Below are 52,743 nucleotides of genomic sequence, written 5' to 3'. Positions count from 1 at the left end.
TCGAAGGGTGAAGTCCCGATGCGGTGCGGCGCTTGGCGCATCCCGACCGCGAACGCACGGCACGCAACACGGCGGCGCGCGGGCAGCGCTCGGGCTGTCACGCAGCGCGCGTCGGCGTCGTGCACGGTCGCGGTCAGGGCGGCAAGCGTGCGTGCCGGGAGGAGCCCACGGCATCGCTTCGACTGCGTTCAAAATAGCGAATCGGCGCAAGCCATCCAAGACACAGTTCCGCCGCGGCCCGGCCGCGAATTGCACCCTCGCATGCGGGTGCGCACGGGTGGCAAGGAGTACAGACGGGCGGGCGCGCGGCGGCACGGGCGTGCGCGGCGGATGCAGCGGGTGAGGGCAGGAGGCGGGAACGGGCAGAACGCGAGCGGATCGCGGTGCGACATCGGCGCGCAGGGCGCTGCTTGCGGGCGGGGCGGCGGCGATGCGGGAGGACAAGCGCGGCGCAAGCGCAGCAGCGTGTGTGTGCCTCGACCGGCTATGCGCAACCCCACACGCACCGCAGACGATGCGGGTGTGGCGGCCGAAGGCGAGGGCGGGTTGCACGGTCCGGGCCGGACACGGCGCAACCGTGGCGTGCCGCGGTCAGTCCGGGAGGGTCATCGCGAGCCGTTGCCGGGCGATCTGCTTCACGTCGGTTGACAGTGCCGCATTCGGTAGACCATTGGCCCAGACGGAGAATGAATCCTCGATCAGGTTGCGCGTGTCGGGCGGCAACTCCGCCAGGACCAGCGACAGGACGGTGAACAGCACGGCGGTGTCGCCGGCCTGGCTGCCCGCGTTCGCGTCGACCGTCTGCTTCAGGTGGTCGACCGACGCCTGCAGCGCCTGCAATGCCTCATTCGAATCGCTCATCACACACTCCATGCAAGATGGGTTCGATCGGCGACGAACATGCGGCCGGCGGTGCGGCCGGTCGCGCGCGACGCCTGGCGGGCATCGCGCGCGGGCAACCGCGGTCAGGCCGCCGTGCCGCCCTGCGGTGCCACGGCCACCGATGCTTCGCTCGTCAGCATCAGGAACGTGAACGTTTCGCGCAGGTACAGGCGGACGACCTTGTCGGTATGGCTCGTATAGCCGATGGATACGTCTTCCCCGAGATGCAGCTCGTAATCGCCGCCGCGCGTGGACAGCACGCAGCCGCCGCTGATCGCCGGCGCCCAGATGATCTCGCCGCTGACGATCCGCTTGATATGGCCGAGGACCGGATAGCCCTGGTCGCGCGCCTCGCTGAGCGCCGTGTATGCATCCGAACCGAGCACGACCGAGTACGGGCCGTCGACACCGGCGAGCCGCAGCGCCTCGAGCGCGTCGCTGATCGCGTCGGGATACGCGCCGACGTCCGCCGGCAGCGTGAGCTTGCGGTTCGACGTGCCTTCGCGGATGCCGAGAATGCCTGCCGCCTGGTAGCCATCGAAAATCGCGTCGTCTTCGGCGAACGCGAGGCGCTGCGCGGCGTCCTTCGCCGGTTGCCAGTCGGCGTCGCGCGCGCCGCGCTCGACGCTGTCGATCGCATCGCGGCTCAACTCGAACGGCACCGTCAGCTCGACGATCGTGCGGACTTCGCGCAGCCGCGCATTCACTTGCTCGCGCGGCGCGGCGACTTCGACGAGGTGCCCGGTACCGACGGCCGACAGCTCGGGGCCTTCGGGGCCGTCGACGTCGACGACGCGGCGGCCGGCCACCGATCGTTTGAACGTACGTGCCACTTCCTCCTCGATTTGTTCCCAGGCGGACGCGGAGATCGGGGCGAGTTCGCGGTGCAGGTTATTCATGGGTTCTTGTTGCCTCACGTCAGCGAAAACACTTCATGGTGGGCCGATCGGCGGAGGGACTGCGCCTGATGTCAGGCAGGCCGATCGCGGGCGAAAATGCATATTAGCAGGCTCGATTGACAGCACTGCAGCACAAATCGAAACGACACCCTGCGGTGGCGCAACTGTTCTGCAATTCGTGCGGGGGCGAGGGTGTGCGGATGCGTAGAACGGCGCGACTGGATTGCGGCATCTGGATTCGTGCCGGCGCTGACCGCGTTCGGGCCACGCTCGATCACGCGTCGAACCATTTCCGGTCGACGCACCATCGCGAGTCGTGCATTCTTACGAACATTCATCCAGCCGGGTTTCCGGAAGCCGGGATTGAGCGGCGTGCAGTCGTCGGGGCCGGGTCCGGATGAATCATAGACGCAGCCTATTGAAGCTTCACAACACGTGGAGGTCATCCATCGCACTACAACTCGTCTCGCCCGAAAACAAATACATGCTGAAGGTGGGTGTCATCAATCACGAGGCAGTCATCGGGCATTTGACGCAGGTGTTGAACGCTTTTGCCGCGAAGCCGGAGTACAGCAAGTTCTATATCGGCATCACCAGCGACCTGTACACGCGGTTGGCGAAACACCGGGCCACCAAGCCCGATTTCAAACTGATGTGCCCGATCTACCTGGAAGCGCATATCCAGGTCGAGAACGCATTCGACCGCCTGGAGCGCAAGGCCATCGATACGTTCCGCAACGGCATCATGCACCCTGGATCCGGTGAACGGCTGCTGGCATGCAGCAACGGCCCGGGCGGGGCGTTGCCGAAGAACTGGCTCTACATTCTGGTCGGCTGATTCGTCGACGCGGAGCGGCAGTCCCGGCGCGGCACGTTCTCTCTGCTCAAGCGCGCCAATCGGCTGAACTGCGGCAATCCCGGCCAAGCCCGGCGCGCGTCTGCGCGCCGGGCTGCCGGCTGCACGCTACCTTACGACGGCACGCCTTTCAGCGAGCCGATTTTCAGCGAACCGTCGCGATGCGGCGCGGCCGACGACGGTTCCGGTTGCGCGGCATCGGCGTCAGCATCGGCGGCCGGCGCCGCGCGATCGGCGAGCGCCTCGAGCAGGTCGGCGGACGGCACGAAGAACAGCGAGCCGGTGACCGCGCGGCTGTAGTCGAGCAGGCGGTCGTAGTTGCCGGGCGGGCGGCCGACGAACATGTTCTCGAGCATCTGCTCGATCGGCGCCGGCGAGCGCGCATAGCCGATGAAGTAGGTGCCGAATTCGCCTGAGCCCGGGCGCCCGAACGGCATGTTGTCGCGCAGGATCTTCACTTCCTGGCCGTCCTCGTCGAGCGTGGTCAGCGAGCTGTGCGAGCACGACGGCTTCACGTCCGGCGCGAGCTCGATGTCGGCGAGCTTGGTGCGGCCGATGATGCGCTCCTGCGTCTCGACCGCGAGCGCGTTCCAGCCGGCCATGTCGTGCAGGTACTTCTGCACGATCACGTAGCTGCCGCCCGCGAATTCGTCATCCTCGTCGCCGATCACCGTGAAGTCGACCGCCTCGCGGCCTTCCGGGTTCTCGGTGCCGTCGACGAAGCCGATCATCGCGCGCTGGTCGAAATTGCGGAAGCCGTGCACCTCGTCGACGACCGTGACGGCATCGCCGAGCGCGCCGAGCAGCTGCGTCGCGAGTTCGAAGCACAGGTCCATCGCTTCCGCGCGAATGTGCAGCAGGATGTCGCCCGGCGTCGCGACCGCGACGCGCTGGCCCGCGCCGAATTCGCGGAACGGATGCAGCGCGGCGGGGCGCGGGTTGCCGAACAGCGCATCCCAGGCGTCGGCGCCGAAGCCGCACACGCAGGTGAGGTTGCCGCCCGGCACGCGCTTGCCGACCGAGCGCACGAGCGCGGCGATGTCGCCGCACCATGAACGGATCGTGTCGGCGTGATCGGCGCCGGGATTGATCGTCGCCACGAGGAAGATCGCGCTGCGCGTGATCGTGCTGTGAACGTTTTGGGAGAGCGGGGGAGGTGTCTGCATCGTGGCCTGCCGGTCAGTCATGTCGGGACGGAGGTGCCGTGGCGCGCGAAGGCGAACGGTTGAACGGTGTCATGCGACTGTTCTCTTTGTGTCATGCGGATGAAGGACGTTGCGCGGATCTCGCGCAACGGGCCGCAGCGGTGGCGGCCGGCCGCACGGCGCGTGACCTGCCCGCACCGCGTAACGTCGTCGAGCAAGCAATCTAGCAGCTTCGGCCAGTCTTTGGAACACGTATTGCCAATCTGTCATTCGAATGCGTCAAACAGGGCCGGATTTCGTGCGATGCCCGCGCAGCTGTACTCCTGGCGTGCGCGGCGCTGTGCTCTTGAGCGCCGGTGCCGCGTGCAGTAGATTAGGTCCCGCTGCGCCCGCCGACGAGGAGCGTCATCATGAACCTGCTGGAAGCGATGCGTGTGTATGTCGCGGTGGTCGAGCATGGCGGCCTGTCCGGCGCCGCGTCCGAACTGCGGATCGACGAAGCGCAGGTGAGCGAACGGATCGACGGTCTCGAACGGTATCTCGGTTGCCGCCTGCTGCTGTGCCGCGAGCACGACGATGTCGCCTGCACCGACGCGGGCGACGCGTTCCACGTGTGCTGCCGCCGGACGCTGTCCGCGGTCGAGCAGGCGATCGGCGCGGCTGATCCTCAAGCGCCGGATGGGCCGAACACGCACGATACCGCGCATGCCGCCGCGCGTGATGCGGCTTTCCCGCCGCCGCCCGGCGCCGCTCATGCCTCACCACAGCGACTGTCACCTTGAATACGACCACCATTCCCTGCTCGCCGGCCGAGCGCATTCGCCGCCGCTTCGGCCATTTCCTTCACGCGGCCGAACTGGCCGGGCTGATCGTGATCGGGCTCGCGACCGCGTTCGCGATGACGCAGGAAGCGTGGAAGGTCGTGCTCGCGGGCGAAGTATCGCTGACTGACCTGCTGCTGATGTTCCTGTATCTGGAAGTGCTGGCAATGGACGTGCGCTACCTGCGGCTCGGCCGGCTGCCGGTGCGGTTTCCGCTGTTCATTGCGATGACGTCGCTCGCGCGCGACCTGATCCTGCGCGGTGCGACCGACAGCCCCGAACGGATGCTGATGACGACGTTCGGCATCGTGCTGCTCGCGGTGGGCGTGCTGATCCTGAGTTTCGGCCAGCATCGGTTTCCGGCCGACGTCGACGATGTCGAGGAGGATGCGCATGCGCGCCGGTGACGTACGAGCGGCAAGCCGCATGCATGGTCCATGTCTCTGCAAGGAGGGTGCCGGATGAGCACGCATACCGTTGAAACGAAACAGGCGATCGAACTGCAGCACGCGGCGTCGGACGCTTACCGGCTGGCGCGCGACACGCGCGATGCCGATCCGGTGCTGGCTCGCGCGCCGTCCGTCGCCGGGCTGCAGCGGGCGGCTGCGCACGCGTATGCCGATGCGGCGCGCGCGCGCGTGGCGGCCACCGGCATCTGAAGCGAACCCGGCCGTGCCGCATGTGCGGCGGCGGCTGCAACTGACCATCCAACCGAGCGAGGTGTCGAATGACCAAGCAACTGATCGTCGCCGTGTTCGGCAGCGTCGATACGGCCCGAGAGGCCGCGAACGATTTCGAGGCGCTGTCGGAGAAAGATGAAGGATTCCACGTCGAGAACGGCGTCGTCGTCGAGAAGGACGCGACCGGCAAGCTCGCGGTACTCCACGCCGAATCGCGGCCGTTCAAGGGCGGCGTGATCGGCGCGATCGCAGGCGGCTTGCTCGGCCTGCTGGCCGGGCCGCTGGGCGTGGTCACCGGCATGGCGGCCGGCGCGGGGGCCGGCATTCTCGCGGAAGCGGCCGGCAACGCGCTGCTCGACGGCACGTTCGTCGAGACGGTTGCGGCACGGCTCGTGCCCGGCAGCGTCGCGGTCATCCTGGAAGCGAAGGAAGACACGCCGTTCTCGGTGGACAACGTCGTGACGGGATTCGGCGGCAAGGTCTACCGTCAGGCACTCGATTGAGACCATCCCTTTCGAACGGCTTCGGGAGAACCGCATGCGCATCGATCAATCGTACCGTCGCTTCGACATCGCGGCGACGCTGTCGCCGCTGCCCGGCAACCGCGCGATCGTCAACGTCGACGTGACGACCGACGATCCGGCCCGCGTCGCCGATCTCGGCACCGGGCAGTTCCTGCAGATCCGCAAGTGGGTCGAGTCGAACGACGTCGCGATGCTGACGGTGGTGTTCGACGAGTGCAAGGTCGCGATCGACCACTACGCGGACAACGTCGACGACGCTTGAGCGCACGCGAGGCCCGCGCATGGCCGGGCTTTGCGTGATGGCTGCCCGATGGCCATCGGTAATCCGTGATGACGCGCGCCGGGATCGCGCCCGGAGCGTTACCTCGTGCGATCGCGCGAGGCCGTTCGCCGTCGCGTTCTAATCTGTTCACCACGCCGGCCGGATTTCACGTTTCCTCGCCAAACTGTCACTTACATTCGTCGAAATGACGCAGTAGGATGCCGAACCTTGTCTTGATGAGATTCGCATTGCTATCCGCCTTCAATTTCGATAACGGACGAGGTTCGCACCGGGACGCCCGCGCCCGGGCACGGCTATCCGGCTTCGTGCACCGGCGCGGCCATGCCGCCCATGCATCGCAGGCCGGTTCACCGCTGGCGGGGCGAGGCGGATGAAGCTCTACGAGAAATTTGCAAACGACGTAGAGCGACTCATCCGGCAAGGCGTATATCGACACGGCGATCGTGTGCCGTCGGTGCGGCAGGCGAGCCAGCAGCACCGGATCAGCATCACGACCGTGCTGCATGCCTATCTGCTGCTGGAAAGCCGTGGGCTGCTCGAAAGCCGCCCGCAGTCCGGCTATTTCGTGAACCTGCGGCGCGACGACAGTCATGCGCCGGTACGCGAGCTACGGCCGTCGAAACCGATCGCGATCTCGTCGTCGGTCGACGTGAGCCGGCTCGTGCTGTCGACGCTGCGCTCGATCGGTACCGACGACGCGGTGCCGCTCGGCTCGCCGTATCCGGATCCGAGCCTGTTCCCGTTCGAGAAGCTGAACCGCTACGCGTATGCGGCCGGCCGCGACAAGTCCCTGTGGGGCGTGACGGACGGGCTGCCGCCCGGCCATCCGCGGCTGATCCGGCAGATCGCACGCCGCTACCTGGAAAACGGGATGTCGGTGGATCCGAACGAGATCATCGTGACGGTCGGTGCGACGGAGGCGATCAACCTGTGCCTGCAGGCCGTTGCGAAGCCCGGCGACACGATCGCGGTGGAATCGCCGACGTTCTACGCGATGCTGCATGCGATCGAGCGGATGGGGATGAAGGCGATCGAGGTGGCGACGCACCCGGAATACGGGATCGACATCGCGGCGCTGGCCGCAATCGCGAAATCGCAGCCGATCGCCGCATGCATGGTGATGCCGAACTTCCAGAACCCGCTCGGCTTCCAGATGCCTGACGAGCGCAAGCGAGAGCTGGTCGAGTTCGCCGCGAAAGCCGATCTGCCGATCATCGAAAATGGCGTGTACAACGAACTGTATTTCGGCAACATGCATCCGAGCACGCTGAAGTCCTACGATCGCAGCGGGATCGTGCTGCATTGCGCGTCGTTCTCGAAGAGCCTGACGGCCGCGTACCGGATCGGCTGGGCATTGCCGGGCCGTTATCGCGAGCAGGTCGAGAAGCTGAAATTCCTGAACACGCTCGCGACGCCGTCGCTGCCGCAGCTCGCGATCGCGGAGTTTCTCGAACGCGACGGCTATGAGCATCATCTGCGGCGGATTCGCAAGGCGTATGCACAGCAGGCGAACCTGATGCGGACGATGGTGTCGCGGTTTTTCCCGGAAGGCACGCGCATTTCGAGCCCGGCGGGCGGGTATGTGCTGTGGATCGAGCTGCCCGTGCAGGTCGATGCGATGCGGCTGTACCAGCTCGCGCTGGAGCAGGGGATCACGATCGGGCCCGGCTACATGTTCTCGATCACGGACAGCTACCGGAATTTCATCCGGCTGAACTACAGCAGCCCGTGGTCGCCGGAGATCGAGCAGGCGGTCGTGACCGTCGGCAAGCTCGCCGCCTACTGTCTCGACTGAACGTGCCGCCGCGCGTCGAGCGTCCAGCGTTGCGTCGTCATGTCAGCCGGTACGATTGCGCGCCTGTTCCCGCGAGCGTACCGCCGTCGACGATCAGGTATTCGTTGCGGATTGGCTTGCCGTCGAACCAGCATTGCAGGATCTCCAGCGTGCCGGCCGCGTAGCGTGCCTGCGCGGACAGCGACGTGCCGGAGATGTGTGGCGTCATCCCGTTGAACGGCATCGTGCGCCACGGGTGATCGGCCGGCGCCGGCTGAGGAAACCACACGTCGCCGCCGTAGCCCGCGAGATGCCCGGACGTGACGGCGTTCACGACCGCGTCGCGGTCGACCAGCTTCGCGCGCGCGGTGTTGATCAGGTACGCGCCGCGCTTCATGCGCGCGATCATCGCCGCGTCGAACAGGTGCTCGGTCGACGGGTACAGCGGGATCTGCAGGTTGACGATGTCGACGGCGCTCGCGAGCGACGCGGCATCGGCGTGATACGTGAGCGCGAGTTCCTGCTCGATCGATGCATCGAGCCGGTGGCGCTGCGTGTAGTGCAGATGCAGCCCGAACGGTTTCAGCCGGCGCAGCACCGCGAGCCCGATGCGCCCCGCGCCGACCGTGCCGAAATGCATGCCTTCGACGTCGTAGCTGCGCGACACGCAATCGGCGATGTTCCAGCCGCCCTGCTGCGCGATCGCATGCGACGGCAAGTAGTTGCGCACCAGCGCGAGCGTCGTCATCACCACGTGCTCGGCCACGCTGATGCTGTTCGAGCCGGTGACTTCGGCGACGGTGATGTGCGCGCGCGCGGCGGCGTCGAGATCGACGTGATCGGAGCCGATGCCGGCCGTCAGCGCGAGCTTCAGCTTCGGCGCGCGCGCGATCCGTTCGGCCGTCAGGTACGCTGGCCAGAACGGCTGCGAGATCACCACGTCTGCTTCGGGGAGCCGGCGCTCGAATTCGGAGTCGGGGCCGTCCTTGTCGCTGGTGACGATCAGCGTGTGGCCGTGCGCTTCCATGTAGCTGCGCAAGCCGAGCGCGCCGGACACCGAGCCGACGAGTTCGCCAGGCCGGAAGCCGGGCGGGCCGGCGGGCGTCGGCGCGGTTTGACCGTCCGCGTAATGCGTGACGACCGGAATCGCATCGCGCACGTAGCGCGGCGGATAGCCGTCCACGGGATCGGGGTAGAGCACGCACAGGACGGTAGCCATCGGGTAGCACTCCGGGTGACAGGGTGAAGGCGCGCGGCAGGCGGATTGCGCAGGACGCGCGACGTGCGCCGGGGCGGCACGCGTGTTGCGCCGCAGCGTTGGTGACGTTCTACGCCCGTCATGGATCCCGTACAAGCTACAGTCCGTGTTTGCGTGCGCTGCGGGGGCGTCTGTACCTGTTCTTTTCATGAGGGACGCCGATAATGGGATCGTTACCTGACTCTGCGGGAGCGATGTCATGTCCGGAAGCGATTCCTCGTCTTCACGTCCCGATCTCACGCAAGGCATCGCGCTCGGCGATCTCGGCGACGGTGCAATGATCGAGGGCCATGTCGGCGATGCCGCGGTGCTGCTGGTGCGCCGTGCCGACGAACTGTTTGCCGTGGGCGCGCAGTGCCCGCACTACGGCGCGCCCTTGGCCGACGGCCTGCTGGAGGGCGACACGATCCGCTGCCCGTGGCATCACGCGGCGTTCTGCCTGCGCACCGGCGAGTTGCTGCGCGCGCCGGCGCTCGACGGATTGCCGTGCTGGCGTGTCGAACGCCGCGACGGCCGCGCCGTCGTGCTCGATGCGCAACCGGCTGCCGTGCCGCCTGCGTTGAACGCGGCTGGACTGCCCGCATCGGTGGTGATCGTCGGCGGCGGCGCCGCGGCGATCGCGGCCGCCGTGACGCTGCGGCAGGAAGGCTATCCGCATCCCGTCACGCTGCTCACCGCCGATTCCGATCCGCCTTACGACCGGCCGAACCTGTCGAAAGACTATCTCGCGGGCACGGCCGACGCCGACTGGCTGCCGTTGCGTTCGCCGTCGTTCTACACCGATCACCATATCGACGTGCGATGCGACACGCGTGTCGTACGAATCGATCCCGCGCAGCAGGCGGTCGAACTGGCCGATGGCAGTCGCGTCGGATACGGCGCGCTGCTGCTTGCGACGGGCGCCGAGCCGAACCGGCTGACCGTGCCCGGCGCGGATCTGCCGCACGTGTGCGTGCTGCGCTCGCGCGCCGATTGCGACGCGCTGATCGCCAGGCTGAAAGCGGCGCGCCGCTGCGTCGTGGTCGGGGCGAGCTTCATCGGGCTCGAAGCCGCCGCCGCATTGCGCACGCGCGGGCTCGACGTGCAGGTCGTCGCGCCCGATGCGCTTCCGATGGCGCGCGTGCTCGGCGAAGCGCTCGGCGGCACGATCAAGGCATTGCACGAGTCGCACGGTGTGGTGTTCCATCTCGGCGCGACGCCCGCGCAGATCACGCCGGACAGCGTGACGCTGTCGACCGGCGACGTGCTGCCGGCCGATCTCGTGGTGGTCGGCATCGGCGTTCATCCGAACGTGGCGCTCGCGCAGGACGCGGGGCTGGCCGTCGAGCGCGGCGTGACGGTCGACCGCTTCCTTCAGACGAGTGCGCTCGGCATCTACGCGGCCGGCGACATCGCGCGCTGGCCCGATCCGCTGACGGGCGATCGTATTCGCGTCGAGCACTGGGTCGTTGCCGAGCGGCAGGGCATCGTCGCGGCGCGCAACCTGCTCGGGCGGCAACGGCCATTCGACGCGGTGCCGTTCTTCTGGAGCCAGCATTACGACCTGACGATCAACTATGTCGGGCATGCGGAGCAATTCGATCGTGTCGAGATCGATGGCGACCTCGGTGCACACGATTGCTCGATTGCGTACTGGCGCGGCAACACGCGGCTCGCGGTCGCGACGATCGGCCGCGATCTCGACAGCCTGAAGGCGGAAGCGGCATTCGAGCGGCAGATTGCCGCCGCGTGACAGCGGCGTGACGACATGATTCGAACCCGGAGGCGAGATGAATCCCGATGTCCGTACACGTTTCGAAACCGAGTTTGCGCCGCGCATCGCGGCGCGCGTGCTCGGCCTGTATCAGCCTGGCGAAGTGAGGGTGGACGTCGTGCCGCACGACGGGCAGGGCAGCCCGACCTGTGTCGATGTCATCGGCCTCACGTCGACAGTCGGGCTGCCGAACCGGCTGAACGCGCGGCTCGCGTGGCGCGACGACGCGATCGATGCGCTGCTGGCCGAGCCCGACCGCAGCCGCTTCGACCGCTATCTCGCGGCGCTGCCGGTCACGATCGAACGCTGGCAGATGGAATTGCCGGTCGACTTCAGCACGCGGACCCAGCGCGATCGCGAGATCCTGATCGGCGATCTGGATTTCGATGCGTGATTGCGTCGGGTGCAGAGCGCCGATGAGCCGCGCGCCGTCAGCGGTCGCGCGTCTTGATGATCACGCGGCCCTGGTCGATGCCACCGCGCAACGCTTCGTCGCACGTGAGCCATTCGGGTGTGACGAGTTCGGGCGCCGGCAGGTCGACCGGCGCGCCGTCGCGGAAGATCCGCACCTGCGCGACCCACGCGCCGTTCGCGTTGCGCGTCGCATCGACGCGAATTTCGTGATCCATGAAGGTGTCGGTGGTTTGCATCGGTCGGGGCCCTCCGTCGTGCGTGATCGCGGTGCGTCGATCGTAGCAGCATGGCGCGCGCCGTGCATCGGAAACCATGCGGAACCTGCGCACGATTCGAAGCACGTATCGTCGCGCGAGACGGGAGCCAGCCTGTGGCCTTCGACCTGACCTTTTCCATCAAGGTGTTCGCGGCGCTGTTCGCGATCATGAACCCGATCGCGAACATCCCCGTGTTCCTGTCGCTGACGGAAGGCGCGGCGGACGGCGTGCGCCGCAAGGTCGCGCTGACGGCCGCGATCGGCGTGACGGTCGGCTGCATCGTGTCGGCGGTCGCGGGTGGCGCGATCCTGCATGTGTTCGGCCTGACGATCGACGATTTCCGTCTCGCGGGCGGGCTGCTGGTGCTGCTGATCGCGTTGTCGATGCTGCACGGCGCGCCGAGCCGCCAGCATTCGCCGGGCGAAAGCGAAGGTGCCGACCCGGCGGCGGCCGAGAGCGTCGCGATCTATCCGCTGACGATCCCGCTGCTCGTCGGCCCCGGCACGATCGCGACGATGATCGTGCTCGGGCACAGCGCGTTCTCGACCGGGCAGGAACTCGCGTTCGCGCTCGGGCTCGCCGCGTTTCTCGTGCTGCTGGCGGTTTCGTTGCTGTCGGCACCGCTGATCGGTCATTACCTGTCGCCGCGCGTGACGGCGGTGACGCAGCGCCTGATGGGGATGATTCTCGCGGCGATCGCGATGCAGATGATCGTCGCGAGCCTGAAGGCCGCGTTCGGGCTGCCGCATTGAGCGCGGCGCATCCTGAACCGGCCGCCTGATTTCACGGAGTGGCGGATGAATACGCTGATTGCATTGTCTTATCCCGACCTCGCGGCCGCCCATCGCGCGCTCGCCGAACTCGATACGTTGCGCGACCGGCACGTCGTCGCGCTGTCGGGCGTGGCGATCGTCGAATGCACAACCGATGGACAGTTGCGTGCGCATGCGGTTGACCCCACGCGCACGCCGCCGGGATCGCTGCTCGACAGCGTGGTCGAGCACATCGAATCGTCGCTCGATGCATGGCGCGAGCGGCCGGTGGACGACGCGCTGATCGACCGCGTCGCGCGCAAGGCGCGCCCCGGCACCGTGTCGCTCGGGCTGGCCGCGACACAACTCGACATCTACGCGCTGAGCACGGCGCTCGCACCGTTCGGCGGCGAAGTGATCGACACGACGCTGTCGATCGACGACGAACTGAAACTTGTCGAAGCGATCTCGAAAGCACGCGACGGCGGCAATCATGCTGCGGCCGACTGACTGACGAAGGGAACAAGGGCGCTCGGTGCGCGGCGAGTGAATCGGCAGGGTCTGAAGCGAACGCTGGCCGTCGAGCTGCCGCGTATCGTCCCTCGTGGTTTTCGACATGCGAAAAGTCAGGCCGGAAAGTTTGACCGCATCTGTCGAAGAAGTGCGCAAAAGATGTGATCGGGGCGACTTCACGCCGCATGATTCGCACGAAAACGGTGACGTTCTTACCGATTGCGACGCATTGAATCTGGCAATGCGGGTGACCTGCGCGGATAGATTTATTCGATGATCGGCGAATGCGCGACATCGCTCTTCTATACTGACAGGGACTGCTTTTCACGGGAGGACAGCCAGTCCGCACGAGCGCATCGATCGTGCCATGTCGTCGTGCGACCGGCGACCGGACTTCGCTGCAACCCGCCGCGGCCTCGGCCGACACACGCGCCGGGCCGCTTCACAAGGAGCCACGATGCCCTACGTCCTGATCGTCGAAGACGACGCCGATACGCGGACGATGCTCGCGGCGCTCGCGCGCATGCAGCAGCTGTCGTGCGATACGGCCGCGACGCTCGAAGAAGCACGCACGCTCGTTGCGACGCATACCCCCGATCTCGTGCTGTGCGATCTCGTGCTGCCGGACGGCAACGGGATGGAGCTGTTCGATGCGTTGCCGAAGCATTCGCACTGCGAAATGGTGATGACCACCGGCCACGCGAGCCTCGAAACCGCGATCGACGCGTTGCGGCGCGGCGCGACGGACTACCTGGTGAAGCCGTTGAACATGCAGCGGCTGAACAGCATCTTCGCGCGCGTGCCGCGCACCACCGCACTGCACGAAGAAATCGCCGAGCTGCGCTCGGAACTGCAGCGCCTTGGCCGCTTCGGCCGCATGCTCGGCAGTTCACCCGCGATGCAGGCCGTCTACGACGCGATCGGCCGGGTTGCGCGTACTGAAGCATCGGTACTGCTGACGGGCGAATCGGGCACCGGCAAGGAACTGGCCGCGCAGACGGTGCACGACCTGAGCCTGCGTCGGCGCGGCCCGTTCCTCGCGGTGAACTGCGGCGCGATCGCCGCGAACCTCGTCGAGAGCGAGATGTTCGGCCACGACCGCGGCAGCTTCACGGGCGCGGAGCGCCAGCACAAGGGCTTCTTCGAACGCGCGGACGGCGGCACGCTGTTGCTCGACGAGATCACCGAGATGCCGATCGAATCGCAGGTCAAGCTGCTGCGCGTGCTCGAGACGGGGCGCCTCACGCGGCTCGGCTCGACGCGCGAGATCGACGTCGACGTGCGCATCGTCGCGGCGACCAACCGCGATCCGGAAGCCGCGATGGCGGACGGCAAGCTGCGGCCCGACCTGTTCCACCGGATCAACGTGTTTCCGATCCCGCTGCCGTCGCTGCGCGAACGCGGCGACGACATCCCGATGCTGGCCGATGCGTTCCTGCAGCAGTTCAACGCCGAAAGCGGCCGGAACCTGCGCTTCGCGCCGGCCGCGCGTGAAGCGTTGAAGACCTATGCGTGGCCCGGCAACGTGCGCGAGCTGCGCAACTTCGTGCAGCGCGCGAGCATCTTCAGCGACACGAACGTGATCGATACGCTGCCGCCGCCGATCATGGACGAGCTGTCGAACCTGGCCGATTCGCACGAGGATCGCGTGACCGTGCCGTTCGGCACGTCGCTCGAGGAAGTCGACCGGCGGCTGATCCTCGGCACGATCGCGCAATGCGGTGGCGTGAAGGCGCAGGCGGCCGAAGTGCTCGACGTCAGCCTGAAGACGATCTACAACCGGCTCGCGCAGCTCGAAGACGAAGCGGACAAGCCGGAGTCCTGATGCCGCTGCGACGCGCGTGCCGCCTGCCGGATCCGCGTGCGATCGCGGTCGAACGGGCCGGTGCGCGAAATGCGTGCCCAAAACTTGCCGTGGGCTTGTAAAAAAAACGGTTCCGGCGCGCGCGCGGCCGGGAGCGAACGCGCGCGAACCGCGACGCGTGGCGACCGGCCGGCCTGGCATGAAAGCTGCATGAATGCTGTATCCGAAGCGAAACCCGCGAAACGTCAGGAGGACCCTCGATGTCCGTCACGCTTGCGCTGCAGATGCGACAGCATCTGGCACTTACGCCGAGGCTTCAGCAGTCGCTGCGGTTGCTGCAGTTGTCCTCGCTCGAATTTCAACAGGAGTTGCGGCAGGCGCTCGATCAGAATCCGTTTCTCGAGGATGGCCAGGGCGACGAGGAGCCTGCGGCCGACGCACCGGGGCAGCCGGCCGATGCCGCTGCACCCGAAGCGGTGCCCGAAACCGACGACGTACGCGTGCCGGAAGGCGAGGTGCCCGAGGTGCCGGAGGTGTCCGAAGTGTCGTTGACGGCGGCACCCGCGCCGCGCGGCACGAGCCGCCAGGGCGAAGATGCCGGCGGCCTGTCGCCCGGCGAATGGCTGGCCGTCGAACCGTCGCTGCACCAGCAACTGCACGATGCGTTGCGGCTCTATCAACTGAACCGGCGCGACCGCGAAGCCGCGCGCATCGTGATCGACGCGCTCGACGACGACGGCTACCTGCGCCAGGAACTGGCCGAGCTGCTGGCCGCGGCCGACCCCGCATTATTGTTGTCGGAGCAGGATCTCGCGGTCGCGCTGCGGCTCGTGCAGATGCTCGACCGGCCCGGCATGGCCGCGCGGTCGCTGTCCGAGTGTCTCGTGCTGCAACTCGATGCGATCGCGGCCGGCACACCGGCGCTCGCGGAAGCGAAAGCGATCGCGCGCGAGCATCTCGAACGGCTCGCACGCCGCGAGACGGCCGAGATCCAGCGGCGCATCGGCTGCAACCCGCAGACGCTGCATGCGGCCTGCGCGCTGGTGCGCGGCCTCGACCCGCGCCCCGGCAATCATTACGGCAGCACGCGCGGCGACTACGTGGTGCCCGACGTGATCGTGCGCCAGGTGCGCGACGACTGGATCGTGACGATCAACCCGGCCGTGCTGCCGCGCGCGCGGCTGCACGAACGCTATGCGACGCTGTTCGCGCAATCGAGCGGCGAGCGCGATTCGCCGCTCGGCCAGCAGTTGCAGGAAGCGCGCTGGCTGATCCGCAACGTGCAGAAGCGCTTCGACACGATCCGGCGCGTCGGCGAATGCATCGTCGCGCGGCAGCGCGATTTCTTCCGCTATGGCGAGATCGCGATGAAGCCGCTGGTGCTGCGCGACATCGCCGAGGAACTCGACCTGCACGAATCGACCGTGTCGCGCGCGACGGGCAACAAGTACATGGCCACGCCGCACGGCACGTTCGAGTTCAAGCATTTCTTCCCGCGCAAGCTCGAGGCGGCCGGCAAGGGCGTGTGCTCGGCGGCGTCCGCGAAGGTGCTGATCCGCGACATGATCGCGGCCGAGCGGCACACCGATCCGCTGTCCGACGTCGCGCTCGCGCACAACCTCGCGGGGCGCGGCATCCTGCTTGCGCGCCGCACGGTGACGAAGTATCGCCAGGCGATGAAGATTCCGCCGGCCGACTTGCGGCGCCGCGATGCCGCATGACGGCCGCCGGCGAGCGCATCGCGCGCACGTGCCGACCGTCGCGTCGACGTGCGTGCCAACGACAGGCGCGCATTCATGCCAGCCCGATCGCAGGCCGGCGGCGTGCGGCAGGCGCCGCGCGGTCGGCCAGGCGGGGCAGGACGAACCTCAGGGACCTCGAGCCGCCGGAGCAGTCGACGGCCAGGTCGATGAGCGAAAAGGCACGCGAAACAAGGGCGTCCATACCGGGGCGCGGCAAACCGGAGCACCAGCACGATGCGTGAACGGCGACGACGTGTATTGACCACGGCTGCCATCCAGGAGGTATCCATGCTGCGATACGCGGTCATCTTCTTCATCATCGCGATCGTCGCGGCCGTGTTCGGCTTCGGCGGCATCGCGGCCGGCGCGGCGGAGATCGCGAAGATCCTGTTCTACATCTTCGTCGTGATCTTCCTCGTCACGCTGCTGCTGGGCGTGGTGCGACGATGAGCGGCGCACCCGGCCGGTCGCAGCGCATCGCGGAACTCGAGCACGCGCTCGCGAACGGCTTTCCGTCGCAGTCGACCGTCGTCGTGCACGCGGACGACGCATCCGGGCGGCTGACGATCCAGGTGTCGTGGGTGCGCGAGCTGGCCGACGAGGGCGCGCGCGAATGGCGTTGCACGGTCGATCTGCGATTCGATCCGGACGTGATCACGCGTTATGCATCGCTCGGCGCGGCCGACCGGCTGCGCGTGCGCACGCATCTGTGCGACAGCGCGCGGCGCGCGGTGGACGAACGCAAGCCGCGCGTCGAGGATGCGGCGATCGAATGCGACGTGACGCTCGACGTGACGCGCGCCGAACTCGACGCGGCATTGCGCGCGCCCTGACACGGCAGCCGCTTGCGGGTTGAGGGGCGACGCGGCGATCCGCGCTGCCGTTGCATTCCCGAACGCGGCGAGCGGACGTCGATGCCGATTCCTCTACCCACTGCCCCGATGCTGCCGCTCGCGTGGCGGCTCGGCTGTGCGTTGCAAACGCGTCAGCGCCGGTGCTGACGCGGTCGGCGATACCCGTTCATCGGCGTCGTCGCGGAGATCCCGTGCGCGATCACCGACGACGGCACGACAGCCCCCACGGAATCGTCGCGAGCGGACGTTTGCCGAGCATGCGGGAAACGTAGCGGACGGCCTTGCATGGGAGGCACCGGGGCGTAGTACGGACGCTGGCGGCACAGACTGCGTGCCGCGCGGCGCGCATCACCCGTGCGACGAGACCGTGCCGCCTGCGGCATGGATGTTGCTGGAAACGACAGGCAGGACATGCCATCCCGCCATCACGCAGGAGCACATCATGCAATCGCATTCCCGGATCCGGCTGGAGAACGACGAGATCGACAACGATGCCGACGATCTCGATACGACGGTCCATGTCGACGTCGCAACGGGCAGGATCATGTTTCAGGCGGCATGGGCGGAGGCCGCGGACCCGCCGCCCGAGATCGCAGGCCATTCGGTCGTGCTCGTGCTCGACTGCGACACGATGGAGCGCTACGCGAATCTCGACGAGGGCACGCGGATGCGCGTGCACGCGATCCTGCACGGCACAGTGCAGGATCTGCTCGACCGCTTGCCCGACGAGCACGTGACGCTGACGATCGAGCTGACGAATGCGATGCTCGACGCTGCGCGCCGTCTGCAGTAATCGCATCGAGCGGTCATCCGATACCACCCAAGTGAAGGGGCTTGCAGGCACGCGGCTTGCTGCGCGACCGGTACGGCACGACGCGTGCTGTCACGCCGATGGAGGGTCTTATGAGCGGCAGGCTGGATCATTGCAAGGTAGCCATCGTCGCGGTCGACGGTTTCGAGAAGGTCGAACTCGGCGAACCGTGGCGCGTGCGCGCGGCCGAAGGCGCGCGGGTCGATTGTCTTTCGGCGCGGGGCGCCTGACACGATGCCGGTCGATTCCCCTCGCCGCGTGACGCTGGTCGACGAGCCGCCCGTGTTCGACGGCGCGGAGATGCAGTTGCGGTTCGTTGTCGACGTCGATGGCGAACCGCAGGCCTGCGCGATCACGGTCGAAGCGCTGGAAGATCATTTCGGCGCGCCGTCGGCGCTGGAAGCCGACCTGCGCGATGCGTTCGAACGGGGCCGCGCGCGCATCGAAGCCACCTGCGCGAACGTGCTGGCCGATGGCAACGGCGGCGTGGTGCTGCACAGCGGCGATTTCCGTGCGCCGGCCGGCCGGTTCCGGTCTCGGCGGTCCTGAACCGACTGCCGTTCCCGGCGCGTTGTGCTCCGTTTCCGCCGCGCAGACTGGATCGTCGGGCAATACAACCCGATGAAAGCGCCTGTTGGTCGATCCAGCCACTGCTGAAAACCGACTATGGAAGCTCGTTTGGCGCGTAAATCGATTTTGCGAGTGCAAAAACGATGACACGCAGGCCATCTTGCACACGTTTGATTTTTCGTCGTGTCTGCCGGTGGCCTGGGACTGTCGTTTTTACACGCTCGACGATCCCGCGGTCATCGCGGGCCGATATCCGAGTCGTCGTCGATGCGTTGCAACAGCGCATCGCACCGTTCGCGCAGCGCGTGCAGTTCCGGCGAATCGGCGTCGAGCCGCACACGTTCGCCGCTGTCGGGATCGCGGGCCGCGATCGCGATGTCGTAGATCCCTTGCGCGATCGTCGCGGACGCGTCCGCGATCCTGACCCGCGCCAGCCATCCGCATTCGGCGTGATGGCGCGCGAGCCATACACGCTGCGCGTCGACGAGCTGGCCGGCCGTGAGCCATGCGCCGGTTCGCATGCGCCCGGCCAACTGGCGCGTCACGAGAAAGGAGAGCAGATCGGTCGTCGGATTCACGCGAAGCTCCTTGGCGAAGAGGCGGGACGTTCGATCCGCGAGCCGGTCGCGGGAGCGGAGCCGGGAAGGCGTCGGTGCGCGGATCGTCGTCCGGTTGCAGGGCGCTGAACCGCTTCACGGGCAGATGGTGCATGCCGGCCGCGGTTCGACGTGCGATCGGCGCGCAAGCCGCGTGCCGGCCGGTCGGCACCGGGCACGGCGCGTGCGCACCGGGCCGACGGGGCGCGCGGCGATCAGGAGGCGCGCATTTTTTGCATCGTCATCGCAGACTGGTACAGGAGGCCACCGTGCAAAATCAACAGGAAGCACAGGTTCGCGACCCGTATCGCGGGCACGAGATCCGGGTGTGGGCGCGGCGCAACGACAGCGGCGCGTGGCGCGACGAGGTGCAGGTGTATGTGAGCGGCGAGCGCATCGAGCTGGCCGCGCCGGCGGCCGACGGCCCAGACTGGATGACCGAGAGCGAAGCACTGCTCGCGGGCGTCGAGCGGGGCCGCTATCTGATCGACAAGCGCATCGACGACGATTGAGCCGCGCGGCGGCCCGGTGTCGATCCGGCGGGGGCGTGGCCGGTGGTCATTCGCGGCCTGACCCCACCGACGGCGATCCTGAGAAGGTGCCGTCGGCGAAGGGGACGCCTCGGGCGGTTCAGGGCCGCGCGGCAATCTCGTCGAGATGCCACAGCAGATCGGCCGGATCGTCGTACACGCGCAGCGCGCCCGCGCGTTCGAGTTCGTCGCTGCCGTATCCGCCCGACAGCAGCCCGACGCCGAGCGAGCGGCAGCGGGCCGCGGCAAGCATGTCCCAGATGCTGTCGCCGACCACGACCGTGTGTTCGATCGGCACGTTCAGCTGCGCGGCGGCCGTCAGGAACAGGTCGGGATCCGGCTTCGCATACTTGACCTGGTCGCGCGTGACCACGACGTTTTTCGCCGGATCGACGCCGAGCGCCTCGAGATTGATGGCGGCCGTTTCCATCCGCCCGCTGGTCGCGATCGCCCAGCGAATGCCGGCCGCCGACAGCGCGGCCAGCAGTTCGCGCGCACCCGGCAGCGGCCGGACCTGCGCGCGCAGCCGCTGGTACGCGGCCGCATGGAGGCGGGCGAGCCGCTCGACGCGCTCGGCGTCGAGGTCGCCTGAAGTCTCGCGCAGCAGCTGATTCAGGAACAGGCCGCCGCTCATGCCGATCTTGCGGTGGATGCGCCACACCGACAGTTCGATGCCTTCGGCATCGAGCGCTTCCTTCCACGCGAGCACGTGCTGGTAGACGCTGTCGACGAGCGTGCCGTCGAGATCGAACAGAAAAGACGTTTCAATGCGCATGTGAATCTCCTGGCTCGATGGGGTTCGAGCGAACGGGTCGTGAGAAGCCGGTCGGCACATTATCGGTGCACGGCCGTGTCATGACCATGTCCCGCGGCCATCCCGCGCCGCGCCGTGTCATATGCCGCTGGTACAATCGCGGCGATCGCCGGGCCGGGTTCTCCGCGCCGCGCGCCCCCAACCCTCGTCTCGCCGATTCCAGGTATGGCTACACCGGACGCCGTCAGTTCCAAGCACTCGTGGTGGGGCGTACTGACCCTGGCACTCACCGCCTTCATCTTCAATACCACCGAATTCGTGCCCGTCGCGCTGCTCAGCGCGATCGGCGACAGCCTGCACATGCAGCCGACCGACGTCGGCCTGATGCTGACGATCTACGCATGGGCCGTGGCCGTCGTGTCGCTGCCGCTGACGCTGGCCACGCGCCATGTCGAGCGTCGCAAGCTGCTGATGGGGGCATTGCTGGTGTTCATCGGCAGCCACGTCGTGACCGGCGTCGCGTGGAATTTCGCGGTGCTGATGGTCGGCCGGCTGGGCATCGCGTGCGCGCATGCGGTGTTCTGGTCGATTTCCGTGCCGCTGGCCGTGCGCCTCGCGCCGAGCGACCGGAAAAGCCGCGCGCTCAGCCTGCTGGCGATGGGCACGGCGATCGCGATGGTGGCCGGCATTCCGCTCGGGCGCGTGGTGGGCGAGACGTTCGGCTGGCGGGTCACGTTCCTGATCATCGCCGGCGCGGCGGGCGTCGCGTTGCTGCTGCTGCGCGCCACGTTGCCGGTGCTACCGAGCCAGGGCGCCGGGTCGCTCAGCAGCATCGGCGTGTTCCTGCGCAAGCCCGCGCTGGTGGCGCTGTACGCGATCACCGTGCTCGTCGTGACCGCGCACTTCACGTCGTACACGTACATCGAGCCGTTCGTCCAGAGCGTCAATCACGCGAGCAGCAGCCGGATTACCTACGTGCTGATCCTGTTCGGCATCGCCGGCATACCGGCCGCGATCTGCTTCAACCGCATCTATCCGCACCGTCCGGACGACTTCCTGCTCGGGTCGATCGTCGCGCTGGCGGGATGCCTGCTGATCCTGTTCCCGTGCGCGCTGAACATCGTCACGCTGTCCGTGCATACGCTGGTCTGGGGCGGCGCGATCGTCTGCTTCGGCCTGGCCATGCAGGCATGGGTGCTGAAGCTGGCGCCGGAGGGCACCGACCTGGCGGTGTCGATTTTCTCCGGGCTGTACAACGTCGGCATCGGCGCCGGTGCGCTGATCGGCAACCATATCGCCAGCGACTTCGGGCTACCGTGGGTCGGCACGTTCGGCGGCGTGGTCGGCGCGGTGGCGGTCGGGATCGCGTGGCTCGCGCTGCGGCTGCATGCGAGGCAGGCGGTGGCGTAGCCGACGCCGGGTGGCGACGTGCGGCGCACGCGACTACGGCCCGGCCTCGCGCTTCGCCCGTCACGCCACCGAGTAACCGCCGTCGGCCACGAGCGCGTGCCCTGACACATAGCTGGAATCGTCCGACGCGAGGAACGCGACGATCGTCGCCATTTCCTCGGCGGAGCCCCAGCGTCCTGCCGGTGTCGATGCGGCAAACGCCTGTTGCGCCTCCTCCGACGGCCAGATGCCGCGATGATGGAACGGCGTTTCGATCAGCCCCGGGCACAGTGCGTTCACGCGCACGCCTCGCTTGAACCATTCGATCGAAGCGGTCTTCGTCATCCCGATCACCGCGTGCTTGCTCGCGATATAGACCGACGCATTCTCGAAGCCGATCAGCCCGCCCATCGACGCGTTGTTGATGATGCTGCCCGACCCCTGCCGCAGCATGATTTCGGCGGCGAACCTCATCGAATTGAATACGCCGCGCACGTTCGGTTCGAACACCCTGTCGAACCGCTCGGCATCCTGCTCGAGCAGCGGCGCGAACACGCCTTCCGTGCCCGCATTGTTGAACGCGATGTCGAGGCGTCCGTAGGTCTCTACTGCGAAATTGAACAGCTTGCGCAGCTCGTCTTCGTTCGCGACGTCCGCGACGAAGGCCTTGGCTTCGCCGCCGGCGGTGATGATTTCGTCGACCAGTTGATCGAGTTCGGTCTTGCGCCGCGCGGAGACGACGACCTTCGCGCCGCGACGCGCGAGTTCGATTGCGGAGGCGCGGCCAATGCCGGAACTGGCGCCCGTCACCAGGGCGATGCGGCCGTCGAGTTGGGCCGGTTTCGTGCTTGCGTTCATGATGAGATGCTCCAGAGTGATGGATGAAAGCGCCGCATGTGGCTAAGTTGAATCGGTTGCGATGCACGCTTGATGTGCATTGTGGTCGCTCGCGCGTCGTAAAAAAATGGAACAATGGCGCATTCAGAATTCCCGTTTCGGGAATGACAAGCGCGGCCACCTGCGCGTGCCAGGAGGGTTCTCCATGCTCAACCGACTCGACATCCTGAAGATCTTTTCCGCGGCTGCCGCGGCGCCCACGTTCCGCGAGGCGGCCGCGCGTCTGGGCGTATCGCCGCAAGTCGTGACGCGAGCGGTGCGCGAACTGGAAGAGATGCTGGGCGAAACGCTGTTTCACCGGACGACCCGGAGCATCCGGATCACCGCGTTCGGGCAAGCGTTCGCGCGTGACGCGCAGACGGCGCTGGCCGCCGTCGACGGGCTGTTCGGGCCCGCGACCGGCCAGGCTGACGAGCCGGTGGGCGTCGTCAGGATCACGGCGCCGTCGGGTATGGGGCGTCGTTACGTCCAGCCCATCCTGAGCGATCTCATGCGGCGCTATCCGGGGCTCGTGCCCGACCTGAGGCTGTCGGACGTGCCGTCGCCGGTGGTCGACGAACAGATCGATATCGGTGTGCGCGTCGGGGCGATCGGCGACAACCGCTTCGTTGCGCGGATGGTCGGGCCGTTGCCGATGTGGATCGTCGGCGCGCCGTCGCTGATCCGGCGGCTGGGTGAGCCCAAAAGCCGCAAGGACCTCGAATCGATGCCGGTGACGTGCCTGATCGACCGCGCGAGCGGGCGGGCGTGGCCGTGGATGTTTCGCGGGGAGCACCAGTTCGTCCCGTCGTCGCCGGCGTATCTGACCGACGACACCGAGGTAGAGATCGAGGCCGTGTGTGCGGGAATAGGGCTCGGCCAGTGCTCGGAGTATCTCGTCCGGCCATATATCGACAAGGGGCGACTCGTGCGGCTGCTGCCCAGCCTCGAGCCCGAGCCGTGGAAGCTGCACGTCTATCGGCCGCGACGCGGGCCGATGCCCCGGCGCATCCGGGTCGTGTACGACGAGCTGGTGGCGAAGCTTGCGGACGCAACGTGGCGAGGGTAGCCGGTGCGGCCGGGCTGCCCGGCCGCTGATCGCGTTGGCGCGAAGCGGCATCAATCACCGATCGACGGCATCGGCACACCAGAGCAGCAGAAACGTGTGTCGCGCTCGGCCATCCAGCCAACGGCGGTCGCGCCATTCGCCGCTAGACACGCGGCAAGCCGACATATTGCGGCATCATCATGGCGCCGCCGCACCCACATTCGGTGCCCGATATTCGACTGGAGACTGTGCATGCCGATACCCCGGATTGAAACCCGCGACGCGATGGGCGATCCCGATGTGGTCTATCTCAACCCGGATCACGTGCTGTGGATGTCGCAGCCGACCGCTGCGCAGCGGCGGCCGGGCGGCACGGCCATTCGCGTGGACGACCGCGTGAAGGGCGGTTCGTTGCTGATGGCCGACAATCCGCCGGCCGCTCGACTGCTGCAGGATCTCGGGCCGTTCGTGACGGTGACGCTGGCGAACCCGTCGTCCGACTATCCGGACGGTCTCGTGCATGTGCGTGCGCATGCCATCGTCAAGATCGCGACGGACGACCACGACAAGCCGCTCGCCGAGCGCACGCTCGGCTGGGTCCACGTCCAGGACGGCTCCGCCTTCAAGGTCAGGGATTACGCCGGCGTGGCCGCGCAATGGCAGGCGTCGGTGGCGGCTGCCGGCCGCTGAGCGGGTCTTCACGCGTGCGTCATGACGCAGTGGCCCGTCGTGCCGCAGTTGGCTGGCCGTGGTTCTCCCCGGGATACCGGCTGCCTGGCCTCGTGCGCCGGGGCGACCGGCCCCGGTGCTGGATGGCCGGGGCGAACCCTGCGCCCGCTCGGTGTCGTATTCGATAAGCGATAAGCGATGCGTCGATCAGCCGGGTAACATGGCGCATCGTGACGAACCCGTGCTCGTTCGGGCCTGAGTCGCGGAATCGCCCGTCGAAGCGCTCGATACAGGTGTTCTCCACCGGCTTGCCGAGGAACCGTCCGCCATGAACCTTGCCGTGTCCGATATCACGCCGGAGGAACTCCGGCTGTTCGGCGACATCGTCGCCCGCCTGGAGGAACTGGGGCCGGTCGTCGATGTGAGGACGGTCGTGCTGCCCGCGATCACGCAGCTGCTTCGCGCGGATTTCGCCGCATCGTTCGATTGCGACGAGCAAACCGGCCTGTGGCGCAACGGGTTCGCGTACAACGTCGATCCGTTGCAGATCGCCCGGTACGAAGCATGGTTCCAGCATATCGATCCAGTGACGTCGCATCTGCGTGCGCGCCGCGTGGCGACCTGCGTCGACGAGGTGGTGAGCCGGCGCGAGCTGGAGCAGACCGAGTTCTACAACGATTTCCTGTGCCGCGACGGCATGCACCACGGCATCAACGTCTACGCGTTCGACGGCGCGACGCACGTCGGCGACCTGCGCATCTGGCGCGCACAGGGGCGGCCCGATTTCACCGAACGCGACAAGCTGCTGCTGAACGGTATCGAGCCGTTTTTCCGGCGCGCGCTGCTGCGGCGGCGCCATGCGTGCGCCGGCCTGACCGATCGTGAGAGCGACGTCGCGCGGCTCGTCGCCGCCGGCTATACCGACAAGGACGTCGCGCGCACGCTCGGCATCGGGCTGTCGACGGTCCGCACCCATCTGCGGCGCGTGATGGCGAAGAAGGGCGTCGCCAACCGCGCGAGCCTGGCGGCCGCGCTGGCGTGACCGGCTGCGCGGCCGTCGGCCGGGGTCATCCATTGTGATGATGGGCGTCAAAATCGGCGCGCCCTACCTTGTGACGATCCCCTGTCACGAGGACCGACGACGATGCCCACCCTGGGACACCTGACGCTCACCGAAGCCCGGCACGCGCTCCTGCGCCGGGAGTTTTCCTGTGTCGAATACGCGTACGCCATGATCGAGCGGCACGCACGCTGGCGCTACCTGAACGGCTTTACGTGCGTCGACGATGCGCGGCTGCTCGCCGAAGCGGCCCGCTGCGACCGCGACCTCGCGACGGCGACGACTCCGCACGCGCTGCTGGGCCTGCCGATCGCGATCAAGGACAACATCGACACCGCCTGCCTGCCGACCGGCAACGGCACGCTGGCGCTGCACAACCGCGTGCCGCCGCAGCATGCGCCGGTCGTGGCGCGGCTGCTGGCGCACGGGGCGCTGATCGCGGGCAAGGCCAACCTGCACGAGCTGGCATTCGGCGTATCGGGCAACAACCGCGTGACGGGCGCGGTACGTAACCCGTACGACTTCAACCGGATTTCGGGCGGCAGCAGCAGCGGCTCGGGCGCGCTGGTCGGCGCGGGCGTGGTGCCTGCCGCGCTCGGGACGGACACCGGGGGCTCGGTCCGGATTCCGGCGGCGCTGTGCGGCGCCGTCGGCCTCCGGCCGACCGTGGGGCGCTACCCGTCGGCTGGCGTGGCGCCGATTTCGCGCACGCGCGACACGGTCGGCCCGATCGCGCGGTCGGTCGAGGACATCGCGCTGCTCGACGCGATTCTGTCGGGCACCGGCACCGGCACCGGCGCGCCGACGTCGCTACCGACCCGCAACACAACGCGCCCGGTGCGCCTCGCGGTCCCGCGCACGACGTTCTGGCGCGGCCTCGCGCGGGATGTCGACGCGGTGGCGAATGCCGCAGTGGTTAAGCTGGAGCAGGCGGGATTCGAGTGCGTCGACATCGACCTGAACGACTATCCGGGGTTCTTCGACGACGAGCCGGCCATCATCGCGATGTATGAATTCCGTTCGTCGATGCACGCGTATCTGGTCGAGAACGGCTACGACCTGTCGGTCGACGATATCGTCGCGAACGTGGGAAGCCCGGACGTCGCGAAGATCGCCCGCCATATCACCGGCCCCGACGGTATCGGCGAAGCGGCGTACCGCACCGCGCTCGACCGGCGTACGCGGTCGCGTGCCGCGTATCGGCAGTGCCTCGCCGACAGCGGGGCCGATGCGCTGGTCTTTCCGACCACGATCGCTACCGCATGCCCGATCCCGTCGGGTGACGCGATGCTGCTCAACGGCGAGACCGCGTCGGTGTTCTCGACCTACATCCGGAATACCGAACCGGGCAGCAATGCCGGTGTACCGGGCATGACCATCCCGGCCGGCCTGACGGAGGCCGGGTTGCCGGTCGGTCTCGCACTGGACGGGGCGGCCGGCACCGATCGTGAACTCATCGCGGTCGCGCTGGAGGTCGAGCGGGTGCTCGGGCGGCTGCCGTTGCCGGACGATGGGTATGGGGTCGAGGGCAAGTTGGGCGGGTACCCGGGCGTCGACGGTACGTCGTGACGTTGTGCCGCCGCGCCGGGGCGGTGCGGCGGATGAATGAATCGCCGGAGCCAGCGGCGCTCGCTACGAAGCCGGCCAGGCACGTCCTATGGATTGCCCAGACGGCCCCCGTGCGTGCTCGACCCGGTGCGCAAGCACCGCTGTCGTGAATCTTATCGGTGCCACATAAGCTTGCGCCGACAACCGGTCGAACGAGCGACGGCGAAGCCGATTGCCGACCGCGCATGGCGAGAAACTTGCCCCCGAGTCCCCGGTGAGGCATCAGGAAAACCCTGACAGCGGCCCGCCGAGGCCACTTTTTTACGTCGCTGCGCGTGTGGCGACCGATGCCAAACCCATCTGCGGCCGCTCGCATCCCGGGTGGCCGCTCCCCTCGATCCAGCATGGCTTCCAGGCCGTATTGCCTGTCATGGAGGGTATGGTAAACCGCGAAATCAACCGAATATTCCCGAATTTCAATACCTGTCAGGTATTGAAATGGCCGCCTAAAAGTATTGGACGCTCGATCCGGCCGAGACGTATAAATCGCCTCAAGAACTTCACCCCACGGCGTGCCCCATGTCCTCCGTCACCATCGAACGCATCGAAACCCGCCTCGTCGATCTGCCGACGATCCGCCCGCACAAGCTGTCGGTGGCCACGATGTACGGCCAGACGCTGATGCTCGTGAAGGTGTTCTGCAGCGACGGCGTGACGGGCCTCGGCGAAGGCACGACGATCGCCGGCATGGCGTACGGCCCGGAAAGCCCCGAGGCGATGAAGCTCGCGATCGACACGTATCTCGCGCCGGCAATCGTCGGCAAGGACGCGACGCGCATCCAGACGCTGATGGCGTTCCTCGGCAAGCTCGCGAAGGTCAACCACTTTGCGAAGAGCGCGCTCGAAACCGCGCTGCTCGACGCGCACGGCAAGCGGCTCGGCGTGCCGGTGAGCGAACTGCTCGGCGGCCGCCGCCGTGACCGCCTGCCGGTCGCGTGGACGCTCGCGTCGGGCGACACGGCCACCGACATCGCCGAAGCCGAGCGGATGCTCGACCAGCGCCGCCACAACGTGTTCAAGCTGAAGATCGGCGCGAAGGCGCTCGATACGGATATCCGCCACGTGGCCGAGATCAAGAAGGCCGTCGGCGATCGCGCGTCGGTGCGGGTCGACGTGAACATGGCGTGGAGCGAAACACAGGCCGCGCGCGCGATTCCGGCGCTGGCCGATGCCGGCTGCGAACTGGTCGAGCAGCCGGTGGCCTCGGCCGCGGCGCTGGCGCGCCTGATGCGCCGCTTCCCGATTGCGCTGATGGCCGATGAAATCCTGCAGGGCCCCGACAGCGCCTTCGACATCGCGAAGCATCACGGCGCGGACGTGTTCGCGATCAAGATCGAGCAGAGCGGCGGCCTGTTCGCCGCGCAGCGCGTCGCCGCGATCGCGGATGCGGCCGGCATCGAGCTGTACGGCGGCACGATGCTCGAAGGCGCGTTCAGCACGGTGGCGTCCGCGCACCTGTTCGCGAGTTTCGCGAACCTGCAGTGGGGCACCGAACTGTTCGGCCCGCTGCTGATCACCGAAGAGATCCTGACGCAGCCGCTCGATTACAGCGACTTCGAACTGACCGTGCCGGACGGCCCTGGCCTCGGCATCGAACTCGACGAGGACAAGGTCAGGCGTTTCACCCGCGACGGGCTGACGAAAGTCGCGCGATAACCCGAGCCAGGCAACGGCCGTCATTCCCCCTAATACACGTGGAGACACCATCATGAACGTCAAAGTTTTCGATACCCGGGAAGTGCAGGATCTGCTGAAGGCCGCGTCGAACGCGGGCGGCAACGTCGGCAACGCGCGCACGCAGCAGGTCGTGCTGCGGCTGCTCGGCGACCTGTTCAAGGCGATCGACGATCTCGACATCACGCCCGACGAAGTGTGGGCCGGCGTCAACTACCTGAACAAGCTCGGCCAGGACGGCGAAGCGGCGCTGCTCGCGGCCGGCCTCGGTCTCGAAAAGTATCTCGACATCCGGATGGACGCCGCGGACAAGGCGGTCGGCCTCGATGGCGGCACGCCGCGCACGATCGAAGGGCCGCTGTATGTCGCGGGTGCGCCGGTGCGCGACGGCGTGTCGAAGATCGACCTCGACGCGGACGACGGCGCGGGCCCGCTGGTGATCCACGGCACGGTCACCGGCCTCGACGGCAAGCCGATCGCGGGCGCGGTGGTCGAATGCTGGCACGCGAACTCGCACGGCTTCTATTCGCACTTCGACCCGACCGGCAAGCAGAGCGATTTCAACCTGCGCGGCGCGGTGAAGACGGGCGCCGACGGCAAGTACGAATTCCGCACGCTGATGCCGGTCGGCTACGGCTGCCCGCCGCAGGGCGCGACGCAGCAGCTGCTGAACGGCCTCGGCCGCCACGGCAACCGCCCGGCGCACGTGCACTTCTTCGTCGACAGCCACGACCACCGCAAGCTGACGACGCAGTTCAACATCGACGGCGATCCGCTGATCTGGGATGACTTCGCGTATGCGACGCGCGAGGAGCTGATCCCGCCCGTGGTCGACAAGACCGGCGGCACGGCGCTCGGCATGAAGGCCGATGCGTACCAGGACATCGAGTTCAACTTCGTGCTGACGCCGCTGGTGCAGGGCAAGGACAACCAGATCGTCCACCGCCTGCGCGCAGCCGCGACGGCGTAACCGCCCGCCGGCGCGGCGCGGATGCGCCGCCGCCGGCCGGGTTCCCGCGAGATTCAACCGATTACCGATGCGAGCGTGCTTGCAGGACGCGGCACGCGCATGGGAGGAGCCAACATGTCCGCCACGATCGACCAAGCCACCGACCTGGATCACCTGCTCGCCACCGCCGTGCAGGACGACAAGGCGGCCGGCGTATTCCGCTGCCGCCGCGACATCTTCACGAACGCCGAGCTGTACGAGCTGGAGATGAAGCACATCTTCGAGAGCAACTGGGTGTACCTGGCGCACGAAAGCCAGATCCCGGCCAACAACGATTACTACACGACGTGGATCGGCCGCCAGCCGATCGTGATCACGCGCGACAAGACCGGCGAGCTGCATGCGGTCATCAATGCCTGCGCACACAAGGGCGCGATGCTGTGCCGCCGCAAGCACGGCAACAAGGGCAGCTTCACGTGCCCGTTCCACGGCTGGACCTTCTCGAACACCGGCAAGCTGCTGAAGGTGAAGGACGAGAAGACGACCGAGTATCCGGTGCAGTTCAACACGCACGGCTCGCACGACCTGAAGAAGGTCGCGCGTTTCGAGAACTATCGCGGCTTCCTGTTCGGCAGCCTCAGCGACGACGTGCTGCCGCTCGAAGCGTACCTCGGCGAAGCGCGCGTGATCATCGACCAGATCGTCGACCAGGCGCCGGACGGGCTCGAAGTGCTGCGCGGCAACTCGTCCTACATCTACGAAGGCAACTGGAAGATGCAGATGGAGAACGGCTGCGACGGCTACCACGTCAGCACCGTGCACTGGAACTACGCGGCGACGATGGGCCGCCGCAAGGAAGACGGCACCAAGGCCGTCGACGCGAACAGCTGGAGCAAGTCGGTCGCGGGCGTGTACGGCTTCGACAACGGCCACATCCTGCTGTGGACGCAGACGATGAACCCGGAAGTGCGGCCCGTGTATCAGCACCGTGAAGAGATCAAGGCGCGCGTCGGCGACGTGCAGGCCGACTTCATCGTCAACCAGACCCGCAACCTGTGCGTGTACCCGAACGTGTTCCTGATGGACCAGTTCAGCACGCAGATCCGCGTGGTGCGGCCGCTCGGTGTCGACAAGACCGAAGTCACGATCTTCTGCTTCGCGCCGAAGGGCGAGAGCGAGACCGACCGCACGATCCGGATCCGCCAGTACGAGGATTTCTTCAACGTGACCGGCATGGGCACGGCCGACGATCTCGAAGAGTTCCGCGCATGCCAGGCCGGCTATGCGGGCATCACGGCGATGTGGAACGACCTGTCGCGCGGCGCGCCGCTGTGGGTCGACGGCCCCGACGAGAACGCGAAGAAGATGGGGCTGAACCCGCGCATTTCCGGCGAGCGCAGCGAGGACGAAGGGCTGTTCGTGTGCCAGCACGAACACTGGGTGCATGTGATGCGCGATGCGCTGAAGAAGGAACGCGGGGAGGTGGCAGCATGAGCTTCGATTACCGGACTGTCTGCGCGGCGCTGTATCGCGAAGCGCGCCTGCTCGACGATCGCCAGTGGGACGCGTGGCTGACCTGCTACACGGAGGACGTCACGTACTGGATGCCCGCATGGGACGACGACGATCGGCCGACCGAGGATCACCAGAGCCAGATCTCGCTGATGTACTACCCGGACCGCGGCGGCCTCGAGGATCGCGTGTTCCGGATCAAGACCGAGCGCAGCGGCGCATCGACGCCCGAGCCGCGCACCAGCCACAACGTGACGAACGTCGAGGTGCTGGCCGAGCGCGACGACGAGGTGGACGTGCGCTACAACTTTCACACGCTGAACCACCGCTACCGCGTGACCGATCACTTCTTCGGGACGATGTTCGTCACGTTGCGCAAGGTGGGCGATGAACTGCTGATCTCGTACAAGAAGATCGTGCTGAAGAACGACTACATCCGGCAGGTGCTCGACGTGTACCACGTCTGACACCCGATGCTTTGTCATGAAAGGAAGTGGAGGTGACGCCATGTCCAGTTACAAGATTGCACTGAATTTCGAGGACGGGGTAACCCGCTTCATCGACTGCAAGGCCGGCGAGAAGGTGCTCGACGCCGCCTTCCGCGCGAAGATCAACCTGCCGATGGATTGCTCCGACGGCGTGTGCGGCACCTGCAAGTGCCGCGCGGAAAGCGGCCGCTACGACCTCGGCGACGACTACATCGACGATGCGCTCACCGAAGACGAGAAGGACGGCGGCCTCGTGCTGACCTGCCAGATGGTGCCGCAAAGCGATTGCGTGATCGCGGTGCCGACGTCGTCGGTCGCGTGCAAGACCGGCCAGAGCGGTTTCGCCGCCACGGTGACGAAGGTCGAGCAGCACAACGACGCGGCCGTCGTGCTCGAACTCGACGTCGGCGCGGCCGCGCCCGTGTTTCTGCCGGGCCAGTACGTGAACATCGACGTACCCGCGAGCGGGCAGCACCGTTCCTACTCGTTCTCGTCGGCGCCGGCCGATGCGAAGGTCAGCTTCCTGATCAAGAAAATTCCCGGCGGCGTGATGAGCACCTGGCTCGAATCGGCGCAGCCCGGCGACACGCTGCAACTGCACGGGCCGCTCGGCAGCTTCTACCTGCGCGACGTGCAGCGGCCGCTGCTGTTCCTCGCGGGCGGCACCGGGCTGGCGCCGTTCCTGTCGATGCTCGAGGTGCTCGCGCGCACCGGGGCGCAGCAGAAGATACACCTGATCTATGGCGTGACGCGCGATCTCGACCTCGTGCTGGTCGAAGCGATCGAAGCCTACGCGGCGAAGCTGCCGAACTTCAGCTTCGCGACGGTCATTGCGGATGCCGCGTCAAGCCATCCGCGCAAGGGCTGGGTCACGCAGCACATCCCGGCCGATGCGTTGAACGACGGCGACGTCGACGTGTATCTGTGCGGGCCGCCGCCGATGGTCGACGCGGTGCGCAAGTACTTCGACGACGAAGGCGTGAAGCCGAACAGCTTCCACTACGAGAAGTTCACCCCCAACGTCACGGCAAAGGCGGCGTGATCATGCAACGATTCTCTGGCAAGGTCATCGTCGTCACGGGCGCCGCGCAGGGCATCGGCCGCGGCGTCGCGCTGCGCGCGGCGGCCGAAGGCGGCAGGGTGCTGTTCGTCGACCGCGCGGATTTCGTCGCCGAGGTCGCGGCCGAGGCGACCGGTTGCGAGACGGCCGGCTTCGTCGCCGATCTCGAAACGTACGAAGGCGCGCAGGCGGCGATCGCGCACGCCGTGCAGACGTTCGGCGGCATCGACATCCTGATCAACGGCGTCGGCGGCGCGATTCGCATGCGCCCGTTCGCCGAATTCGAGCCGGCACAGATCGATGCGGAAATCCGCCGTTCGCTGATGCCGACGCTCTATACCTGTCACGCGGTGTTGCCGCACCTGCTCGCGCGCGGCGGCGGCACGATCGTCAACATCTCGTCGAACGCGACGCGCGGCATCCGCCGCGTGCCGTACTCGGCGGCGAAGGGCGGCGTAAATGCGCTGACGGCGGCGCTCGCGATGGAATACGCGGCGCACAACATCCGGGTCGTGGCGACCGCGCCGGGCGGCACCAGCGCGCCGCCGCGCCGCGTGCCGCGCAACGCGGCCGGCGACAGCGAACAGGAACGGGCATGGATGGGCGAAGCCGTGCGCCAGGTCACGGAATCGACGTTCTTCAAGCGCTACGGCAGCCTCGACGAACAGATCGCGCCGATCCTGTTCCTCGCATCCGACGAGGCGAGCTACATCACCGGCACGGTGCTGCCGGTCGCGGGCGGCGACACGGGTTGAGCGGCAGGTCGTGACGCCGCTTGCACGTGTTCAACGTGTGTTCATCGACAACCCACCGGCCGGCGCGAAGACGCCGGCCACGGAGACCCCCATGCGTGATCGCAAAGCCATCGTTCCGGCGGGAATGGAAGCGGTGTACGAAAAGATCGGCTACGCGCCCGGCCTGAAGGTCGGCGATACGCTGTACGTATCTGGCCAGATCGGCCGCGATGCGGCGATGCAACTCGTCGAAGGCCGTGAAGCACAGATCGTGCAGGCGTTCGAAAATTTGAAGTGTGTGCTGGAGGCTGCCGGTGCATCGTTCGGCGACGTGGTCGACCTGACGACCTTCCATACCGACATGCGCGACCTGCCGTTGTTCATGCAGGTGCGCGACCGCTACTTCGACACCCACCCGAAGCCGGCGTGGACGGCGGTCGGTGCGCACATGCTGGGCGGCGCGCCCGGCTATATCGTCGAGATCAAGGCGGTGGCCGTGTTGCCGACGTGATTTGCGTTGACGCGATGTTTACGCGATGTACCGCAGTCTATGCATCGATTTGACTTTTCACGAGCTGAAATAGGGTGAGAGACTCTTCGATACACAGTGGCTGCGGGAGGAAGGGATGGTTGCAAGTGCCGGCTTTCAGGTCGGACTGTTTCTGGTCGTACTGATTGCGCTCGTCAAGCCGCTCGGGCTCTATATGGCGCGCGTGGCTGACGGCGACGCGCCGTTGCTGTCGGCAATCGGGCGGCCCGTCGAGCGCTGGATCTACCGTGCGGCCGGCATCGATCCGAAGGCCGAAATGAACTGGAAGACCTACGCGCTCGCGCTGCTGCTGTTCAGTGCCGTCGGCACGCTCTTCCTGTATGTGCTGCAGCGCGTGCAACCGTGGTTGCCGCTCAATCCGCAGGGGCTGCCGGCCGTGGCCCCGGATTCCGCGTTCAACACGGCGGTGAGTTTCGCGACGAACACCAGCTGGCAGGGCTACGCGGGTGAAACGACGCTGAGCTACCTGAGCCAGATGCTCGGCATCACGGTACAGAGCTTTCTTTCCGCGGCCAGCGGCATGGCCGTGATGTTCGCGTTGATGCGGGGCATTGCGCGGCGCGGTTCAGCGACGGTCGGCAACCTGTGGGTCGACCTCACGCGCGCAACGCTCTATGTCTTGTTGCCGCTGTCCGTCGTGTTCACGATCGCATTCATGGCGCAGGGCGTCATCCAGAACTTCACGGCCTACCGCGACGTGGACACGGTGCAGGCCGTGACGTGGCAACAACCGACGCTGGACGCGCAGGGCCAGCCGATGCACGACGCCACCGGCAACGTCGTGCAGCAATCGATGCGCTCGCAACGACAGCGCCTGCCGCTGGGCCCCGTCGCGTCGCAGGAATCGATCAAGCTGCTGAGCGGCGACGGCGGCGGCTTCTTCAACGCGAATTCCGCGCATCCGTACGAAAACCCCACGCCGCTGACCAATTTCCTGCAGATGATCGCGATCCTGCTGATACCGGCCGCGCTCTGCTACACGTTCGGTGTCGCGGTCGGCGACCGGCGGCAGGGATGGGCGCTGCTGGCCGCGATGACCGCGATGTTCGTCGCCGCGGCCATGGTCACGATTCATGCGGAGCAGCAGGGCTTCGGGCCGCTCGTCGCACCGCATGACGGGACCGCGGCGCTGTCGATCGAGCGTGGCGGCAACCTGGAAGGCAAGGAGACGCGTTTCGGCGTCGTGTCTTCGGCGCTGTACGCGACCGTGACGACCAGCGGCGGCGACGGCGCAGTCGACGCGATGCACGATTCGTTCACGCCGGTGGGCGGTCTCGTCCCGATGGTATTGATGCAGACGGGCGAAGTCGTATTCGGCGGGCCGGGTTCCGGCCTTTTCAGCATGATCGTCGTCGCGATCCTGGCGGTATTCATCGCCGGGCTGATGATCGGCCGCGCGCCGGAATATCTCGGCAAGAAGATCGAGGCGTACGAGATGAAGATGGTGGCCATCGCGATTCTCGCGACGCCGCTGCTGGTGCTGGTCGGCACCGCGATTTCCGTCGTCACGCCTGCCGGGATCGCCGGGATCGGCAACCCGGGCCCGCACGGGTTCAGCGAAATCCTGTATGCGTTCTCGTCGGCGGCCAACAACAACGGCAGCGCATTCGCGGGCCTGTCGGCCAACACGCCGTACTACAACGGGATGCTGGCGATCGCCATGTGGTTCGGCCGCTTTGCAGTGATCGTGCCGGTACTGGCGATCTCGGGGTCGCTCGCGGGCAAGCGGCGGCGGGCGGCGGGAGCCGGTACGCTGCCGACGCACGGCATGCTCTTCATCGGGCTGCTGATCGGGACGGTGATCATGATCGCATCGCTCACGTACTTGCCGGCACTTGCACTCGGGCCGATCGTCGAACAGCTGGGTGCGGTGGCCGGCCGTTAGCCGGAGCCCGCGCGCGACGGATCGCGAGCCCCGTCGCCGGCGCATCACGGCGAACCTACTGGCCGTGCAGCAACGCCGAAAGACAATATTTTCCGTAGACCAGGCAATGAGCCGGTGGCGCATCCGGCGTCCGGGGTGCACTTCCGGACGTGACGGGCGGGGCGGCGGCGGGTGAGCGGCAAACGCTGCCCACGATCGTCAGTGCCGACACGAGCGCCACGATGCCGCCAAGGAGCGGTGCGAAGTGCGTCTTGTGAAGCGGGTGTGCGTGACTCATATCGGGGACTCCCATTCGTACAGGCGATGCAGTCTCGCGGTGTCCGGGGATGCGCCGTCGTCAAGCCACGCTGCCAGGGCGTGACTTGACGGGTATCCACCATCGGTCGGTCAGGTGCCCCGGGGTTACTGGCTGGCTCCGGAAGCAGGCGAGGCCGAAGCGGCGTCCTCGGACGCCGCCGGGTCGCTTGCCGAGGCCGACGTGCCCGATGCCGCGGGACTGCTATCTGCCGCCGCAGCAGGCGCCGACGCGGACGACGCGCTGGCGGCAGTGCTGGGCACGTCATCGTCGTCGGCATGGCTGCATGCGGCGAGTACGGTGAGTGCGGCGGCGAGTGTTGCAACGTAAAGGTATTGCTTCATGCGTTGATCCTGTTGTTGAGAGGTGAACTGCGGTTGAATACTCATGGCATGCAGGTATCCTGACGATCGGATTCGCCGCGCTCAGGGCGCGATGCGCATGGTGCGAACGAGCCCGACCAGCAACGACACCCAGACCAGCGACGTCAGCATGCAGGCCCACAGGATGAGCACGACGCGCTCGGTCAGGCTGAGCGGCGCGTGACGCAACGTCCGGCGTACGCGCGACAGGCGCACGCGAGCATGTCGTCCTGCCAACCGCATGGAACGTGCTGAAACAAAACGAATCCGGCTCACGATGTCGGTCCCCTGTTGACCCTTGGCTTACGTCTGCCGCTCACACGGCGAATGGGACGCGTGCGGACGAGGCCTGCGGCATGCATCCAGTGCATGCCGCGGCGCGACGCTTACTTGATGAACGTCATTTGCACGACCTTGACGACGACGAGCGCCACGGCGAGCAACAGATAGCCACGCAACACGCCCATCCACACACGCTTGGCCAGAGTCAGGTTGGGCGGCGGCAGTTCGTCGAGCGGCGGCATCCGCCACGTGTCCCGCGCGCCTTCCGGCCATGCCTGCGCGGTCCCCGCACCGTCTGCCGGATCACGTCGCAGCTTGCGGACGGCGACCGTCGCCGCATAGCCGACGATGGCCAGCAGCGTGCCGCCGGCCAGCATGTCGAGGATCGTCTGCCCGCTCATGTCCGGGTACATCACCGAGGCCGTCAGGATGATGGACAGCATCACGAGCACCCAGATCACCGCACCCGTGAACACGTTCAGCTTCTTCGAGTTGACCCACGGGCCCAGCACCGCCTTGTCGTTGCAGAGCAGCAGCAGGAATACCGTCGCGCTCGGCAGCAGCACGCCGGCGAGCGTTTGAACGGCTTCCGTCAGCAGGCCGAGCGGGCTGCCGGGAATCAGCACGATCGCGGCGGCGGCGGCGACGATGCCGAAGTAGACGAGATAGAAGCCCTTCGCATCCGTCACGCTGCGATGCAGTGAATGGCGGATCTTGAACACGTCGCCGATCGCGTAGGCCGTCGACAGCGACACGGCTGCCGCGCCGATGATCGCGGCGTCGAACAGCGCGATGGCGAACAGCACGGCCGACGTGTGGCCTGCGTATTTGTCCAGCCCGTTGATGATGCCGCCGGCATCGGTGAAGTTGCCGAACTCGGGCTTGCCGGCATAGAGCTGCGCACAGAACGCGATCATGGCCACGGCGCCGACCAGCACGAAGCCGATGCCGATCCACAGATCCGCCTTCTCGTACTTCATGAAGCGCGGCGTGATGCGCTTGTCGACCACGTAGCTCTGCTGGAAAAAGAGCTGCCACGGCGCCACCGTCGTGCCGACGATGCCGATCACGAGCAGCATCACGTCGGAGAGCTTCGAGTGCGCGGGCCAGTTCGGAACGAAGAAGTCGCGTGCCATCTGGCTGACCGGCGGATGGATCGAGACCAGCACCGGCACCAGCAGCAGGCTCAGGAGGCACAAGAACACGGCGAAGCGTTCGAACCGCCTGAAATTGCCGGTGCTGACCGCCGCCATCGTGAGCGCGGCGGCGATGCACACGCCCGCGATCTTGGATACGCCGAAGAAGTCGAGCACGAACGTGATGCCGATGAACTCGGTCACGATCGTCAGCGCGTTCAGAAGGAACAGGTCGATGACACTGAAGGCGCCCCAGAACTTGCCGAAACGCTCGAAAATGAGCCGCGCGTGCCCGACCCCCGTCACTGCACCGAGCCGCAGCACCATTTCTTGGTTGACGAACAGCACCGGTACCAGAAGCAGCATGGTCCACAGCAGCGTCGTGCCGTAGTTTTGCCCTGCCTGCGTATAGGTACCGAATGCGCCGGCGTCGTTGTCGCCGACCATCACGATGAGACCGGGGCCGAGAATGGCGAGCAGCGTCCGGAAGCGCGCCCACCAGTTGGTGCGTGGCGCGACGTCGTGGTGCGCGATGGTGCCGAGCGCGCCCTTGATGTCGCCGAGGTGGGCGTCGTCGAGTACGGCACTGCGTTCGCGTGCAGTGTCGCGGGGCGAGATGTTGGCGGGTACGGACATTTTGTTTTCCTCCCAGATGAGCGAAACGGGAATGCGCCGTCGGCATGCGCAAGGACGCGAATCGTCGAACGATCGTGTCGCTTGCGTATGCAGGAGCGGGGCGAGAGCGGGTTACGAAACGAGGGCTTTGAGGCCGAGCCAGAAAGCGGCGAACCGGTGCGGTTCGCGTGGTTTGAGCGACAGCATCGCGTCGTAGCAGACGCGCGATTCGTCGATGTGCGGCAGATTCGACAGGAGAAGGCCGAAGTTCATGATCGTGCTCCGTGCGCCTGGCTTGACGCGTGATTGCGAAAAGCCAGCAGACACGGAAATCGCGCGCATCACGGGCGCGGCGACTGGGGCCTACTCGCTTTCCTCAGTGAATAAAGACACTGGAAATGAATGACATAAGGGATAACTGTCGGTGCCGGGCATGTCGGTTCCTTGTGAACGGTAGGTACGCGCGATTGCTGCGTACGTGTTTATCCACGCGCCTGCGAATGAATGATCGAGGCGCGAACGCATACGGCCGCGAGTCGAGGCTCGCGACGCGGTTCCGTGTGGCGCGCACGCGAACGCGTGCGCCACATGGCGCTAATCAACAAGGTGCACGGAGGGTTTACCGGGGCGCGCACCGCCTGCCTGAGGGCAAGACGGCGGCTGGGAAAAGGGAGCGCGGACGTCCTGCCGATCAGGCAGCGAAACTGTTCGAAGATCGACTACTGCAACTGTCCAAGGTGTCAGCCCCTTTTGTGAAGACCTTTAAATTTTAGGTGGCGCGAGATTGTGAAGTCAATACGCTTCGCTAAGCATAACCAATATATTTTCGACTGCGCAATCGCTGAGAATTACCGCCCCATTCCGGCGGGATCTTTTCTTTCAGACTGGAATGATCTGATTATTTTTCTGAAAGAAATGTTCGATGGAAATGGGAAGCGGAATCATGACGAAACGCTTTCTCTCGACCTGCGGCGTGAATCGTTGCGCCGCAGTCAGCGACAAGTCTCGCGAGTTCGTTTATGGTGCGAGGGAACGCAGTGTCGTCTCTTTCCTTCCGTCGAGAATCCGCGATGAAATGCCCGCCACGCGCCATCTTCGCCGCCCTCGCTTTCACCGTCGCGCAGGCCGCGCTCGCCCAGGTGCCGGGAACGGTGCAGCTCGAAGACATGACCTGGACCGAACTGCGCGACAGCATCCGGGGCGGCAAGACCACCATCCTGATTCCGATCGGCGGGACCGAGCAAAGCGGGCCGTACGTCGCGCTCGGCAAGCACAACGCGCGGGTCAGGGTACTGTCCGAACGGATCGCGGAAGGCCTCGGCAACGCGATCGTCGCGCCCGTCATCGCCTATGTGCCCGAGGGCGGCTATGCGCCGCCGACGTCGCACATGCGCTTTCCGGGCACCATCACCGTGCCCGACGACGTCTTCGAAAAGACCCTCGAATCCGCAGCCAACAGCTTCCGGGTCCATGGCTTCACGAACATCGTGTTTCTCGGCGACCACGGCGGCTACCAGAATGACATCAGGCAGTCGGTCGCCCGGCTCAACAAGTCGTGGGCCGGCACGGGCGCGCGCGCGTTCGTGCCGGCCGAGTATTACGGCACCAGTTCCGACGGTTACGACCAGATCCTGCGCGAGCATGGCGTGCCGGCCCCGGATATCGGCACCCATGCGGGGCTGGCCGACACGTCGCTGCTGCTGGCGGTGGCGCCGCGCATGGTCCGGGTCGACAAGCTGCGCAACGCCGCGAAGCCGGGGGCCGTCGACGGTGTCTACGGCGGCGATCCGCGTCATGCGAGCGTCGAGCTCGGCCGGCTGGGCACCGATGCCATCGTGTCGCGCACCGTCGATGCAATCAGAAAGGAAATCGCCGGCCGATGACGCCGCCACGCTGTCGCTCCGCCTTTGCCGTCGTTCCATTCAATCGAACAGGGACCGTCATGCAACCGCGCTTTCACCGTCACATCCGCTTCCCCCATCCCGCGATCGTGATCGCGGCAGCGCTGGCCGGCTTCTGCGCCCACGGTGCGATCGCGGCGTCCGCCGTCGCGGCCGTACCCGGCATGCCGCCCGTCATCAACCCGGACAACCTGTACAGCGAGGCGCAGGCCGGCCGCATGAGCGTGGCGGTAGCGGGTGCATTGCCGCGCATCTATGTGCCGAACCTGCGGTCGAACGACGTCTACGTGATCGACCCGGCCACGTACAAGGTCGTCGACCGATTCGCCGTCGGCCGCAGTCCGCAGCACGTCGTGCCGGCCTGGGATCTGCAGACGCTATGGGTCGCGAACAATGCGGAAGGTCGAACCGACGGCAGCCTGACGCCGATCGATCCGAAGACGGGCAAGCCCGGCCAGGCAGTGAGCGTCGACGATCCGTACAACATGTATTTCACGCCCGACGGCAAGGATGCGATCGTGGTGGCCGAGGCACATGCGCGGCTCGACTTCCGCGACCCCAAAACGATGGCGCTGAAATCGAGCCTCGATGTCCCGCAATGCAAGGGCATCAACCATGCCGACTTTTCGATCGACGGCCGCTATGCGCTCTTCACATGCGAGTTCGGCGGCAAGCTGGCGAAGATCGATCTGGTGAATCGCAAGGTGATCGGCTACCTCGAGCTCGACCGGAAAGGGATGCCGCAGGACATCCGCGTGTCGCCGGACGGCAAGGTGTTCTATGTCGCCGACATGATGGCGGACGGCGTATACGTCGTCGATGGTGACCGCTTCACGAAGACCGGTTTCATCCCGACCGGCGTCGGGACGCACGGACTGTATCCGAGCCGCGACGGCACGAAGCTCTATATCGCGAATCGCGGCTCGAATCTGGTCCACGGGCCGCGCCACGGCAAGGGCGGCGTATCGGTGCTCGATTTCACGACGCGCAAGGTGGTCGCAACCTGGCCGATCCCCGGCGGCGGCAGCCCCGACATGGGCAACGTCAGCGCGGACGGCAAGACGCTGTGGCTGTCGGGCCGCTTCGATGACGTCGTCTACGCGATCGACACCACGAGCGGCGCGGTCCGGTCGATTCCCGTCGGCATGGAGCCGCACGGCCTGACGGTGTGGCCGCAGCCGGGACGCTATTCGCTGGGGCATACGGGAAACATGCGGTAGGGCGGCGGCCGGTCGGCGCGTACCGGCACGGCCGTTCGACAGGCGGGCCGCATGGCTCGCCGATGGAAACGGCGCAAGCAACCGCCGCGGCGCAAACCGCGCGCGGTTCGCGCGCCTGTCTGGCCCATTGCCGCGCATCGCGGCCGCTGCCGCCGGGCATGGGGTGTCCGACGGGCGAAACGCAACCGGCGCGCGTGGCCGCCGTCGCGGCTGCCACGTGGCGTCCCAACCGGAGAAAGCCGATGACCGAACGTCAGTCTCCCGACACGAACCCTCCGCACATGGAGCCCGGCGCGCACGACGCGCTCGAACACCTGCTCGGTAGCCTGCACCGGCATGGATTCCTGCATTTGGCGAGCGAGGTCGTCAGCGCGAACGCGCGGCTGGCCGACACGTTCGTCGATGCGCTCGACAAGCCGGGCATGCAGAGCGGCATGCAGAATCTCGCGGTGCTCTTGATGGCGCTGTCGCGCATTCCGCCGGAGCAGTTCGGCAAGGCCGTGTTCGCGGCTGCCGACGCGCTGCACCACGTTGGCGCGTGGCAGCCGGCGCAGCACGCGCATGTCGCACCCGGCGTGCGCGGCGCCTACCGGCTGCTGCACGACGAAGCGCTGTGGGACGCGCTGACGCCGTTGCTCGAAGGATTGAAGGTGTTCGCGCAAGGGCTTGCGCGCAATCCGGAGACGCCCGTCACCGCGCTCGGCGAGAAGACGAACGGCACGTGACGGTGCCCGGTTGCGGGCCGGTATCGGCGTGCCCGACGCCAAACGGCAACTGCTGCGGGCGCTGCACACGTGCAGTGCGAGGTGCGCGGCCGGCCGACGCGTGCGATCGCGTGCCACGACAGGCCGCACGCGAAGCAGCGTGTTGGCCCATATGCCGCGCTATTCCCACGCGTGCTTGCTGAACTGATAGCCTTTGCAGCGGATCGTCTTGATCCGCTTCGGTTCCGTGATGTCATCGAGCAGCTTGCGGCGCAGCTTCGAGATCCGGCCGTCGATCGAGCGATCGAAGCCGTCGAACTCGATGCCGCGCAACAGCACCGTCAGGTCTTCCCGGCTGACGACCTCGCCGGCGCGGCAGGCAAGGGCCCACAGCAGGTCGAATTCGGTCGACGTCAGGCGAGGCGCGCTACCGTCAGGAAGGCGAACCTTGCGATCCGCCCGGTCGATCGAAAACTTGCCGAACTCGAACCGCTGAGGGGAGGCCGGCACGTAGTCGACCGGTCGCATGCGTAGCCGCCGCAGGTGGGCCTTGATCCGCGCGAGCAGAATGCGCGGCTCGACCGGCTTGTGGAGAAAGTCGTCCGCGCCGAATTCCAGGCCGAGCAGCTCGTCGAACAGTTCGTCGCGGGCCGTCATCATGATGACGATGCCGTCGTACTGCAAGCGTGCTTCGCGGCAAATCTCGAAACCGTCCTTGCCCGGCAGGTTGATGTCGAGCAGCACCAGGTCGGGGCGCTGCGTGACGATCGTCGACACGGCATCGGTGCCGTCAAGCAGCGTGTCTACCTCGTACTGATGCTTGCGCAGATAGTCTGCGGTCAGTATGGACAATTGAACGTCGTCTTCGACGAGCAGGATTCGGATGGGCATCGCTAAACGAGGGGGCAAAACGGGAAAATGGCGAGCGGTTAGGCCCAGTCCGAACGCGTGGTAGCCGAAGCGACGCGGATAATACTGCGTAACATTCCAGAGGAATGTGACGAAATCTGCATCGCCCGCTGAACCTGTCCGCACGGAAATCTTTGCCGACTTGCCGCAAATGCCGACGAAAGGCTCGACGAACGGGCAAAATGCGTCGGCGCGATATCCGGCGCGTCACCGGGAGCGGACCCCGACCCGGAGCCGTTCGGGCGAAAGCGTTGGCGAACGTCGGCTTGTGCGAACGCCGCTACGCCACTCGATTCGGGCCAGGTAAAGGTTACTCGACAGATCATTACGAAATATTACACGATCTATTGTCAATGGCTCCTTACAATCCCCCAACCGAAGAGAAAAAAGAGGAGCCGCATTTCCGGCCCAGCGTCAAAAACCTGGCGAAGAAGACGGCGATAACCGGTGCGCGCAGCTACCCGCACCCGGTGCGCGACTGCCGCTATTGCATGCGTGCGGATCGGCGTTGACGCTGCGTCGGCCTTCGAGGCGCATGCCTGTCGACGGACCGATAGACGAATAGGAATGCGAAATTGCGTCGTCGTGCGTCATCCACGGTGCCGATTTGGTCAGGGATGCGATCGAAGTCGCGGTCGCCCGCGCTGACTGGAGCGAGGTCGTCAGGGCTGCGGAAACACGTTCGGCGTTCTTGATGACGCTCGCACCCGATCAACCGGGCGAGGTTCACACGGCGATCGGGGCAATGCGGGTATTGATGGATGAACGTGGCAACTGCTGGCCGATGGACAACGGGCGCGTTACCCGTCGCTACGAACGAGTCGCGGGGTGAGCGGGAATCAAGCACCGGCGCCGCAAGCCGATGCGGCACGCTGGCGATGGCCGGTGCGCCATCGTCGCTTACCGGCTCGCGCGCGAAAACAGCAATGAGTCGGTGTCGTTGAACCGGATCCGCGTCGGCTCGCCGTAACCGGCTTTCTCCGCCACGCGGATCGATGCGACGTTGGTCGGCGCGATCACGCACACGCTGCGCTCGAACCGCTGCTGTCCGTCGAGCCACGCCAGCGCGGCCGCGAGTGCCTCGGTCGCGTAGCCCTTGCCGTGCGCCCACGTCGCGAGCGCCCAGCCGGCTTCCGGCACGCCGCGAATCGACGGCTCGATCAGACGGTAAAAATCGGCGAAACCGAGATCGCCGACATAGCGGCCCGACGCCTTCTCGCGAATCGCCCAGTAGCCATAGCCGAGCAGCGGCCACAGCCCGCGATACGCGAGCATGCGCATCCACGAGTCGCGCGTCGCGGACGGCTCGCCGTTGAAGATGTGCTCGACGACCTTCGGCTCGGCCCACATCGTGGCAAGCGCATCGAAGTCGCCGAGCGGATGGCCTTCGAGGATGAGGCGCGGCGTGTCGAGTACGGGCGGGGAGGAGACTGGCGGCATCTTGATTTCCGGAAAGGAGGGAGCTTGGGACGGCCAGGCCGTCAGCACGTCGATGCCGCGCTGGTTGTGCCCCGTCCGCGCACCCGCTGGCAGATCGGGCGGCGATGTTCCTCGACGAGCAGCGGCGTGCGATCGACGACAGGCGACGGCGGCACTCTGCGAGCGGGCATGTCCATTTCGGCAAGACAGGGAGCCGGCATGATAGCAAAACCCTTGCCCGGGCGGGCGCCGCGCCGAGCGGCCGGGATTGACTCCGCCGCATTGGCGGCCGCCGCGAACAGGAAGGGGGCGGTGTCGCCGGCGACCTTGCGGACTTGCGCATTGACGCCGGCGGTTGCGCCGTTGGCGGATTTGATGGCGAAGACGGCGATGCGGCGCATGACTGGCTTCCTGACCCGAACGCTGCCTGATGCCTGTTCGTTCGAGGGGGCGCCATTTCAGAAGCGCAGCACGATCCTCATGAGGCGCGCATTCGCCAATACGATGCTCAAAAGGATCGAGCTGATTCGCCCCGCTGGGGCGATCTACTTCCGGCTTTTCAGGAAGGTCCGCCCTTCGGCCGTGATCGACGCGCCGGAGCGGCCATGGGCGGAATGGCTGACGAAGCCTGCGCTGACGAGCTCACGCGCGATCGACCAGCCGAGCGCCGGCGCATCGCGCCCATAGCGGACGTCGGCGAGGCGTTCGAGCGCCCAGATGGCGGAGGCCGACAGGTTCGGGGTGTTTGACGTGAAGTTGTCGCTCATCGCTTCCTCGTGAGGTGGGGATTCGGGGTGGGCGGGATGCCATGACATCGGATGGCGCGCGAATCAGCGCGCCTGCAACACGGGCAGCAGCGCCTGCAGTGCCGCCTCCTCGTCGGGGCCGGTGGCCAGCACTTGCGCGGACGTGCCGCCGTGCACCTGCAGCGCCGCGACGGCGGCGCTGTCTTTCGCGTCGCTGCTGATCCCGTTCGCGATCAGCAGGATGTCGCTTGCGAAGCCGCGCGCCGCGTCGACGGCTGCTTCTCGTGCGGCGTAGCCGCGGTTGCGGTTCCACGCGGGGCCGATTTCAACGTACACAACGGTTGCCACGATGTCGGAAAGCCTCTGGACGGGACGTCGGAATCGGTGTGCGGCGCCGGGCCGGCAGTGCGCCAGGCGCGCGTGAAACGCGCTGCCCCGCACGACTCGGGGCGGCCGGCAGCGCAGCCGGGGTATGTCATCCTGCTTGGATGTGCCGGCATTCTCGGTGAAACGGGCCGCAAGTCCGGCGAACGGCCCGAAAGCGGGAATTATAATACAGCGGCCAAGATATGTGTATTGCATTATAATGCCGTGTGCGCTGACGGCGGCCCGCCGATCCGTCGGCGCGTGCCTCCCGGCCATTCGGGCGACGCTGCCAGCGCGCCCGGCATTTTTATCGACGACCCAACTCCTCCCGAATGGAAGCTGCAATGAACGCCGCCCCCGCCTGCCCGCAATGCGCGATGGAAAACACTTACCCGGACGGCACGCTGACCGTATGCGCGGACTGCGGCCATGAATGGTCGGCCGGTGCCGGCGCCGAAACGGGCGACGAACCGGCGGGCGACGTCGTCAAGGACGCGAACGGCAACGTGCTGTCGGATGGCGATTCCGTCGTGCTGATCAAGGACTTGCGCGTGAAGGGCTCTTCGATCACGCTGAAGATGGGTACCAAGGTCAAGAGCATCCGCCTGGTCGGCGGCGATCACGAGGTCGACTGCAAGACCGACATGGGCGGCTTCATGCTGAAGGCCTGCTACCTGAAGAAAGTCTGAGCGCGCACGTCCCGATCGACCGTTTGCAACCCACTACCCGTGTATGGCCGAGGAACGAATTTCCTACGACGCGTTCGTCAGATTCCTGGCGACGCCGCTGAACGACGGCCGGCCATTCGTGCTGGAGACGCAGCACGCGCTTTCGCTGCACTTCGACCATTTCGGCACGCAGAGCTTCATGTCGCTCCGGGATCCGGGGCGGCTTGAGCTCGGCTATACGCGTGTGATGATGGGCTTTCTGCTGTTGCAACCCGAGCCCGCGCACATCTGCATGCTCGGGCTCGGCGGCGGTTCGCTGGCGAAGTACTGCTACCGGCACCTGCCCGGCGCGGCGATCGACGCGGTCGAGATCAACCCGGACGTGATCGCGCTGCGCGACACATTCAGGATTCCTGCTGATGACAACCGATTCAAGGTGGTGTGCGCCGACGGCGCCGATCATCTGGAGCGGGCGGATATCAGGACGGACGTGATCCTGCACGACGCGTTTGTCGCCGACGGCCTGCGGGGCCGGTGTACGGGCGCCGCATTCCTCGCGGCATGCCGCGAGCGCCTGAGCGAAACCGGCGTGCTGGCGATCAACTTCATGGACGACGATCCGGCGTTGCCGCAGCATCTCGAGCACCTGCGATCGGTGTTCGGTGCGTCGTATACGCTGGTGCCGTGCGGCGACGACAACAACTTCATCGCGTTTGCGTGGAAGGGCGGCAACCGGTTGCCGTCGTTGCGCATCCTGCTCGAACGCGCACTGGCGTGTGCGCAGGCCGGCGAGCTCAAGCTGGCGGCCACGGCGCGGCGCATGAAAGCCGGGGAAGGCATCGAGCCTCGGCGGCTGGTGCAGCGCGCGCAGCCGCACGAGCGATGGGAGATCGGCGCGTAACCGGCGCCGCGGGCGTGGCCGGTGCAGCCGCGCTTACTTCACGCGCTTGCCGAGCGCGCTCTTGGTCTTGTACGTCACGCCGTGGCGGTCGAGATACTCGCGGATCAGTTGCCGCACGACCTGCGAAGGCGTGAGATCCTGCTCGGCGCAGAGCATCTCGAAGGCTTCCTTCTTTGCGGGGTCGATCAGGACGGTCAGGCGGGCAGTTTTCGTTTCCATTGCGGGGCGAGGGTGGTCGGTATGTTAATCAAATTATAATCGATCCGCCTTCGGCGCCACCGCCGAAAGCGCTCTCCTGGTGCGCGATCAGCGCTTGCTGCGGAGCAGCGCGAGCAGGTCGTCGATCACCGGCACGATCGCGAGCGTGACGAGCACCGCGGCGAGCGGCACGGTCGAGACGTAGCCGACATGCTTGAAGCCGATCGCGCCAGCCAGGCCGCCGATGAAGAACGACGTGAGCATCGTCGCGTGAATCCGCAGTTTCGAGCGGTTGGCGATGACCGCATGCGCGTCGACGTCGACCGCCGTCCGGTTCCAGTAGAACAGCTTCCCGAGCTCGATGCCGAGGTCGGTCACGATGCCGGTCATGTGCGTCGTGCGGATTTCCGCACCCGACAGCTTCGTGATCGTCGCGTTCTGCAGCCCCATGATGAAACACAGCAGCGTCACGGTTACCGGCACGAAGAAGGTTTCCCACAGCGCGAGGTGGCTGCCGAGCAGCCCGAACAGGAGCAGCAGCGCGGCCTCGACCAGCAGCGGCAGCACGAACTGGCTGTGCAGGCCGCGGCGGCGGCCCCAGTTGACGAGGATCGCCGAGCAACTGGCGCCGACCAGGAACGACCCCAGCGAGCTGATGCCTGCCAGCGCGAGCCGCACGTCGCCGAGTGCCGTCTGGTCGGCGATCGCCGACACGATGCCGCTCATGTGTGACGTGTATTGCTTGACCGCGAGGAAGCCGCCGGCATTGGCCGCGCCGGCGACGAACGCCAGCGAAAACCCGAGCTGACGGTTCGCGGTCGCGCTGCGGTGTTTTCCCGTCAGGTTTCGAAAGTACTGCGCTGGCATAAGGGCTTCGCTCAATCGCCGCGGATCGCGGGCACGGACGTGAAGACCGGCGCCGGACGGCAGGGCGGGCACGCCGCCTGCGCATGGGCGCCGGTTCTCTCGAATTATGTGACGAAAATGATAATGACATTATCATACTCTGTTAGCCGCATAGGGCTTTCAGTACAATGTCATGCGGCGCGGCCTGACGGCGGCTTCGCTGTCGCATGGCCGCGCCGCCCGCATTCGCGATCACTTCTGCCCACCGCTTCATGACCCCGATCAAGTTCATTCTTCGCTACACGGCGATCCCGTTCACGGCCATCGTGGCCGTGGTGATCTGGACTGTCATACCATCGTCGAAAGAGATCGATGCGAGACAATATGCAGCGCTGTCGCGCGCGTACGCGAGTTTCCCGCTGCCGTTCCGGCGCGAGATCTCGGAAACGATGGACCACGGCCGGATCAACGACCGGCGCTACCAGGCGCTCGTGCGTGATTCGCTGGGCAATGGCGTCGCGCTGGACTGGCCGGCGTCGGGTGTTGGCGACCTCGCCGACGAGCGGCAAAAACTGGCCGAACTGATACAGGCCGATTCCGATCTTCAAGGGCATCACCAATGAAAACTCTGCTGGTTTCCGTGGCATTCGCGATGATCATCGCGAGCCTGATCTTCGCGCTGTATTTCATGAATCACGATCGCGGCAAGTCCAAGCGGATGGCCTGGTCGCTCGCGGCCCGCGTCGGGCTGTCGGTCACGCTGTTCCTGTCGCTGCTGATCGCTTACAAGCTGGGCTGGATCGAGCCGACGGGGCTGCCGATCGGGCGCTGAAAGACGAACGCCCCGTGGCATGCGGGGCGTTTGCAAAAACGCGGGTTTGGATCTTCAACAGAGCTATTGTGATAAGAATACTTATCCTGATGGAGCGATTTGCTGCTCGAGTTCAGGAATAGCGCAACGTGTGATCGGGACTGGAGGCGCCGCAACGGCGCCGCGCGAAAGCCGACATCGCTCTTCGCGACGCTGCGCGGTGCAAATCAATGCCCGGCAGATAACTTGGCCATGGCCGGATCCGGCGACGATAGGGCAGTTCGCCGGTGCGGCGACGACAAGGAAGAACCGATAACGAAGGACGTTGTTCAGGCAGATGCTTGCGCTTCTTCCTCGATCCAATCCGCGAACGCCTTGACTTCCGGACGCTGCATGGCACCCGGCAGCGTGACCAGGTAATAGGCGAAACGTGCCGGCCAGGGCTTGTCCAGCACCTGCACCAAACGTCCGGCGGCGATTTCCTCGCGTGCGTATTCCTGCGGCACCAGGGCCAGTCCTTGACCCGCCTCGGCCGCCCGGATCAGCAGGTAGTCGTCCTCGAACGCCGTGCCGCGCTCCGCCCGTGGATCATCGGTCACGCCGTGCGCGGCGAACCACAGCGGCCAGTCAGCCCGGTCGCAATCGTGCAGAAGCGGGTAGTTCAGGCAGTCTCCGGGTTCTTTGACGGCATGACGGTCTGCCACCAGCCCGGGGCAGGCCACCGGCACCAACACCGGAGCCATCAGGCGAGTGACTTCCAGGCCAGGGTAGTTTCCCAGCCCATGCCGCAGCGCCACATCCACCCGGTCGCGGCGCATGTCCGTCAGCGCCGAAGTCGCCTCGACCCGCACTTCGATCTGCGGATGCCGCTCGTTGAAGCGCCCCAGGCGCGGCACGAGCCACGATGCGGCAAAGGTCGCGACGGTACTGACTGTCAGGGTGTGGCGGCCTTTGATCGCTTCCAGCCTGTCGACGGCCTTGTCGATTTGCGCAAAGGCTTCGAGCAACGACGGATGCACGCTGGCCCCGGCTTCGGTCAGACGCAAACCCTGCCGCTCCCGAGTGAACAGCACCATCCCAAGCCGGTCTTCCAGCAAGCGGATCTGCTGACTGACCGCGCCGGATGTGACGTGCAACGCTTCGGCAGCCGCCTTGATGCTGCCGCGCTGGCCGACTTCAACAAAGGTGCGCAGCGCTTGCAAAGGGAGTGATGCAGCCATTCGATTTAGGTTCTCTAAAGACTAAAAGCAAAAATGATCGCTTCTGATTTCTCATAGCGACGGCCATGATGGCACAAGTCCATGGACGCTGCGCTGCTTTAGTAAACCTATATTGACTGGACGACAACCATGACCCATCCGCATTGGCGGCTATGCCTGATCCTGCTTTGCACGACGCAGTTCGTTGCGTTGCTCGACTTTTCCATCACCATGATCCCGCTGCCTCAAATCCAGCAAAGCCTGGGTTTCACGCCCGGCGGGTTGCAATGGGTCATCAATGCGTATGGCGTAGCCATCGCGGGCTTTCTGCTGCTGGGCGGCCGCGCTGCCGATATGTTTGGCCGGCGACGGGTGTTTCTGATCGGGCTGACGCTCTTTACCGCGGGTTCGCTGCTGGGCGGCTTTGCACAAAGCCCGGCGCTGCTGATTACCACCCGCGCCATGCAGGGCTTGGGTGCCGCGATGTTTTCGCCTGCGGCCTTCTCGTTGCTGCTGGCGGTCTTTCTCGACCCTCGGCAACGAAACCGGGCGCTGGGCGCGTGGACGGCGGTGGCCGCTAGCGGGTTCGTCGCGGGCCTGATCCTGGGCGGCATCATCACGGACGTGCTGGGATGGCGCTGGGTGTTGTGGATCAACGTGCCGGTCGGTGTGCTGGTCATCGCGTTGTCGGGCGTCCTGCCGCTCGGCAAGCCGGATGCACACACTGCGTCCGGCCGCCTGGATGTATGGGGCGCGGTGCTGGTCGCCAGCGGCGCGGCAACCTTGGTCTTCGCTTTTGCCAATAGCGAGCACGTCGGCCTGGCATCCCCTGCGACCTTCGGGCTGATTCTGCTGGCGCTGGGCCTGCTGGCCGGCTTCGTGCAGGTGGAAAGCAAGGTCGCATCTCCGTTGATGCCGTTGCCGATTTTCTGGCGGCGCTCGACGGGCGGGGCGAATCTCGTCTCCTTGCTGGCGAATACGGCGTTGGGACCGACGTTCGTGGTGGTCGCGCTCTACATGCAGGAGGTCCTGGGTTTCACCGCAACACAGACCGGGCTGGGCCTGCTTCCGATGGCAACCGCTTTCACGCTCTCCAGCGCGTGGGTCGGGCCCGTCCTGATCGCAAGAATGGGCACCAAGCCCGTCATCCTTGGCGGGATGGTGCTGTTCATCGGTGGTCTTGCCTTGCTGGGCACGTCATTGTCGGCGGATGCCTCGTGGAGCGCGTCCATTCTGCCTGGCACCTTGCTGGCCGGCATCGGCTATGGCGTCGCCTTTCCTGCGTGGACAGTCGCCGGTATCGAAGGCATCGATGCTGCCGATCATGGCTTGGCGGGCGGTATGCTCACCACCACCCAGGAAATCGGCTCGGCAGTCGGGCTTGCGGTCGGTGTTGCCGTGAGCATTGCCGTCCTCGCCAGTGGCGGCAGCGCGGCCCAGGGGTTCAGCTATGCCATCCTCGTTTCCGCCTGCATGGTTCTGGTCGGCCTGGTCTGCGCGGCAGCCATCCTTCCGGGGCAAGCCACCCGTCTGGGCGTGACGCGATGATCGACCTTTACACCGACAGCTCACCCAATGGCTTCAAGGCAACGATCGCCCTGGAAGAACTGGCGCTGCCTTACCGCCTGCATCATGTCCGCATCGAGGCAGGCGAGCACCAGCAGCCGGAGTTCCTGGCCCTGAACCCGCATGGCCGCATTCCGGTCATCACCGACGATGACACCGGAATCACGCTGTTCGAGTCGGCCGCCATCCTGCTTTACCTGGCCGAGAAGACCGGCCGGCTGCTGCCGCAGGAGCCGGCGGCACGCTGGGAGGCGATCAAGTGGCTGCAATTCCACTCGTCCAGCGTCGGCCCGATCATCGGGCAGCGGGTGCACTTCGAACTGTTCGCCGAGGAAAAGATACCCGCCGCCATCGAGCGTTACCGCCGCCTGACGGAAGGGGTGTTCGCCGTGCTCGACAGTCATCTGTCCCGGCACCCGTATCTGGCCGGGGACGACTATTCCATCGCCGACATTGCGCATTTCGGCTGGACGCACATCGCCCGCATCATCGGCTTCGATTTCAGCCGGCACCGGCACATGAGCGTCTGGCATGAGCGTGTGGCGCAGCGGCCCGCCGTGCGCAAGGGCATCACGCTGCCCGAACCGGCAACGGGCGCATGAAGGAGGCTGACACGATGCGCTCC

The 52,743-nt window shown here is 66.4% G+C and carries 64 protein-coding genes and 1 pseudogene (1 of these 65 only partly in view); 44 read left to right on the top strand and 21 right to left on the bottom strand.

Translation table 11 applies throughout. From position 1 onward, the window contains the following. Positions 1–591: 591 nt before the first annotated feature. The 3 genes from ACN8ZM_RS35495 to ACN8ZM_RS35485 all read right to left on the bottom strand — a co-directional run bounded on the left by ACN8ZM_RS35495 (position 592) and on the right by ACN8ZM_RS35485 (position 2,119). Positions 592–861, bottom strand: coding sequence for a hypothetical protein (locus ACN8ZM_RS35495; protein WP_043192018.1), 270 nt, complete (start codon positions 859–861; stop codon positions 592–594). 104 nt (positions 862–965) lie between these two features. Next, positions 966–1,781, bottom strand: a complete 816-nt coding sequence (locus ACN8ZM_RS35490; RefSeq protein ID WP_043192016.1) for a family 1 encapsulin nanocompartment shell protein — start codon at positions 1,779–1,781, stop codon at positions 966–968. Between the two features lie 71 nt (positions 1,782–1,852). Next, complete coding sequence (locus ACN8ZM_RS35485; RefSeq protein WP_420212747.1) at positions 1,853–2,119, bottom strand: hypothetical protein; 267 nt, start codon at positions 2,117–2,119, stop codon at positions 1,853–1,855. Between the two features lie 146 nt (positions 2,120–2,265). On the opposite strand from ACN8ZM_RS35485, the gene ACN8ZM_RS35480 reads away from it, so the two are divergent. Further along, on the top strand, positions 2,266–2,619 hold the full coding sequence (locus ACN8ZM_RS35480; RefSeq protein ID WP_420212746.1) for a GIY-YIG nuclease family protein: 354 nt from the start codon (positions 2,266–2,268) through the stop codon (positions 2,617–2,619). 131 nt (positions 2,620–2,750) lie between these two features. Here ACN8ZM_RS35480 and ACN8ZM_RS35475 read toward each other — a convergent pair whose 3' ends face one another. After that, on the bottom strand, positions 2,751–3,824 hold the full coding sequence (locus ACN8ZM_RS35475; RefSeq protein WP_420212745.1) for a Dyp-type peroxidase: 1,074 nt from the start codon (positions 3,822–3,824) through the stop codon (positions 2,751–2,753). Positions 3,825–4,192: 368 nt separating this feature from the next. Between ACN8ZM_RS35475 and ACN8ZM_RS35470 the strand changes: the two genes are divergently transcribed. From ACN8ZM_RS35470 to ACN8ZM_RS35445, 6 genes are all read left to right on the top strand, one after another. Further along, the gene (locus tag ACN8ZM_RS35470) at positions 4,193–4,564 is read left to right on the top strand and encodes a LysR family transcriptional regulator (protein ID WP_420212744.1); all 372 of its coding nucleotides are present in this window, start codon (positions 4,193–4,195) and stop codon (positions 4,562–4,564) included. Next, positions 4,561–5,010, top strand: coding sequence for a phosphate-starvation-inducible protein PsiE (locus tag ACN8ZM_RS35465; RefSeq protein ID WP_043192008.1), 450 nt, complete (start codon positions 4,561–4,563; stop codon positions 5,008–5,010). Before ACN8ZM_RS35470 ends, ACN8ZM_RS35465 begins: the two co-directional genes overlap by 4 nt. 54 nt (positions 5,011–5,064) lie before the next feature. Next, the gene (locus ACN8ZM_RS35460; protein ID WP_420212743.1) at positions 5,065–5,262 is read left to right on the top strand and encodes a hypothetical protein; all 198 of its coding nucleotides are present in this window, start codon (positions 5,065–5,067) and stop codon (positions 5,260–5,262) included. Positions 5,263–5,330: 68 nt separating this feature from the next. Further along, positions 5,331–5,786, top strand: coding sequence for a DUF1269 domain-containing protein (locus ACN8ZM_RS35455; protein ID WP_043192005.1), 456 nt, complete (start codon positions 5,331–5,333; stop codon positions 5,784–5,786). Positions 5,787–5,820: 34 nt separating this feature from the next. Then, positions 5,821–6,069, top strand: coding sequence for a hypothetical protein (locus ACN8ZM_RS35450; RefSeq protein WP_175021728.1), 249 nt, complete (start codon positions 5,821–5,823; stop codon positions 6,067–6,069). A gap of 391 nt (positions 6,070–6,460) precedes the next feature. Then, positions 6,461–7,885, top strand: a complete 1,425-nt coding sequence (locus ACN8ZM_RS35445) for a PLP-dependent aminotransferase family protein (protein ID WP_420212742.1) — start codon at positions 6,461–6,463, stop codon at positions 7,883–7,885. A gap of 37 nt (positions 7,886–7,922) precedes the next feature. On the opposite strand, the gene ACN8ZM_RS35440 is transcribed toward ACN8ZM_RS35445, so the two are convergent. Beyond that, entirely contained in the window at positions 7,923–9,083 is a 1,161-nt protein-coding gene (locus tag ACN8ZM_RS35440) for an NAD-dependent formate dehydrogenase (RefSeq protein ID WP_420212741.1), read from the bottom strand. Between the two features lie 238 nt (positions 9,084–9,321). Here ACN8ZM_RS35440 and ACN8ZM_RS35435 point away from each other — a divergent pair, with 238 nt between their 5' ends. Then, on the top strand, positions 9,322–10,854 hold the full coding sequence (locus ACN8ZM_RS35435; protein ID WP_420212740.1) for an FAD-dependent oxidoreductase: 1,533 nt from the start codon (positions 9,322–9,324) through the stop codon (positions 10,852–10,854). 37 nt (positions 10,855–10,891) lie between these two features. Continuing rightward, the gene (locus ACN8ZM_RS35430) at positions 10,892–11,269 is read left to right on the top strand and encodes a DUF5594 family protein (RefSeq protein ID WP_420212739.1); all 378 of its coding nucleotides are present in this window, start codon (positions 10,892–10,894) and stop codon (positions 11,267–11,269) included. A gap of 37 nt (positions 11,270–11,306) precedes the next feature. Here ACN8ZM_RS35430 and ACN8ZM_RS35425 read toward each other — a convergent pair whose 3' ends face one another. After that, the gene (locus ACN8ZM_RS35425) at positions 11,307–11,525 is read right to left on the bottom strand and encodes a DUF6566 family protein (RefSeq protein WP_420212738.1); all 219 of its coding nucleotides are present in this window, start codon (positions 11,523–11,525) and stop codon (positions 11,307–11,309) included. A 134-nt stretch (positions 11,526–11,659) separates the two neighbouring features. On the opposite strand from ACN8ZM_RS35425, the gene ACN8ZM_RS35420 reads away from it, so the two are divergent. The 10 genes and pseudogenes from ACN8ZM_RS35420 (at position 11,660) to ACN8ZM_RS35375 (ending at position 18,571) form a co-directional block, all read left to right on the top strand. Then, positions 11,660–12,298: a MarC family protein gene (locus tag ACN8ZM_RS35420; RefSeq protein WP_420212737.1), complete on the top strand. Its 639-nt coding sequence runs from the start codon at positions 11,660–11,662 to the stop codon at positions 12,296–12,298. 45 nt (positions 12,299–12,343) lie between these two features. Beyond that, on the top strand, positions 12,344–12,808 hold the full coding sequence (locus ACN8ZM_RS35415; RefSeq protein WP_420212736.1) for a hypothetical protein: 465 nt from the start codon (positions 12,344–12,346) through the stop codon (positions 12,806–12,808). Between the two features lie 460 nt (positions 12,809–13,268). Next, positions 13,269–14,636, top strand: a complete 1,368-nt coding sequence (locus tag ACN8ZM_RS35410; protein WP_420212735.1) for a sigma-54-dependent transcriptional regulator — start codon at positions 13,269–13,271, stop codon at positions 14,634–14,636. A 239-nt stretch (positions 14,637–14,875) separates the two neighbouring features. Then, a complete protein-coding gene (rpoN, locus tag ACN8ZM_RS35405) occupies positions 14,876–16,336 on the top strand; it encodes an RNA polymerase factor sigma-54 (RefSeq protein WP_420212734.1) in 1,461 nt (486 codons plus the stop codon). Continuing rightward, the gene (locus tag ACN8ZM_RS35400) at positions 16,333–16,599 is read left to right on the top strand and encodes a DUF3008 family protein (protein ID WP_420212733.1); all 267 of its coding nucleotides are present in this window, start codon (positions 16,333–16,335) and stop codon (positions 16,597–16,599) included. Before rpoN ends, ACN8ZM_RS35400 begins: the two co-directional genes overlap by 4 nt. Positions 16,600–16,645: 46 nt before the next feature. Beyond that, positions 16,646–16,807, top strand: coding sequence for a DUF1328 domain-containing protein (locus ACN8ZM_RS35395; protein WP_011349711.1), 162 nt, complete (start codon positions 16,646–16,648; stop codon positions 16,805–16,807). After that, positions 16,804–17,190 carry a DUF3022 domain-containing protein gene (locus ACN8ZM_RS35390; protein WP_420212732.1) on the top strand — a complete coding sequence of 129 codons (387 nt, stop codon included), beginning with the start codon at positions 16,804–16,806 and terminating at the stop codon, positions 17,188–17,190. Before ACN8ZM_RS35395 ends, ACN8ZM_RS35390 begins: the two co-directional genes overlap by 4 nt. Before the next feature lie 463 nt (positions 17,191–17,653). Continuing rightward, positions 17,654–18,004, top strand: a complete 351-nt coding sequence (locus ACN8ZM_RS35385) for a hypothetical protein (protein ID WP_205823661.1) — start codon at positions 17,654–17,656, stop codon at positions 18,002–18,004. Between the two features lie 110 nt (positions 18,005–18,114). Then, positions 18,115–18,237: pseudogene (locus tag ACN8ZM_RS35380) on the top strand (type 1 glutamine amidotransferase); the annotation flags it as partial. A 19-nt stretch (positions 18,238–18,256) separates the two neighbouring features. Continuing rightward, positions 18,257–18,571: a DUF1488 domain-containing protein gene (locus ACN8ZM_RS35375; RefSeq protein WP_420212731.1), complete on the top strand. Its 315-nt coding sequence runs from the start codon at positions 18,257–18,259 to the stop codon at positions 18,569–18,571. Positions 18,572–18,828: 257 nt separating this feature from the next. Here ACN8ZM_RS35375 and ACN8ZM_RS35370 read toward each other — a convergent pair whose 3' ends face one another. Continuing rightward, complete coding sequence (locus ACN8ZM_RS35370) at positions 18,829–19,113, bottom strand: hypothetical protein (protein ID WP_420213318.1); 285 nt, start codon at positions 19,111–19,113, stop codon at positions 18,829–18,831. A 344-nt stretch (positions 19,114–19,457) separates the two neighbouring features. Here ACN8ZM_RS35370 and ACN8ZM_RS35365 point away from each other — a divergent pair, with 344 nt between their 5' ends. Then, a complete protein-coding gene (locus tag ACN8ZM_RS35365) occupies positions 19,458–19,700 on the top strand; it encodes a DUF6566 family protein (RefSeq protein WP_043191974.1) in 243 nt (80 codons plus the stop codon). 118 nt (positions 19,701–19,818) lie between these two features. Here ACN8ZM_RS35365 and ACN8ZM_RS35360 read toward each other — a convergent pair whose 3' ends face one another. Beyond that, positions 19,819–20,493, bottom strand: a complete 675-nt coding sequence (locus ACN8ZM_RS35360) for an HAD family hydrolase (RefSeq protein WP_122950589.1) — start codon at positions 20,491–20,493, stop codon at positions 19,819–19,821. A gap of 204 nt (positions 20,494–20,697) precedes the next feature. On the opposite strand from ACN8ZM_RS35360, the gene ACN8ZM_RS35355 reads away from it, so the two are divergent. Next, entirely contained in the window at positions 20,698–21,882 is a 1,185-nt protein-coding gene (locus ACN8ZM_RS35355) for a sugar transporter (protein WP_420212730.1), read from the top strand. A 60-nt stretch (positions 21,883–21,942) separates the two neighbouring features. On the opposite strand, the gene ACN8ZM_RS35350 is transcribed toward ACN8ZM_RS35355, so the two are convergent. Continuing rightward, the gene (locus ACN8ZM_RS35350) at positions 21,943–22,719 is read right to left on the bottom strand and encodes an SDR family NAD(P)-dependent oxidoreductase (RefSeq protein ID WP_420212729.1); all 777 of its coding nucleotides are present in this window, start codon (positions 22,717–22,719) and stop codon (positions 21,943–21,945) included. 184 nt (positions 22,720–22,903) lie between these two features. Here ACN8ZM_RS35350 and ACN8ZM_RS35345 point away from each other — a divergent pair, with 184 nt between their 5' ends. The 12 genes from ACN8ZM_RS35345 to kdpA all read left to right on the top strand — a co-directional run bounded on the left by ACN8ZM_RS35345 (position 22,904) and on the right by kdpA (position 35,974). After that, a complete protein-coding gene (locus ACN8ZM_RS35345; RefSeq protein ID WP_420213317.1) occupies positions 22,904–23,806 on the top strand; it encodes a LysR family transcriptional regulator in 903 nt (300 codons plus the stop codon). Between the two features lie 231 nt (positions 23,807–24,037). Next, positions 24,038–24,475, top strand: coding sequence for a hypothetical protein (locus ACN8ZM_RS35340; RefSeq protein ID WP_143331216.1), 438 nt, complete (start codon positions 24,038–24,040; stop codon positions 24,473–24,475). A 307-nt stretch (positions 24,476–24,782) separates the two neighbouring features. Beyond that, on the top strand, positions 24,783–25,496 hold the full coding sequence (locus tag ACN8ZM_RS35335) for a helix-turn-helix transcriptional regulator (protein ID WP_420212728.1): 714 nt from the start codon (positions 24,783–24,785) through the stop codon (positions 25,494–25,496). A 102-nt stretch (positions 25,497–25,598) separates the two neighbouring features. Further along, complete coding sequence (iaaH, locus tag ACN8ZM_RS35330; protein ID WP_420212727.1) at positions 25,599–27,083, top strand: indoleacetamide hydrolase; 1,485 nt, start codon at positions 25,599–25,601, stop codon at positions 27,081–27,083. A 558-nt stretch (positions 27,084–27,641) separates the two neighbouring features. Beyond that, positions 27,642–28,778, top strand: coding sequence for a muconate/chloromuconate family cycloisomerase (locus tag ACN8ZM_RS35325; protein ID WP_043191961.1), 1,137 nt, complete (start codon positions 27,642–27,644; stop codon positions 28,776–28,778). Between the two features lie 52 nt (positions 28,779–28,830). Continuing rightward, positions 28,831–29,766 carry a catechol 1,2-dioxygenase gene (gene catA / locus ACN8ZM_RS35320; protein ID WP_420212726.1) on the top strand — a complete coding sequence of 312 codons (936 nt, stop codon included), beginning with the start codon at positions 28,831–28,833 and terminating at the stop codon, positions 29,764–29,766. Between the two features lie 114 nt (positions 29,767–29,880). Further along, a complete protein-coding gene (locus tag ACN8ZM_RS35315) occupies positions 29,881–31,239 on the top strand; it encodes a Rieske 2Fe-2S domain-containing protein (RefSeq protein WP_420212725.1) in 1,359 nt (452 codons plus the stop codon). Further along, entirely contained in the window at positions 31,236–31,724 is a 489-nt protein-coding gene (benB, locus tag ACN8ZM_RS35310; protein ID WP_089454383.1) for a benzoate 1,2-dioxygenase small subunit, read from the top strand. Before ACN8ZM_RS35315 ends, benB begins: the two co-directional genes overlap by 4 nt. 40 nt (positions 31,725–31,764) lie before the next feature. After that, on the top strand, positions 31,765–32,787 hold the full coding sequence (gene benC, locus ACN8ZM_RS35305; protein WP_420212724.1) for a benzoate 1,2-dioxygenase electron transfer component BenC: 1,023 nt from the start codon (positions 31,765–31,767) through the stop codon (positions 32,785–32,787). 2 nt (positions 32,788–32,789) lie between these two features. Beyond that, on the top strand, positions 32,790–33,560 hold the full coding sequence (benD, locus tag ACN8ZM_RS35300) for a benzoate diol dehydrogenase BenD (protein WP_420212723.1): 771 nt from the start codon (positions 32,790–32,792) through the stop codon (positions 33,558–33,560). A 91-nt stretch (positions 33,561–33,651) separates the two neighbouring features. Beyond that, positions 33,652–34,050: a RidA family protein gene (locus ACN8ZM_RS35295; protein ID WP_420212722.1), complete on the top strand. Its 399-nt coding sequence runs from the start codon at positions 33,652–33,654 to the stop codon at positions 34,048–34,050. Positions 34,051–34,165: 115 nt separating this feature from the next. Next, entirely contained in the window at positions 34,166–35,974 is a 1,809-nt protein-coding gene (gene kdpA / locus ACN8ZM_RS35290; protein ID WP_420212721.1) for a potassium-transporting ATPase subunit KdpA, read from the top strand. 402 nt (positions 35,975–36,376) lie between these two features. On the opposite strand, the gene ACN8ZM_RS35285 is transcribed toward kdpA, so the two are convergent. The 4 genes from ACN8ZM_RS35285 to ACN8ZM_RS35270 all read right to left on the bottom strand — a co-directional run bounded on the left by ACN8ZM_RS35285 (position 36,377) and on the right by ACN8ZM_RS35270 (position 38,937). Beyond that, the gene (locus ACN8ZM_RS35285) at positions 36,377–36,658 is read right to left on the bottom strand and encodes a hypothetical protein (RefSeq protein ID WP_420212720.1); all 282 of its coding nucleotides are present in this window, start codon (positions 36,656–36,658) and stop codon (positions 36,377–36,379) included. Positions 36,659–36,694: 36 nt separating this feature from the next. Further along, entirely contained in the window at positions 36,695–36,874 is a 180-nt protein-coding gene (locus tag ACN8ZM_RS35280; RefSeq protein WP_420212719.1) for a hypothetical protein, read from the bottom strand. A gap of 143 nt (positions 36,875–37,017) precedes the next feature. Then, complete coding sequence (locus ACN8ZM_RS35275; RefSeq protein WP_420212718.1) at positions 37,018–38,685, bottom strand: NRAMP family divalent metal transporter; 1,668 nt, start codon at positions 38,683–38,685, stop codon at positions 37,018–37,020. Between the two features lie 111 nt (positions 38,686–38,796). Next, a complete protein-coding gene (locus tag ACN8ZM_RS35270) occupies positions 38,797–38,937 on the bottom strand; it encodes a hypothetical protein (protein ID WP_205823885.1) in 141 nt (46 codons plus the stop codon). A gap of 797 nt (positions 38,938–39,734) precedes the next feature. On the opposite strand from ACN8ZM_RS35270, the gene ACN8ZM_RS35265 reads away from it, so the two are divergent. The 3 genes from ACN8ZM_RS35265 to ACN8ZM_RS35255 all read left to right on the top strand — a co-directional run bounded on the left by ACN8ZM_RS35265 (position 39,735) and on the right by ACN8ZM_RS35255 (position 42,510). Continuing rightward, entirely contained in the window at positions 39,735–40,547 is an 813-nt protein-coding gene (locus ACN8ZM_RS35265) for a creatininase family protein (protein WP_420213316.1), read from the top strand. Between the two features lie 59 nt (positions 40,548–40,606). Continuing rightward, entirely contained in the window at positions 40,607–41,785 is a 1,179-nt protein-coding gene (locus tag ACN8ZM_RS35260; protein WP_420212717.1) for a hypothetical protein, read from the top strand. A 242-nt stretch (positions 41,786–42,027) separates the two neighbouring features. Then, positions 42,028–42,510, top strand: coding sequence for a DUF1641 domain-containing protein (locus ACN8ZM_RS35255; RefSeq protein ID WP_043187944.1), 483 nt, complete (start codon positions 42,028–42,030; stop codon positions 42,508–42,510). 159 nt (positions 42,511–42,669) lie between these two features. Here the strand turns inward: ACN8ZM_RS35255 and ACN8ZM_RS35250 are convergent, their stop codons facing one another. Next, positions 42,670–43,380, bottom strand: a complete 711-nt coding sequence (locus ACN8ZM_RS35250) for a response regulator (protein ID WP_043187865.1) — start codon at positions 43,378–43,380, stop codon at positions 42,670–42,672. 371 nt (positions 43,381–43,751) lie between these two features. Here ACN8ZM_RS35250 and ACN8ZM_RS35245 point away from each other — a divergent pair, with 371 nt between their 5' ends. Continuing rightward, entirely contained in the window at positions 43,752–43,910 is a 159-nt protein-coding gene (locus ACN8ZM_RS35245) for a hypothetical protein (RefSeq protein ID WP_420212716.1), read from the top strand. Between the two features lie 388 nt (positions 43,911–44,298). Here the strand turns inward: ACN8ZM_RS35245 and ACN8ZM_RS35240 are convergent, their stop codons facing one another. The 4 genes from ACN8ZM_RS35240 to ACN8ZM_RS35225 form a co-directional block, all read right to left on the bottom strand. Beyond that, positions 44,299–44,838 carry a GNAT family N-acetyltransferase gene (locus ACN8ZM_RS35240; protein WP_043187854.1) on the bottom strand — a complete coding sequence of 180 codons (540 nt, stop codon included), beginning with the start codon at positions 44,836–44,838 and terminating at the stop codon, positions 44,299–44,301. Positions 44,839–44,879: 41 nt separating this feature from the next. Then, positions 44,880–45,218, bottom strand: a complete 339-nt coding sequence (locus tag ACN8ZM_RS35235) for a hypothetical protein (protein WP_420212715.1) — start codon at positions 45,216–45,218, stop codon at positions 44,880–44,882. Between the two features lie 144 nt (positions 45,219–45,362). Then, positions 45,363–45,584, bottom strand: a complete 222-nt coding sequence (locus ACN8ZM_RS35230; protein WP_021158205.1) for a hypothetical protein — start codon at positions 45,582–45,584, stop codon at positions 45,363–45,365. A 63-nt stretch (positions 45,585–45,647) separates the two neighbouring features. Continuing rightward, positions 45,648–45,911: an HPr family phosphocarrier protein gene (locus tag ACN8ZM_RS35225; RefSeq protein ID WP_043187851.1), complete on the bottom strand. Its 264-nt coding sequence runs from the start codon at positions 45,909–45,911 to the stop codon at positions 45,648–45,650. Between the two features lie 362 nt (positions 45,912–46,273). On the opposite strand from ACN8ZM_RS35225, the gene ACN8ZM_RS35220 reads away from it, so the two are divergent. Together ACN8ZM_RS35220 and ACN8ZM_RS35215 are read left to right on the top strand one after the other, a co-directional pair. Next, entirely contained in the window at positions 46,274–46,618 is a 345-nt protein-coding gene (locus ACN8ZM_RS35220) for a zinc ribbon domain-containing protein YjdM (RefSeq protein ID WP_021158207.1), read from the top strand. Positions 46,619–46,661: 43 nt separating this feature from the next. Next, entirely contained in the window at positions 46,662–47,498 is an 837-nt protein-coding gene (locus ACN8ZM_RS35215) for a spermidine synthase (RefSeq protein WP_205823882.1), read from the top strand. 33 nt (positions 47,499–47,531) lie between these two features. Here the strand turns inward: ACN8ZM_RS35215 and ACN8ZM_RS35210 are convergent, their stop codons facing one another. Both ACN8ZM_RS35210 and ACN8ZM_RS35205 read right to left on the bottom strand, forming a co-directional pair. Continuing rightward, complete coding sequence (locus tag ACN8ZM_RS35210) at positions 47,532–47,717, bottom strand: ribbon-helix-helix protein, CopG family (protein WP_021158209.1); 186 nt, start codon at positions 47,715–47,717, stop codon at positions 47,532–47,534. Between the two features lie 87 nt (positions 47,718–47,804). Then, positions 47,805–48,563: a YoaK family protein gene (locus tag ACN8ZM_RS35205; RefSeq protein ID WP_420213315.1), complete on the bottom strand. Its 759-nt coding sequence runs from the start codon at positions 48,561–48,563 to the stop codon at positions 47,805–47,807. A 251-nt stretch (positions 48,564–48,814) separates the two neighbouring features. Between ACN8ZM_RS35205 and ACN8ZM_RS35200 the strand changes: the two genes are divergently transcribed. Then, complete coding sequence (locus tag ACN8ZM_RS35200; protein WP_043187942.1) at positions 48,815–49,165, top strand: hypothetical protein; 351 nt, start codon at positions 48,815–48,817, stop codon at positions 49,163–49,165. Beyond that, positions 49,162–49,374 (top strand): twin transmembrane helix small protein, encoded by a 213-nt coding sequence (locus ACN8ZM_RS35195; protein ID WP_006489184.1) that lies wholly within the window; start codon positions 49,162–49,164, stop codon positions 49,372–49,374. The genes ACN8ZM_RS35200 and ACN8ZM_RS35195 overlap by 4 nt, the downstream gene beginning before the upstream one ends. Before the next feature lie 308 nt (positions 49,375–49,682). Here the strand turns inward: ACN8ZM_RS35195 and gcvA are convergent, their stop codons facing one another. Beyond that, on the bottom strand, positions 49,683–50,573 hold the full coding sequence (gene gcvA / locus ACN8ZM_RS35190; protein WP_043187839.1) for a transcriptional regulator GcvA: 891 nt from the start codon (positions 50,571–50,573) through the stop codon (positions 49,683–49,685). 129 nt (positions 50,574–50,702) lie between these two features. Here gcvA and ACN8ZM_RS35185 point away from each other — a divergent pair, with 129 nt between their 5' ends. The 3 genes in view from ACN8ZM_RS35185 to ACN8ZM_RS35175 are tightly spaced (each overlapping or abutting the next) and all read left to right on the top strand, a layout consistent with a single transcriptional unit that may run on beyond the window. Then, positions 50,703–52,100, top strand: a complete 1,398-nt coding sequence (locus ACN8ZM_RS35185) for an MFS transporter (protein WP_205823880.1) — start codon at positions 50,703–50,705, stop codon at positions 52,098–52,100. Beyond that, entirely contained in the window at positions 52,097–52,720 is a 624-nt protein-coding gene (locus ACN8ZM_RS35180; protein WP_420212714.1) for a glutathione S-transferase family protein, read from the top strand. The genes ACN8ZM_RS35185 and ACN8ZM_RS35180 overlap by 4 nt, the downstream gene beginning before the upstream one ends. Further along, positions 52,717–52,743, top strand: the 5' portion of a protein-coding gene (locus tag ACN8ZM_RS35175; protein WP_420212713.1) for a hypothetical protein. The gene runs 204 nt beyond the window's last position; the window shows 27 of its 231 coding nt (coding positions 1–27); its start codon is at positions 52,717–52,719; its stop codon lies beyond the right edge, outside the window. The genes ACN8ZM_RS35180 and ACN8ZM_RS35175 overlap by 4 nt, the downstream gene beginning before the upstream one ends.

This window comes from Burkholderia aenigmatica (assembly GCF_048627025.1).
GTDB lineage: Bacteria > Pseudomonadota > Gammaproteobacteria > Burkholderiales > Burkholderiaceae > Burkholderia > Burkholderia aenigmatica.
This window is presented reverse-complemented; position numbering and strand designations above follow the sequence as displayed.

What these genes read in the sequence shown, in the direction of transcription:
- ACN8ZM_RS35340 (WP_143331216.1), top strand. Translation starts at nt 24,038, where the DNA reads ATGCCGATACCCCGGATTGAAACCCGCGACGCGATGGGCGATCCCGAT.
- gcvA (WP_043187839.1), bottom strand. Translation starts at nt 50,573, where the DNA reads ATGGCTGCATCACTCCCTTTGCAAGCGCTGCGCACCTTTGTTGAAGTC.
- catA (WP_420212726.1), top strand. Translation starts at nt 28,831, where the DNA reads ATGAACGTCAAAGTTTTCGATACCCGGGAAGTGCAGGATCTGCTGAAG.
- ACN8ZM_RS35490 (WP_043192016.1), bottom strand. Translation starts at nt 1,781, where the DNA reads ATGAATAACCTGCACCGCGAACTCGCCCCGATCTCCGCGTCCGCCTGG.
- ACN8ZM_RS35325 (WP_043191961.1), top strand. Translation starts at nt 27,642, where the DNA reads ATGTCCTCCGTCACCATCGAACGCATCGAAACCCGCCTCGTCGATCTG.
- ACN8ZM_RS35410 (WP_420212735.1), top strand. Translation starts at nt 13,269, where the DNA reads ATGCCCTACGTCCTGATCGTCGAAGACGACGCCGATACGCGGACGATG.
- ACN8ZM_RS35360 (WP_122950589.1), bottom strand. Translation starts at nt 20,493, where the DNA reads ATGCGCATTGAAACGTCTTTTCTGTTCGATCTCGACGGCACGCTCGTC.
- ACN8ZM_RS35495 (WP_043192018.1), bottom strand. Translation starts at nt 861, where the DNA reads ATGAGCGATTCGAATGAGGCATTGCAGGCGCTGCAGGCGTCGGTCGAC.
- ACN8ZM_RS35275 (WP_420212718.1), bottom strand. Translation starts at nt 38,685, where the DNA reads ATGTCCGTACCCGCCAACATCTCGCCCCGCGACACTGCACGCGAACGC.
- ACN8ZM_RS35235 (WP_420212715.1), bottom strand. Translation starts at nt 45,218, where the DNA reads ATGCGCCGCATCGCCGTCTTCGCCATCAAATCCGCCAACGGCGCAACC.
- ACN8ZM_RS35280 (WP_420212719.1), bottom strand. Translation starts at nt 36,874, where the DNA reads ATGCGGTTGGCAGGACGACATGCTCGCGTGCGCCTGTCGCGCGTACGC.
- ACN8ZM_RS35445 (WP_420212742.1), top strand. Translation starts at nt 6,461, where the DNA reads ATGAAGCTCTACGAGAAATTTGCAAACGACGTAGAGCGACTCATCCGG.
- ACN8ZM_RS35335 (WP_420212728.1), top strand. Translation starts at nt 24,783, where the DNA reads ATGAACCTTGCCGTGTCCGATATCACGCCGGAGGAACTCCGGCTGTTC.
- ACN8ZM_RS35270 (WP_205823885.1), bottom strand. Translation starts at nt 38,937, where the DNA reads ATGAACTTCGGCCTTCTCCTGTCGAATCTGCCGCACATCGACGAATCG.
- benD (WP_420212723.1), top strand. Translation starts at nt 32,790, where the DNA reads ATGCAACGATTCTCTGGCAAGGTCATCGTCGTCACGGGCGCCGCGCAG.
- ACN8ZM_RS35460 (WP_420212743.1), top strand. Translation starts at nt 5,065, where the DNA reads ATGAGCACGCATACCGTTGAAACGAAACAGGCGATCGAACTGCAGCAC.
- ACN8ZM_RS35395 (WP_011349711.1), top strand. Translation starts at nt 16,646, where the DNA reads ATGCTGCGATACGCGGTCATCTTCTTCATCATCGCGATCGTCGCGGCC.
- ACN8ZM_RS35425 (WP_420212738.1), bottom strand. Translation starts at nt 11,525, where the DNA reads ATGCAAACCACCGACACCTTCATGGATCACGAAATTCGCGTCGATGCG.
- ACN8ZM_RS35455 (WP_043192005.1), top strand. Translation starts at nt 5,331, where the DNA reads ATGACCAAGCAACTGATCGTCGCCGTGTTCGGCAGCGTCGATACGGCC.
- ACN8ZM_RS35265 (WP_420213316.1), top strand. Translation starts at nt 39,735, where the DNA reads ATGAAATGCCCGCCACGCGCCATCTTCGCCGCCCTCGCTTTCACCGTC.
- ACN8ZM_RS35245 (WP_420212716.1), top strand. Translation starts at nt 43,752, where the DNA reads ATGGCTCCTTACAATCCCCCAACCGAAGAGAAAAAAGAGGAGCCGCAT.
- ACN8ZM_RS35250 (WP_043187865.1), bottom strand. Translation starts at nt 43,380, where the DNA reads ATGCCCATCCGAATCCTGCTCGTCGAAGACGACGTTCAATTGTCCATA.
- ACN8ZM_RS35195 (WP_006489184.1), top strand. Translation starts at nt 49,162, where the DNA reads ATGAAAACTCTGCTGGTTTCCGTGGCATTCGCGATGATCATCGCGAGC.
- ACN8ZM_RS35345 (WP_420213317.1), top strand. Translation starts at nt 22,904, where the DNA reads ATGCTCAACCGACTCGACATCCTGAAGATCTTTTCCGCGGCTGCCGCG.
- ACN8ZM_RS35185 (WP_205823880.1), top strand. Translation starts at nt 50,703, where the DNA reads ATGACCCATCCGCATTGGCGGCTATGCCTGATCCTGCTTTGCACGACG.
- ACN8ZM_RS35440 (WP_420212741.1), bottom strand. Translation starts at nt 9,083, where the DNA reads ATGGCTACCGTCCTGTGCGTGCTCTACCCCGATCCCGTGGACGGCTAT.
- ACN8ZM_RS35415 (WP_420212736.1), top strand. Translation starts at nt 12,344, where the DNA reads ATGAATACGCTGATTGCATTGTCTTATCCCGACCTCGCGGCCGCCCAT.
- ACN8ZM_RS35295 (WP_420212722.1), top strand. Translation starts at nt 33,652, where the DNA reads ATGCGTGATCGCAAAGCCATCGTTCCGGCGGGAATGGAAGCGGTGTAC.
- ACN8ZM_RS35430 (WP_420212739.1), top strand. Translation starts at nt 10,892, where the DNA reads ATGAATCCCGATGTCCGTACACGTTTCGAAACCGAGTTTGCGCCGCGC.
- ACN8ZM_RS35385 (WP_205823661.1), top strand. Translation starts at nt 17,654, where the DNA reads ATGCAATCGCATTCCCGGATCCGGCTGGAGAACGACGAGATCGACAAC.
- ACN8ZM_RS35350 (WP_420212729.1), bottom strand. Translation starts at nt 22,719, where the DNA reads ATGAACGCAAGCACGAAACCGGCCCAACTCGACGGCCGCATCGCCCTG.
- ACN8ZM_RS35470 (WP_420212744.1), top strand. Translation starts at nt 4,193, where the DNA reads ATGAACCTGCTGGAAGCGATGCGTGTGTATGTCGCGGTGGTCGAGCAT.
- ACN8ZM_RS35180 (WP_420212714.1), top strand. Translation starts at nt 52,097, where the DNA reads ATGATCGACCTTTACACCGACAGCTCACCCAATGGCTTCAAGGCAACG.
- ACN8ZM_RS35370 (WP_420213318.1), bottom strand. Translation starts at nt 19,113, where the DNA reads ATGCGAACCGGCGCATGGCTCACGGCCGGCCAGCTCGTCGACGCGCAG.
- benC (WP_420212724.1), top strand. Translation starts at nt 31,765, where the DNA reads ATGTCCAGTTACAAGATTGCACTGAATTTCGAGGACGGGGTAACCCGC.
- ACN8ZM_RS35400 (WP_420212733.1), top strand. Translation starts at nt 16,333, where the DNA reads ATGACGGCCGCCGGCGAGCGCATCGCGCGCACGTGCCGACCGTCGCGT.
- ACN8ZM_RS35200 (WP_043187942.1), top strand. Translation starts at nt 48,815, where the DNA reads ATGACCCCGATCAAGTTCATTCTTCGCTACACGGCGATCCCGTTCACG.
- rpoN (WP_420212734.1), top strand. Translation starts at nt 14,876, where the DNA reads ATGTCCGTCACGCTTGCGCTGCAGATGCGACAGCATCTGGCACTTACG.
- ACN8ZM_RS35240 (WP_043187854.1), bottom strand. Translation starts at nt 44,838, where the DNA reads ATGCCGCCAGTCTCCTCCCCGCCCGTACTCGACACGCCGCGCCTCATC.
- ACN8ZM_RS35220 (WP_021158207.1), top strand. Translation starts at nt 46,274, where the DNA reads ATGAACGCCGCCCCCGCCTGCCCGCAATGCGCGATGGAAAACACTTAC.
- ACN8ZM_RS35475 (WP_420212745.1), bottom strand. Translation starts at nt 3,824, where the DNA reads ATGACTGACCGGCAGGCCACGATGCAGACACCTCCCCCGCTCTCCCAA.
- ACN8ZM_RS35485 (WP_420212747.1), bottom strand. Translation starts at nt 2,119, where the DNA reads ATGAATGTTCGTAAGAATGCACGACTCGCGATGGTGCGTCGACCGGAA.
- ACN8ZM_RS35480 (WP_420212746.1), top strand. Translation starts at nt 2,266, where the DNA reads ATGCTGAAGGTGGGTGTCATCAATCACGAGGCAGTCATCGGGCATTTG.
- ACN8ZM_RS35205 (WP_420213315.1), bottom strand. Translation starts at nt 48,563, where the DNA reads ATGCCAGCGCAGTACTTTCGAAACCTGACGGGAAAACACCGCAGCGCG.
- ACN8ZM_RS35260 (WP_420212717.1), top strand. Translation starts at nt 40,607, where the DNA reads ATGCAACCGCGCTTTCACCGTCACATCCGCTTCCCCCATCCCGCGATC.
- ACN8ZM_RS35285 (WP_420212720.1), bottom strand. Translation starts at nt 36,658, where the DNA reads ATGAGTATTCAACCGCAGTTCACCTCTCAACAACAGGATCAACGCATG.
- ACN8ZM_RS35390 (WP_420212732.1), top strand. Translation starts at nt 16,804, where the DNA reads ATGAGCGGCGCACCCGGCCGGTCGCAGCGCATCGCGGAACTCGAGCAC.
- ACN8ZM_RS35315 (WP_420212725.1), top strand. Translation starts at nt 29,881, where the DNA reads ATGTCCGCCACGATCGACCAAGCCACCGACCTGGATCACCTGCTCGCC.
- benB (WP_089454383.1), top strand. Translation starts at nt 31,236, where the DNA reads ATGAGCTTCGATTACCGGACTGTCTGCGCGGCGCTGTATCGCGAAGCG.
- ACN8ZM_RS35230 (WP_021158205.1), bottom strand. Translation starts at nt 45,584, where the DNA reads ATGAGCGACAACTTCACGTCAAACACCCCGAACCTGTCGGCCTCCGCC.
- iaaH (WP_420212727.1), top strand. Translation starts at nt 25,599, where the DNA reads ATGCCCACCCTGGGACACCTGACGCTCACCGAAGCCCGGCACGCGCTC.
- ACN8ZM_RS35255 (WP_043187944.1), top strand. Translation starts at nt 42,028, where the DNA reads ATGACCGAACGTCAGTCTCCCGACACGAACCCTCCGCACATGGAGCCC.
- ACN8ZM_RS35355 (WP_420212730.1), top strand. Translation starts at nt 20,698, where the DNA reads ATGGCTACACCGGACGCCGTCAGTTCCAAGCACTCGTGGTGGGGCGTA.
- ACN8ZM_RS35435 (WP_420212740.1), top strand. Translation starts at nt 9,322, where the DNA reads ATGTCCGGAAGCGATTCCTCGTCTTCACGTCCCGATCTCACGCAAGGC.
- ACN8ZM_RS35450 (WP_175021728.1), top strand. Translation starts at nt 5,821, where the DNA reads ATGCGCATCGATCAATCGTACCGTCGCTTCGACATCGCGGCGACGCTG.
- ACN8ZM_RS35375 (WP_420212731.1), top strand. Translation starts at nt 18,257, where the DNA reads ATGCCGGTCGATTCCCCTCGCCGCGTGACGCTGGTCGACGAGCCGCCC.
- ACN8ZM_RS35215 (WP_205823882.1), top strand. Translation starts at nt 46,662, where the DNA reads ATGGCCGAGGAACGAATTTCCTACGACGCGTTCGTCAGATTCCTGGCG.
- kdpA (WP_420212721.1), top strand. Translation starts at nt 34,166, where the DNA reads ATGGTTGCAAGTGCCGGCTTTCAGGTCGGACTGTTTCTGGTCGTACTG.
- ACN8ZM_RS35210 (WP_021158209.1), bottom strand. Translation starts at nt 47,717, where the DNA reads ATGGAAACGAAAACTGCCCGCCTGACCGTCCTGATCGACCCCGCAAAG.